The following is a 41,159-nucleotide window of genomic DNA, read 5'->3' as shown; positions in this document are numbered from 1 at the left end:
AGCATCATTCATCACCTCAAGATTTTTATTACTTCTATTTTAATACAAAAAAGACTGTAGGCAAACTCGATAAAATCGAGTTTGTCTACAGTCTGAAAGGTGCCCCTATATTAATAGGGACACCTTATTTTTTTTGAATATATTTTTCTACAAATCTACAACATTCAAACACTCGTTACATGAGTTTCCATAACATTCATGTTGCTCTTCGATTTCTTTTCCGCATTCATGACACTGTTTAGTCGGTAAATTTCTGAAAAATTCAGTTATTTTCGTGATCAATGAAATCCCCTCCAAGTCATTTTGTTAATTTCATTGTATTATAACAGAATGACTTTGTAAACAACTGTTTTGTAACAAAAGACATTTCGCTTAAAATTGGGTATATTGATTGATAGGTGAGAAGAGGGAAAGGTGGAGATCTATAGTGAAGATAACAATTGTCGGGTATTGGGGTGGATTTCCTGGTGTAAATGAAGCAACATCAGGTTATTTGCTACAGTCAGGGTCATTTAACTTACTACTGGATTGTGGAAGTGCTGTACTATCACAGCTCCAAAATTATTTACCTGCTGATCAACTAAATGCGGTTATTCTTTCGCATTATCACCACGATCACGTTGCCGATGTAGGTCCACTGCAATTTGCAAGACTGATTTCATCGTACTTGCACGCTGATCACACAGTTTTACCGATCTATGGGCATCAATTTGATATTGAAGCTTTTAATAAGTTAACTTATAAGGAAGTGACAGAAGGGTGCTCATATTCACCTGAAAAAACATTAAACATCGGACCTTTCACAATTAGTTTCTTAAAAACACTACACCCAGTCGACTGCTTTGCAATGCGCATAACGGATAAAAAATCGACCGTTGTTTTTACTGCAGATTCTGCCTTTCAGCAGTCATTTATTCCTTTTACGTTAGGCGCAGATCTACTCCTTTCAGAGTGTAACTTGTATGGGAATCAAGATGGCGAAAAGTCAGGGCATATGACTAGTTACCAAGCTGCAAAGATTGCGGAGGAGACGGGAGTAAAGGAACTAATTTTGACTCATTTACCCCACTTTGGAGATCATCAGGATCTGGTAAAGGAAGCACAAACGATATACAAAGGAAAGATCACCTTAGCACATACTGGTTATGTATGGAAAAAAAGTTGAAATTCATTATTTAGAGATCACAAATGAATGTGGTCTTTTCTTTTTTTCTTAGAATTAATAGCTAAACATTGTATTATTTATTTTCTTTCAATATAATATATTTAGAATTTTTAATTTTTATAAAAATGAATGGTTGTTCATTCATTTTTATAAAAAACATTCTTATTAAGAAAACTAGCAAAGTGAAATTCAAAAGGGGTGGGAGAATGAATTTATCGTCAAAGTTTTCGTTAACGGCAAAAACGTTTCAGAACAAACCTGCGTTTATTTTTGAAGGACAAGAAACATCCTATGCACAGCTAGAAGGGGCTATCAATCAATTCGCAAGTGGCTTAAAGGAATTAGGGGTTAAAAAAGGAGATCATGTCGGTGTTCTTTTAGGAAACACACCATATTTTGTGATCTCATTGTACGGGGTTTTACGAGCAGGAGCAACAGTTATCCCGATCAATCCAATCTATACACCAGATGAAATTGGCTACATACTGAATAATGGTGATGTTAAAACAGTCATCACATTAGATTTACTTGTTCCATTATTTGAAAAAATGAATGCTCACTTGCCAAAAGTTGAGAGTGTCATTGTTTGTGATACACCTCCAACTGAGGCAAAGCAAAATGTTGATGTTACAACTCTATCGGTCTACTCAAAATTGAAACCGTTTACAACTGTACTTTCCCTTGGTTCAGCCATTTTTGAAGGACCAGAATTAGCTGATGACGATACGGCTGTTATTTTGTATACTTCAGGTACAACTGGAAAACCAAAGGGTGCTATGCTTACTCATAAAAACCTCTACAGCAATGCAATTGACACAGGAGAGTATTTAAAAATGAACGACACCGATAAAGTTGTTGCAACTTTACCGATGTTTCATGTATTCTGCTTAACGGTTTCATTAAATGCACCGCTAATGAGTGGCGCTACTTTGTTAATTGTACCTAGATTTACTCCGGGTGAAATTTTCAAATTAGTCAAAGACAATGAAGCAACAGTGTTTGCTGGTGTGCCAACAATGTATAACTTCCTCCTTCAATTTGAGGGTGCAAATCCAGATGAGTTAAAATCGCTTAGATTGTGCATTTCAGGTGGCGCATCAATGCCTGTTGCCTTACTTAAAGGGTTTGAACAAAAATTCAAAGTTGTTATTTCGGAAGGCTACGGTTTATCTGAAGCATCGCCAGTTACATGCTTTAACCCTCTTGATCGTCCTCGAAAAGCGGGATCAATTGGTACAAACATAGTAAATGTTGAAAACAAAGTGGTTAACGAGCTAGGCGAAGAGGTACCACCTAATCAAGTTGGCGAGTTAATTGTCAAAGGACCAAACGTAATGAAAGGGTATTACAAAATGCCGGAAGAAACGGCTCACACGATTCGAGATGGCTGGTTGTATACTGGAGATTTAGCAAGGGTCGACGAAGAGGGGTATATTTTCATTGTTGATCGTAAAAAAGATCTTATAATTGTAGGCGGTTACAATGTCTATCCTCGCGAAGTGGAAGAAGTGCTTTATAACCATGAAGATGTTGTTGAAGTTGCTGTAGTTGGCGTGCCAGATCTAAATTTTGGAGAAGGTGTAAAATGCTTTGTTGTCTCGAAAAAAGCCGATTTAACTGAGGAAACTTTGTTAGAATATTGCAAAGAACACCTAGCAAAATATAAAGTACCAAGCTCTATCGAATTTTTAAATGAATTACCGAAAAATACAACAGGTAAAATTTTAAGAAGAGCCTTAAAAGGTCAAGTCCTACAAAAATAACGAGGGGACGTGAACATATCTTGAACACTCTTTTGTATGAAGTGGAGAATTACATTGCTACGATCACACTTAATCGTGCAGACGTATTGAATTGTTTCAACTTTGAAATGCTGATCGAACTAGAGACAGTACTTGATGAAATTCGAACAAATAAAGAAGTGCGCGTGGTGATTATTACGGGTGCAGGTGAAAAATCATTTAGTGCCGGGGCCGACCTAAGAGAACGCAAAAGTTTATCTGAACAAGAAGTTCGCCGTTTCATTTTCAAAATCGGTGAGGTCTTTTCAAAGGTTGATCAACTTCCACAACCGGTCATTGCAGCTGTAAACGGCTTTGCATTTGGTGGAGGAATGGAATTTGCCCTAGCTTGTGATGTTCGTATATTGGTAGAGGGGACTAGGATTGGATTAACAGAAACTAGTTTGGCGATTATCCCCGGAGCTGGAGGGACACAAAGGCTTCCTCGTTTAATTGGTGAGGCTAAGGCGTTGGAGCTGATTTTAACAGCTAGGAAATTAACTTCTAGTGAGGCGTTGGCGTATGGGATTGTTTCTAGAGTTGTCCCGACGGATGAGCTGATGGATGTTGCTCTGAAGCTTGCTCAGGAAATGCTCGGAAATGGTCCACTCGCCTTGCAACAAGCAAAGTTCGCGATAAAGCAAGGTATGAATGTAGATCTTGCAACAGGTTTAAAACTTGAGCAAAAGGCATATGAAGTACTAATTCCGACTGTAGACCGGGTCGAGGCCTTGAATGCGTTTGGTGAGAAAAGGCGGGCTAATTTTAGAGGGGAATAGTTTTATTGGGTATCCTGGAAGGTCTGGGGTGCTCTTTTTTGTGTAGTGGGTGGTATGGAGAACAGATCACTGGTCGAGTTAATGGTGAATCTTGTCAGGTATTGACGAATGGCTTATAGAAAGGTGAAATTGGCTTATAGAACTACCATTTTAGCTTATAGAAGTGCTTATTCAGCTTATAGATTCGTTGAATTGGCTTATAGCCATGTTTCAGCATGAACCATTTTTCAATACTTCATAAAAAAAGTGAATTTCATTAAAGAGTTCCCTATTTGTTAAACCTACTATTGTAAATATTCAGAAAAATACATTGAACTTATTTATTTTTCCTGTATAATTTAGTGAATAAAAGCATAAAAGCGTAAAAGTAAAAATTAAAGGGGATATCAAAATGAAAAAAACGTTTCGTAATTTAGTTGGTGTTTCAATAATTGGTTTAGTTGCACTAACGGGATGTGGTAATGAGGGCTCAGCACCGAAAGAAGAAGAAGCGACCGAAACTGCAGGAGGATCACAAGAAGTAATCACAATTGGAGCCACTCAAATTGTTGAGCATCCTTCACTAGATCAGGCATATGAGGGATTTAAAGCAGCGATCACTGAAAATGGCTTCGAAAATGCTGAATTTGATTTGCAAATTGCCCAGGGAGATATGAATAATAGCCAAACAATTGCTCAAAACTTTGCAGGAGATAAAGTCGATCTAATTTTTGCAAACTCGACACCAAGTGCACAATCAGCATTAAATGCAACAAAAGAAATTCCGATTCTATTTACTTCAGTAACAGACCCTGTTGGTGCTCAGTTAGTTGAAGCAATGGAAAAGCCTGGAGATAATATTACAGGAACATCAGATACATTCCCAGATGCGACAACAAACACTGTCAAATTCATTGATGAACAAACCGAGGCAAAAACGGTGGGGTTAATTTATAACTCAGGTGAACAAAACGCCGAAGTTCAAGTTGAAAACGTTGAAAAGGCAATGGAAGGTACAGATTTAAAACCAGTAAAAGTTAGTGTTTCAACTTCTGCTGAAGTAAAACAAGCAGCGGAGTCACTGATTGGTCGTGTGGATGTACTTTTCGTTGTCAAGGATAATACGGTTGTATCAGCACTTGAATCCGTTGTAGCAGTTGCAAATGATCATGATATTCCGTTGTTTGTAGGAGAAACCGACTCTGTTGAACGTGGTGGCTTTGCAGCTTACGGAGTTGATTACTATAAATTGGGTTACCAAACAGGTGAAATGGCCGTACAAATTCTAAAAGGTGAAAAAACAGCTGCAGATATTCCTGTCGTTTATCCAGATCAAGAGTTAAAACTTGTGATTAATAAGAAAGCAGCAGAAGAACAGGGAGTAGAATTAATGCCTGAATGGGATGAAATAGCTGATTATATTGAATAAGTTTTACCCTATCAAACAGCACGTTCTGTGATTTTTATGTTACAGGACGTGATTAAATTGAATAAAACAATTGAAAGAATGCTTGGAACGTTTTTGTAAAAGGAGGGACATCTAGAATGATTATTGCGCTATTTGGTTCTGTGGAATCAGGTATTATTTATGCAATTATGGCATTAGGGGTATATTTATCGTTTCGTATTTTAGATTTTCCTGATTTAACTGTAGATGGAAGCTTTGTAACAGGAGCATCTGTTGCTGCAATTATGATTGTTAATGGATCTAACCCATTTCTTGCAACAGGTGTAGCGTTAGTAGTAGGATTTATTGCTGGATGTATGACAGGAATTTTGCACACAAAAGGTAAGATTAATCCACTATTATCCGGAATTCTAATGATGATTGCCTTATATTCAATTAATTTACGTATTATGGGACGTTCAAACATACCGCTATTAAATGATGTAACGTTGTTTACTCATCTTTCAACATTTTGGCAAAGCATAGGATTAGAAAATGTATTAAATGGGATCGCATCTTCGATTGGACTTGGTAATGACTTGCCGAAAACATGGTCTATTTTATTTTTCATGTTTATTGTTACATTTATCATTAAAGTTTTAACAGATCTCTTTCTGCGTACAGAAATTGGGCTTGCATTACGTGCGACAGGCGATAATAAGCGAATGATTCGGAGCTTTTCGGCTAACACTGATTCGCTAACCATTTTAGGGCTCGGGTTGTCAAATGCGTTAGTAGCTTTGGCAGGTGCACTTATTGCCCAATACGGTGGTTTCGCTGATGTTGGAATGGGTATTGGGATGATTATTATCGGGCTTGCCTCTGTTATCATAGGTGAGGCGTTATTTGGAACGAAAAGCATCGCAAGAACAACTCTAGCTGTGATTGGCGGCGCGATCATCTATCGAATTGTTATTACACTTGCGTTGCGAGTTGAAGGACTAGACGCTGGAGATATGAAGCTAATTACAGCAATCATTGTTATTTTTGCATTAGTTGCACCGAAAGTTGTACATGAGCAGAAGGAAAAAAGACGACGGATTCGAAAACGTGCCGAACGTTTCGATATAAAAGCAAGTTCAAAGGAGGGCACTCAGAATGTTACATCTTAGCGGTATCAGTGTTACCTTTAATGAAGGAACACTTGATGAGAAGAAGGCCCTTCAAAACATTGATCTTGCGTTAAATCCTGGTGATTTCGTGACTGTAATTGGCAGTAATGGAGCCGGGAAATCGACACTAATGAATGTAATATCTGGTTCGCAAATTCCAGATATCGGTGATGTAGTCATCGATGATACGACAGTGACACATTTACCAGAGCATAAGCGTTCAGCATTAATCGGGCGTGTCTTTCAAGATCCAATGGCTGGTTCTGCACCAACAATGACAATCGAAGAAAACTTGGCGATGGCATATTCCCGCACCCAAAAAAGGACGTTTCGTAAAGGAGTAACGAAAAAACGACGTGACCTTTTTCGAGAATATTTAGAAACGCTGCATCTTAGCCTAGAAGACCGTCTAACTGCAAAAGTAGGCTTACTATCAGGGGGAGAACGGCAAGCGCTATCACTGTTAATGGCAACATTTACGGAGCCAAGAATTCTATTATTAGATGAGCATACAGCGGCACTAGATCCAGCGCGTGCTGAACTCATCACGAAGTTAACTGGAGAAGTCGTTCAGAAGTTTAACTTAACCACTCTGATGGTCACGCATAACATGAAGCAAGCACTTGACCTTGGCAACCGACTCATTATGATGGATAAAGGTCAGATAATATTTGATGTAGCTGGAGCAGAAAAACAGAAGCTCACTATTGAAAAATTATTGAAAGAATTTCAGCGAATCCGAGGTGCTGAGATGATGAGCGACCGGGCGCTGTTGGGTTGATGATATCAAACAATTTCATAAATGTTGAGAGTAGGCGGATAAGTATCATTTATCTGCCTATTTTTTATGGAAGTAAAAGATTAATGCAAAAAAAGGTAGAAAATTCTTAATTGGTGGTTGTGCAAGATAACATACAAATGTATACTATATTAAACAAAGCCAATATAAGGGAGTTAGACATGAAATCATTGCAGGTCCAAATCGGACAGAACCTAAAGAATGTGAGAAAGGTGAGAGGATATAGCTTAGATCAACTATCCTCTGTAACCGGTGTGAGCAAAGGTATGCTTGCTCAAATTGAAAGAGGGGATTCCAGTCCGACTGTTAACACTTTATGGAAAATAGCGAATGGCTTGCAGGTCTCATTTTCTTCATTAGTTGAAGAATCACATAGCAGTGTATCAGTGGTTCGTTTACATGACAAAAAGCCGGTGACAGAAGAGGAAGAGCTTTTTCAAGTGTTTCCATATTTTCCTTATGATCCATCTCGAAAATTTGAAATCTACTATATTGAATTGTTGCCAGGTTGTTTCCATGTTTCAGAACGACATCATAGTGGTGTTGAGGAATATGTGTTAGCAACAGAGGGTGAAACTACCCTAAAGGTTGGCAATGAGACGTATTCCTTGGTAAAGGGAGATTCAATTCGATTTCAAGCGAATCAAACACATACATATGAAAATCGCTCCAGTGAAATTTCTGGTTGCTATAATTTAATTTACTATCCTTAAAGAGGGGGCGAACCAATGTGACAACAACAACTATTGTAAAAAGGGAATCACAATTTTTTCATGGCATGCAAGCCGGTTTAAGCATTGCGATTGGGTACATGCCTGTTGCGCTTACTTTTGGCTTGCTTTCTAAATCTACGGGTCTCGGACTCTCTGAAACTGTTATGATGAGTCTGATGGTATTTGCAGGAGCGGCTCAGTATATTTCGTTAAGTCTGCTTGCGGCAGGAACCGGTGTGATCGAAATTATATTTACGACGTTTATCGTGAATATCCGTCATTTCCTTATGTCTGCTGCATTAAATGAAAAAGCGGAAGAGGATTCATTATGGAAAAAGGCGATTTATTCTTTCGGATTAACTGATGAAACCTTTTCTGTTGCTTCGCTAAAAGAAGGAAGAGTTACTGCTGGCTATATGTTTGGACTTATCTTTATTTCCTATTCTAGTTGGGTGATTAATTCAGGGGTTGGTCATTTAATTGGCGCGAGCTTACCTACAACTGTTCAAGAAAGTATGTCAATTGCACTTTACGCCATGTTTATTGGCCTTCTTGCTCCATCATTGAAACAACATCGCAAGGTTGTTTATTTAGCTGTGCTGGCTGCTATCTTTAACTCTCTTTGTGTTGCATCAAATGTAATTTCAACTGGGTGGGGAATTGTGTTGGCTACGATTGCATCGGCCGTACTTGTTGAAATTATTTACCTTAAAAACGAAGATAAAGAGGTGAAGACTGATGGATAAAACAATTTTATTGATGATTGTCGGAATGGCTGTGGTTACCTATATACCGAGAATGATCCCTTTAGTTGCGTTAAGTCAGTTAAATTTGCCTGTTTTTGTACAAAATGTATTAAGAAACGTTCCATATGCTACACTTGGTGCACTCATTTTTCCAGGAATCCTTTTAATCAGTGAAGATATTTGGTTCGGCGTTATTGGAGCCCTGGTTGCGGCGGTTGTCGCCTATTTTGGTGCAAATGTCATCGTCGTTGTGATGAGTTCAATTTTGGCACTCGTGGTTTATGGGGTACTGTTCTAATTGACTTCCCTCTTTTTCATGTTCTAACAATCTACAAACTTAACTACACTAATAGTAATAGGAGCTTGTTCAAGGGGGCATTTTCATGCGTAAGTGGTTAACAGCATCGGTTTTGGTTTATTTTCTGTACGGTCTTTTTATGTATTGGTACTTATTTGTGATGTCAGGATCTGGTGTACCTGAATCTTACGCAGGATCATCAGCTGATCCGCAAACATTTATGACTGGGCGGGAGCTAATACTGTCTGAGGATTACTCAAAAATTAAAAACTTCCTCTATTTTGTAACCGTCCCATTTGAGTGGTTTATTTTTTTCATTATTTTACTCACAGGGTTGTCGTATAAGATGCAATCATGGTCAAACGCAACGTCAAAATTTTCTGCAGTGAAAACGTCCGTTTATTTATTTTGGCTATCACTCCTAGTTACAGTAGTAGCTCTACCCGTTGAGTGGCTAGGATATAAAATATCCGTTTCCTATCACATAACAACTCAGGCTTTTCCCTCTTGGATGAAGGATCAAGTCATTGATTTCTGGGTGAATTACCTGATGATGATCTTGATTGTAGTGGTATTGTTGTGGCTGATTCGTAAATATGAAAAAAAATGGTGGCTTTACGCTTGGTTCTTATCAATTCCATTTTCATTTTTTCTAATGTTTGTTCAGCCTGTGCTTATCGATCCTCTTTACAATGACTTTTATCCATTGAAAAATCAACAACTTGAGGAAAAGATTCTAGCACTTGCTGATGAAGCTAATATCCCTGCTAAACATGTGTATGAAGTCAATATGTCTGAAAAAACAAATGCGCTTAACGCTTACGTGACAGGTGTCGGCTCGAACTCAAGAATTGTATTGTGGGATACAACGCTGAATCGATTGTCTGATAATGAAATTCTCTTTATTATGGCCCATGAGATGGGGCATTACGTGATGAAACATATCTATGTTGGGGTTGCTGGATATTTACTCTTGAGTTTAGGTGGATTATATTTAACCCATCGTCTGATGAAACTTATTATAGGTAGATGGGGGACGCTGTTAAAAATCAAGTCGATAAAAGATTTAACTGCGTTGCCACTTTTTTTAATGTTGATTGGAATATTAACATTCGCATCTAGCCCTTTAACAAATACCGTATCTAGGTATCAAGAAAAAAGTGCTGATATGTATGCCATTGAAATGACTGGTGACCATGAGGCAGCAGTTACAACGTTTCAAGAATTAGCAAAAGCGGGTTTAAGTCAAGTGAATCCGCCAACTTTGGTGAAAATATTCCGCTACGGTCACCCGACTCTTTTTGAAAGAATTAATTATCTAGAAGACGGCCATGAAAGCAAAGAATAGGGAAGAATAATGATAGGTTTAAATAGGCAAAAGGATCGATTCATATCACATGAATTGATCCTTTTTTTATATGCGAAAAAAATAATTAGAAAATTTTAAAGAAAAAGATTCCATTTCTGATTAATCTGTTATATATTAATATTAGAAAATTACAACTGTATTATAACAACAAAACACACAAACTTTGGAGGGATTTATGATGACTGATAACCGTATAACGCAATTACAAGAAAGCTGGGATCTTGATTCACGTTGGAATGGTGTGGAGCGTCCTTATACTGCTGAGGATGTTATTCGTTTAAGAGGCTCAATTGATATTGAACAAACGCTTGCGAGACGCGGAGCTGAAAAGCTTTGGAATAACTTACACACCGAAGACTACATTCATGCGTTAGGTGCATTAACTGGTAATCAAGCTGTTCAACAAGTCAAAGCTGGATTAAAGGCAATCTACTTAAGTGGTTGGCAAGTTGCTGCAGATGCAAACTTGGCTGGACAAATGTATCCAGATCAAAGCTTATATCCAGCAAACAGCGTCCCTTCTGTTGTGAAACGAATTAATCAAGCGTTACAAAGAGCCGATCAAATTCACCATCTTGAAGGAGAAAATAACATTGATTGGTTCGCTCCAATTGTTGCAGATGCTGAAGCTGGATTTGGCGGACAATTAAATGTCTTTGAATTAATGAAGTCAATGATTGAGTCAGGTGCAGCAGGCGTTCACTTTGAAGATCAGCTATCATCTGAAAAGAAATGCGGTCATCTTGGTGGAAAAGTTCTTTTACCAACTCAAACTGCAGTGAAAAATTTGATTTCAGCACGTCTGGCTGCTGATGTTATGGGAGTTCCAACGCTGATTATTGCCCGTACAGATGCTGATGCAGCAGACTTGATCACAAGTGATGTTGATCCTGCTGATCACAAATTTATTACTGGAGAGCGTACAGTTGAAGGCTTCTTCCGCACCAATGCTGGAATTGACCAAGCAATCGCGCGTGGATTATCATATGCTCCATATGCTGACTTAATTTGGTGTGAAACATCTGAACCAAACCTTGAACAAGCACAAAAATTTGCTGATGCAATTCATGAGAAATTTCCTGGCAAGCTATTAGCCTATAATTGCTCACCATCTTTTAACTGGAAAAAGAAATTAGATGACGAAACGATTGCAAGCTTCCAGAAAGAAATCGCAAAAATGGGCTATAAATTTCAATTCGTTACATTAGCAGGATTCCATGCACTGAACCACAGCATGTTTGAGCTTGCTAGAAAATATAAAGACCACGGCATGGCGGCTTATTCAGAGCTTCAGCAAGATGAATTTGGTAGTGAGCAATATGGCTATACAGCAACAAGACATCAACGCGAAGTTGGTACTGGTTACTTTGATGAAGTTTCACAGGTTATTAGTAGTAGAACCTCTTCAACTACTGCTTTAAAAGGTTCAACCGAAGCAGAGCAGTTTACGAAGGCTTAAGTTTTATAGCTTGAGAGGGTAATCTATATTAAAATAAGAATACAAAAAGGAAAGCAACGTTCAACAATCTGAGCGCAGCTTTCCTTTTTAGGTGTATTTACATTAGCCAATTTCCCGTAATTTTGCATACTGCTTCGCTAACTTTTGAAACAACGATCTATCACTTCGGTCAAGTGCGTCATTGATTTTTTCCTCTAACAGGGCTTTTTGACGATTAAACAGTGCCTCATCTAGTATCATTTGAATATACATATCAAGTACAGGATTCTCGCTTTGTTCCTTGTTCATTGTGTTGCGGGACTTCATGATCTCAGTATACGACTTTTTATTTTTCATGAAAGATCACCCCTGAGCCTTTTTTATATTATATGGAGGAGGGATAGAAAAATCAACTTAATATTTATAATTTTTAGAAAATTAACCTTTGACTCATATTTTTGAATGAATCGCATACTTAGGGAAATAGTAATATAAAGGAGTGGGAAAATTGAACAATGATTTTGAGAGAGAGCTGCCATCTACAGCGCTAAATCCACAAATGAGTGTTTCTACAAATCACGTCAGAAGAGTGGTTGGAAACACTGTAAGTGAACTTGAGACAGTTGAAACGACTACTATGATTCTTCAAGATGATGAGGAGTAACTTCTTTGCAGAGATGTAAAGGAGTCTTTTTTTGTCCTTTTTTACAATCGGTTAAAACCACTTAAAACAAACGAAACACACACAAAACAATATCTTTACATTTAATTAATATCACCTTAACATTGTGGTTTTATATTGTATTTAGAAAGTAAAAAGATAAAAAGGGAGATAAAGCAATGAAAAACCACATTATTAAACTAGTTATTTTGCTAATGTCATTCTCACTCTTGGTAGCTTGTGGGTCCAATTCAAGCAACGGTGAATCATCTACAAATTCTCAAACTGAGGGACTAAAGGGTGAGTTAACCGTATATACAGCAATTGAGGAAGAATTAATCCCTAAGTACTTAAAGTCTTTCGAAGAGCAGTACCCAGAAATTGAGTTAAATATAGTGAGAGATTCAACGGGAATTATTACAGCGAAAATGCTTGCAGAAGGTGAAAACACAAAAGCAGATGTTGTTTGGGGATTAGCGGCATCAAGTCTTTTAGCTTTAGATGAGAAAGACATGTTAAAGGGATACACACCAAAAGGATCAGAGAAGATTCTACCTCAGTATAAAGATACAAATCAGCCTGAAAAGTGGGTTGGCAATACAGCATTTATGACTGGTGTTGTCGTGAATACGATTGAATTAGAAAAACGGAACTTACCAATCCCTAAAACATACGAAGATCTTACTAAACCAGAATATAAAGATTTAATTGTCATGCCTCACCCAGCTTCATCTGGTACTGGATATTTAACTGTTAGTGCATGGACGCAACTAATGGGTGAAGAGAAATCATGGGATTACATGTCCAAGCTGCATAGCAATGTGGCGACCTACACACATTCTGGATCAAAGCCTGCAAAGCTTGCTGCTTCTGGAGAGTACCCAATTGGAATTTCACTTGTATACAGTGGAGTAACACAACAACAATCTGGTGCCCCTGTTGAAGTGATTTTGCCTGAAGAGGGTCTTGGTTGGGAAGTTGAAGCAAACGGTCTAATCAATAAGGGTAATACAGAAAATGAAATATTAGCTCATGCGTTTCTAGACTGGGCACTAACAGAGGATGTCATGAAAAAATATTATGACGCAAATGGGTTTTCAACAATGGACAATGATTTTGAAAAGCCTGAAGGTTTCCCTGAAAATGTACAAGAAAAAATGTATCAAGAAAATGATCTTCAGTGGGCCGCTAAAAACCGCAACAACATTTTAGAAAAATGGAATTCAGAGTTTGGTAGCAAGGCTGAGCCGAATCAATAAATACGTATTGCTGATAGGACAAGCTTACTATCAGTAACAGCAGAGAAAGGAAGTTCAAACTGTGACTGAATCTTTTTTAAGAGTAGAAGGTGTTAGCAAACACTTTGACCAGTTTACAGCATTAAATCATGTCTCATTTGATATGAAGAAAAACGAGTTTGTCTGCCTTCTTGGTCCGAGTGGTTGTGGGAAAACCACTTTATTACGGATTATTGCTGGTTTGGATCAGCCCTCAAACGGCCAGATCTATGTAAATGGCAAAGACATTACAAGCCTACCTCCGGCTAAACGAAACTTTGGAATTGTCTTTCAATCGTATGCATTATTTCCTAACTTAACAGCATTAAAAAATATTGAATTTGGTCTTAAAACAAAAAAGTATCCTAAAAAGCAAGTACGTGAAAAGGCGTTAGAGGCTCTTGAATTAGTCGATCTCTTGCATGTGAAAGATCAGCTGCCTGCTCAATTATCAGGTGGCCAACAGCAACGTGTTTCATTAGCAAGAGCGCTTGCATTATCGCCTGACTTTTTGTTGCTAGACGAACCTTTGTCAGCACTTGATGCAAAAGTGAGGGAAAAATTGCGGTATGAAATTCGAAGCATCCATGAACGAATTGGCATTCCAACGATAATGGTTACACATGATCAGGAAGAGGCCTTAACAATGGCTGATAAAATCATTGTCATGAATCATGCACAAATTGTTCAAAGCGGCACACCAAGTGAGGTTTACAATCATCCGAATCATCCTTTTGTAGCAGACTTTATTGGGTCTATTAATTTTATCAACCAACAGCCTAATGAACGAGACGTTGTCGCCATAAGACCTGAACATATTCGCGTTACAGATGACACGGGTGTGCTATCTACAGTAGAGAATGTGGAGTTTAAGGGTCCTATCTATCGGTTGATGGTCAAAATTATTGAGCCTAGCTCCTTCTTATTTCAACAACAAGTGAAGGTGGATATATCTGCACACCTTGCACATTCACTAAATATAAAAAAAGGCAGCCAGCTACCGATTACACTTCCAGAGAACCAGTTACTAGCTTATAAGGAACAGGTGGTTATTTAAATGCAAATAGCTGGAAAACAGCCGGTCCTAACTAAGAAGAAAGCAGTTCGACAACAGGCTGGGACAACTGAATGGATGCAGCAGATTCTCATTTTTATAGTGATCATCTCCATGTTATTAGTCCTTGTGTTTCCGCTGTTGACACTTTTTGTACAAGCTTTTTTAAATGAAGAAGAAGCATTTATTGGGATTGAAAATTTCATTAAATATTTCCAAACACAGGCACTTGTACAGTCATTACAAAACACAGTCTTTGTTTCAACGATTACAACTGTTCTATCTGTTAGTTTAGCTTTTGCTTACGCATTTGCAATTGTTCGTACAAATATGAAAGCAAAATCGTTTTTCCGATATGCTGCGTTATTGCCTTTGTTTGCCCCGACAATGATGCATGGAATCGCGCTAATGTACTTATTCGGGAATCAAGGTCTTGTAACTACTGGTTTTTTCGGTACCTTTCCAGGCATTAAGATCGATTTATACGGTCCAATTGGCATCATTCTTGCTGAGATTGTTTACACGTTTCCACAGGCTTTTCTTATTATGCTAGTTGCTCTGCAAGGATCGGATAACCGATTATACGAAGCAGCTGACACAATGGGTGCGGACAACAGGAAGAAATTTTTTGCGATCACGTTGCCTTCTGTGAAATACGGGTTAATTAGTTCAATCTTCGTCGTTTTTACATTAAGCTTTACGGATTATGGTGCTCCTAAGATTGTTGGTGGACAATACAATGTTCTTGCAACGGATGTGTACAAGCAAGTAATTGGCCAACAAAATATGGCGATGGGTGCCACGATCGGAATGATCCTAATGATTCCAGCACTTTTTGCTTTTGGAGTGGATCAGATCACCCAGCGAAAACAGGCAACCTATTTCACATCGAAATCTGTGCCCTATCAATTAAAAGAGAATAAAAGACGGGATGTACTTGCATCCATCTATTGTTCGGTTGTTTCTATTATCTTGATTAGTTTAATTTTAGCTGTTGTTTTAGCGGCAAGTGTAAAGGTCTGGCCCTATGATATGAGTTTTACTTTTGAACATTTTCAGTTTAATAGTTTTTCAGGTGATGGGCTAACAGCTTTTCAAAACAGTGTTATTGTTGCAGTGTTAACTGCGATTTTCGGTACAGCCATAACGTTCGTGTACGCCTATGTAATTGAAAAGTTTCGTAGATTAACAGGATTAAGAAAAATGAGTTACTTTTTATCAATATTACCACTGGCAATTCCAGGTTTAGTAATAGGACTCAGTTATATCTTTTTCTTTAGTAAGCAGTCCTTTTCACTGTTTGGTTTAGATATTAGCAATCCATTTTCATTTCTATACGGCACGATTGCGATTATCGTAATCGCCAATATTGTTCATTTTTATTCAGTTACCTTCATTACAGCGACAACAGCCCTGAAGAAATTGGACAAAGAGTATGAACTTGTTTCTGAATCAATGGGGGTACCTTTTTATAAAACGTTTTTTACTATTACTGTTCCAATATGTTTTCCTACCATATTAGAAATGCTTATGTATTATTTTGTCAATGCGATGGTTACAGTATCAGCCGTTATTTTTCTTTATTCAGCTGATTTCAAGCTTGCAGCGATCTCAATCGTTAACATGGATGAGGCTGGAAATGTTGCAACTGCTGCAGCAATGAGTGTCTTGATTGTTGTTACAAACATTGCTGTTAGAGTTCTTTACGAAGTGGCGTCAAAGCAGATCCGTAAAAAAGCGAACAAAAATCTTAAGGGGGTTTTATAGATGAACAAATATGAAGGTATTATTTTAGATTGGGCTGGAACGGCGATTGATTATGGATGCTTTGCACCATTAAAGGTGTTTATTGAAATCTTTACTAATAAGGGTGTCAACATTACAACAGAAGAAGCACGGGTGCCAATGGGCTTACCGAAAATTGACCATGTAAGAGCTATTTGTGAAATGCCACGGGTTAAAGAAAGCTGGCTTCAAATTCATGGCGAAACACCTTCAGAAAAAAATATTCAAGAGATGTATGAACAATTTGAGGAAATTCTTTTTGAAGTTTTACCTGAGTACACAACACCTATACCAGGTGTTCTGGAGACTGTTCAAATCCTTCGAGATAAAGGATATAAAATTGGTTCTACGACTGGCTATACAAGGGAAATGATGAATATTGTTGTTCCTGCTGCGAAAGAAAAAGGATATTCTCCAGACTTTATCGTCACACCAGATGAAGTGAAAGAAGGTCGTCCATATCCTTGGATGTGCTACTTAAATGCAATGGAATTGGGCATTTATCCAATGAACAAGCTTCTAAAGGTTGGTGACACAACCTCAGATATGAAAGAAGGTAGAAATGCAGGCATGTATACAGTTGGCGTCATCTTAGGTAGTAGTGAGTTAGGTCTTGCGGAGCATGAAATGAATGAACTGCCTAAAGATCTTTTATTAGAAAAAAAGTCGGCTGTTAAAGAGAGATTCTTAGCCGCAGGTGCAAATGAAGTGATTGATTCATTCAGCGATCTTCCAAATCTTTTAGAGAAGTTTGAGAAACAACCGATGGTGATCAGCAAATAGGGGGAATGAAAGTGGAAAATCCATATTTACTATTAACTCCAGGTCCTTTGTCTACATCAAAGACTGTTAGAAATGCGATGTTAAAAGATTGGTGTACGTGGGATCAAAGTTATAACAGCTTAGTTCAGGAAATTAGAAAGAGACTCGTCGCATTGGCAACTGAAGAAACGGATGCTTACGCTGCTGTGCTTATGCAAGGCAGTGGGACATTTACTGTCGAATCTGTGATCGGCTCAGTTTTACCTAAAAAAAATGGAAAGCTTCTTGTCGCAACAAATGGTGCGTATGGAGATCGAATTGTACAAATTGCTCGCACGCTAAACATTGATGTTACTGCTTGTAAGACAGATGAAACAGTTCCTACAGATTTAGACCATTTAAGAGAACTGTTGCAAGCTGACCCATCGATTACACATGTTGCAGTTGTTCATTGTGAAACAACAACAGGGATGCTAAATCCGATAGAAGAAGTTTGTCGATTAGCAAAGGAGTTTAATAAAACGACAATTGTGGATGCGATGAGTAGCTTTGGTGGGATACCCATTAACATTTCAGAGTTAACAATAGATTACTTAATTAGTAGTGCAAATAAGTGTATTCAAGGTGTACCTGGGTTTGGATTTGTTCTTGCTAACAAAGAAAATTTGCAAGCATCTAAAGGGAATGCCAGATCTCTTTCACTGGATTTATATGATCAATATGAAACGATGGAAAATCAGCAAGGAAAATGGCGCTTTACATCACCGACCCATACAGTCCACGCCTTCTATCAGGCTTTACTGGAGTTGGAGGAAGAAGGTGGGATTCGTAAGCGATATAAACGTTATCAAAGCAACCACCAGATTTTAGTAGATGGAATGTCGGAGGTCGGTTTCAAACCTTTATTAACCAACCAGCATCAGTCACCAATTATTACAGCATTCCTCTTTCCAGAAGATCAGAATCTTACGTTTGATATAATCTACAAACGTTTGAAGGAAAATGGCTTTGTTATTTATCCTGGGAAAATTTCTAAAGTAGACACGTTTCGGATTGGCAACATTGGTGAAGTGTTTCCAGAAGACATTACAAGACTGCTAGAAGCGCTAAAGAACATTACTTATAAACAAGGGGTTGTAAACGGATGAAAGTTTTTTGTTTAGGTGGAGCCGGAAAGATTTGTAGAGAAGCAATCTTAGATCTAGTTCAATTCTCTACATTTGAAAAAATAACCGTTGCAGATTTTAACGAACAAGAAGGTCAGAAGGTTGTCGAGTGGTTAAACGATCCGCGTGTTGATTTTGTAAAAGTAAATGTTTTTGATCACGATGACACGGTTAGTAAAATGAAGGGCTACGACATTGTGATGGACGGAACGACAATAACTTTAAATGGAAGGTCAACAGCTTGTATCGCGGAGGCAGGTTGTCATGGAATTAATTTAAATGGGTTTGGCGAAGAAGATAAATATCATGATGTGTTTGTGGAAAATGGAAAAACATGTTTGCCTGGTTTCGGTATGACGCCTGGATTAACTCAAATGATGGCTATGCATGCTGCAAATCAACTTGATACAGTAAAATCGGTACGTGTTAGCCATGGTTCTTATCGTCCTATTGCCTTTTCGAAATCAATCACTGAAACAACAACATACGAATATGATCCTGATTTACCTTCACGCGTTGTATTTGAAAATGGCGAGTTTATTCAAGTGCCTCCTTTTGCAAGACCGAGAGAAATTGAATTGCCTGAGCCATATGGGAAAGGAATACAGTATATCATTCCACATTCTGAAACAAAAACATTGGCCAAAGCATTAAAGAATAAAGAAGTTGAACTAATTGAAGTAAGAGGCACATGGCCTGAGCAAAACATGAAGCTTGTCCGTGCTCTATATGATTATGGTTTTCTTCGTAATGATGCGATTACGGTTAATGGAAGTGCAGTTGGAATCTTAGATTGTATTGCAGAATATTTGTACCAATCAAAAGAAGGAACTGAAACCGAATTGTACGGGTATGCTCTTCATATTGAGGTGATTGGGACGAGGGGACATGAAACCTATCAACATGTTTTAACCCATACTCACCCTAAGTCTGATGGAAGTGATAAGGGGTGGGAAGAACTACGGGCATACACACGTAACGTTGCGATTCCATTTGCCATTGCGACAGAGCTGGTCGCAAGTGGAAAGTGCTCAGGGAAAGGCATCGTGATTCCTGAAGAGGCGTTTACCGATCCAACCTTATTGTTTAAGCAATTAGAAAAACGTGGTATATTTGTCAAAGAACAAGTGACTAGGTTGGAAACAAAAGTAGAGCAAGGAGTATAATTCATGTCTTTATTAGCTGAGGAAAGAAAGAGAGTAATTATTGAACTAATCGATCAAAATGGAAAAGTACGAGTGAACGATCTAGCAAAGGATTTTGACGTTTCAACGGAAACAATCCGCCGTTACTTGGAAGAGCTCGAAAGTGAACGAAAGCTTAAGAAAGTATATGGTGGAGCAGTTAGGTTAGAGGATGAAACAGAAGAACCTGCGATGTTCGAACGCGAAATCGTCCGTATAGATGAAAAAAGACGAATTGCTAACAAAGCGTGCACGTTTATAAAAGATCAAGATGTAATTTTCATTGATGAAGGTAGTACAACACTACAAATGGTTCAATTATTGTGTAACTATAACCGATTAACGGTAATTACGAACTCATTTCCTGTAGCTTCAAAGTTGCTAGCGTATGCGAATAAGGAAACGTTTAATGGAGACGTCATTTTTATTGGCGGCAATGTTGGACATCGTCATTATCGCACTTCTGGATCACTAGCTGAACGGATGGCAGAAGAGTTTTTTGTTGATAAAGCGTTTATTTCCGTTGATGGAATTCTTCCTGAAGAGGGAATAACTTGTTTTGACTTAGAAAAATCTCAGCTCTCAAAAATTTTAATAAAAAATGCAACTGAAGTTTTTGTTTTAGCCGACCATTTTAAATTAGGTGTAAAAGCGAACTTCAAAATGGCTAGTTTGAGCAATATTAATAAAGTACTAACAGATGTCAATTTTCCTGAAGAATGGGATTTGACTACAACGTCATGTGAGTGGGTTATCTGTTAGAAGATAGCTGAAAGTACAATAATATCCTGAGCTCAGATAAAAATTGATGACAGATTTCTTTACAGAAATGTAAAGGAGTCTTTTTTTTGTTACTTTTTTGTAAATTTATAGAATATCTAATCGAAACATGCTAAATTGTTGGTGGTACAATTTACCTAATTTTGCATATGAGAGGTGAGAGAGTGGACAAGATTAAAGTTGATGTTATTGAAAAGTATGAAGCAAATCGCATGACAATGGCTGTCTTACCATATAAGTATGGTAAGAATGTAATGGCTCAAGTATTGGAGTGTGAGAATGAATTTATTGTAAAACGACGCCCAATGGAAGTTATTGATCGAAGTTGTAGATACTATGGATCTAGCTATGAAGGCAGGAAAGATGGAACGAGGGAATTAATGGGCATAACCCATAAGCCGCCCATCGTTGTAGATCCAGTTAGCACAATATTTCTCTTTCCTACCACATCCTCATCTAGACCACAATGTGCATGGTTATCGCATATTTACATACAACATTACACTTCCACAGATTTGGATGACACAAAAGTAATCTTCACGACAGGTAAGGAAATTACGCTTCCGGTGTCGGTTAGTTCTTTTGAAAATCAGTTATTTCGAACAGCTCAGCTACGTACAATTATTTCCTCTAGAGTTGAAGAAGAACATCGAAAAATGAATATGCTACTTCTTCCAAGAGAAAAAGAAACAAATTCTTTATATGAGCATATTATTAGGGAGTTAAGCAAGAAATAGGGTGGGCTAGGGTGGCTGAATTTGTTCTAGTCTATGGTTCGGGATCACTCTACTGGTTCAAGACTTAAGCTTTTTGTCTCGATTCTGAAATAAGTAAGTTTCAATTAATTCTGAGACTTTGTTGCGAATGCGTGGGTTAAAGTAATTATGTTGTTCCTCATAGCCGTGGTATATGAAGGAATAGAGGGTAAAGGCATCATCCCGCTTTACTTGATTTACTTTAATTTTACGTTGGTTTAGTTCTTTTTTTACTTGTGTGAGATCTTTTTGAGCTAGCTTTAGAGATTCCTCAACAAGACGTAGATAGGGTTGTTTTAGCTTAAAAGGACTTTGTTCAATAACGGATAGGTCGCGGTTGAAAACAGCAATGGTCATCGGTAAATAAATGGATTGCTCGATCATATCGCGAATATCTTCAGGAATTCTCGTCATTTGGTCTGCCCTCTTTCGGTGATTGTAAGGAACGTTTGTTCGTACTTATCATACAAGATTTTTTTGAAGTTTTCAAGTGTTGTAGCCAACTTTTTTATAGGCGCTTGCGCTTTTTTAACAATTACCGAAAAAGTTTCCCCTCCTTGAGAGTGTATGAACGTAGACTAAAGGTAGGGGGACGAATTTCAGTTCAAGTCAATAGCTAAAAGTTTTTCTGGGTGTTAAGTCTGGTTTATTCACAGTTTGGACAGAAACGTGTAAAATAAAAGCAAGGACATGTAATTAAGGAGCTAATTATGAACTTTGAGTCGTTGCTGGATTCATTTACAATTGAAAAATTAATGGAGTTTTTTGAACAATATCAATCATTCGGTCCTCTACTTGGAATCGGTTTACCCATGCTAGAAGCATTTTTTCCTTTTTTACCTCTTGTTGTATTTGTTGTCGCAAATGTAAATTCGTTTGGGCTTTGGGTCGGGTTTATCTTTTCCTGGATTGGAGCTAGCTTAGGAGCAATCATTGTTTTTTTAATTATAAGAAGACTTGGACAGGAACGCTTTTTTAAGTTTTTGAGAAAGCATGAGACAATCCGCAAGCTTGTGACTTGGGTAGAAAGACGAGGATTTAGTCCGCTTTTTCTGTTACTTTGTTTTCCATTCACACCTTCTGCAGCTGTAAATGTTGTAGCGGGACTTTCCAAGGTTAGTTTTAGGCAATTTACCCTTGCTGTTTTATCTGGAAAGCTTGTCATGATTTTTGTTGTCAGTTTTATTGGTCAAGATCTTGGCGCACTTATCACGAAGCCAGAAAGATCAATCATTGCTGGACTTATTATTTTACTGTTATGGTTTGTAGGAAAAAGAATTGAAAAGCGCCTAAACTTGTCAATGACAATGAAAAAAAGAGAGCAGTAATCATGGATCGCTCCCGAGGGGGATATGATGAAAAAACGAATTGTCGCTTTTACAACAATTGGTGTTTTAGTCAGTATCATTATCTTGAAAAATTTACTATTTGTTGAATATAAGGTAGAGGGAGTTTCCATGCGCCCTACATATGAAGAAGGAAGCCTCCTTTCTATTAATAAATACAGTCACTATTTCTTACCAGTGAAACGTTTTGATGTTGTTGTTTTTCGAGGGCCTGGAAAAAAAGAGGACTATGTAAAACGAGTAATCGGACTTCCAGGTGATAAAATTGAATACAAAGATGACCAGTTATTGGTAAATGAAGAACCTGTACCAGAGCCCTATTTGTCTACTAATAAGCTGGGTACTCAAACAGGGGATTTTACCTTGAAAGAAAAAACTGGGAAAAGAAAGATTCCTGAGGGTTATTTATTTGTAATTGGAGACAACCGCATCCAAAGCTATGATAGTCGCCACTTTGGCTTTGTGAAAGCGGACCAAGTCGTAGGGAGAGTATCAGAATGACTTGTGGTGTCCGGGTTTACGTCTCGAAACAAGATTTATTTAGGGTTTTGCACCAGGGGGAAAGTTAGTACTATGACTTCTATTTAGATAAGGATATGTATGAAGCGTAGGGGCCCCCGAACCCCTGACCTCTATGCTACCAGTAACAAATATGAATAGGGATTATGACAGAAAAGTGATGACTGAGTCCATTTCATTAACATGTTTACGTAATGGGGCTCAGTCACAGGTAATGTTTTCTCTCTATGAAGCTGGAATGTTTAATGTTTGACCTACATAGATCGCATCAGATGTTAAATTATTCGCTTCTTTAATGGAAGTAACGGTTGTGTTATATTTTTTAGCAATGACTGATAAAGAATCACCAGATACTACTGTATAAGTTGTTACATTTTCCTTTAGTTGGTTGTTTGTAGTTGTTATGTTTAATGTTTGTCCAACATAAATATTCTCTGTTGTTAATCGGTTTTCTTCTTTGATTGCTATGACAGTTGTGTTATAGCGCTTAGCGATGACTGATAAAGAGTCACCAGACACTACTGTATAAGTAATCGTCGACTTTACTGGTGTAGGTACTGTTTCATTATCCTCTGTTGTAGGTATTTTTAATGTTTGTCCTATATAGACCGTGTCGGTACTTAAATTGTTTATCTCTTTTATTTTGCTAATAGTTGTATTGTTTCGATTCGCAATCGACCACAAGTTGTCACCTGAAACTACAGTATAGGTCGTGTAGGTTTGACCAACTGGTGGCTCTGTCACATCGGTATAGATTGGTGAAGTGACAGGTACTGTCGTTGGAAGAGAGGTAGAATAACTATTCCAAACGTCTGTATTTTCTTGGCCAATGCTCCAGTTACCGACTCCGCGAAGGTTATATTGACTTACTAATGAGAGTTTATGGCGAATCGATTCTTCGTTATCGTACCAGATTGTATAGGTTCCGGGTCTTAGGGAGGAACCACCCACAACTGTTAGCGGGTCACCTTCTTTAATAGTGATCAAAGCTTTTGGTGTTTTGCTTATTTCATCAAAGACGACTGTTCCGTTATACTTTTCAATTAATTCTTCAATTTTCGAGTTTGATATCCCATGGCCTCCGTAAGAAGCTCCCTCAATCCAATAACGGCCAAAGTGGGCGACTCCTACAACAATTTTATCGGCAGCGACTTGTTGATTAAGAGCATATTGAATGGACTTTTCAACCCAAGAATAACTTGCCACAGGTCCTGCTTTTCCCCCAGGATAGCTTTCGTCATAACTCATAATCATTAGATAGTCTGCATATTTAGCTAAATTTGTATAATCATACGATCCATGCCAACCGGTTTTCCATCCATTAGGGTTTGCAGCAACCGCAACGGAAACTTCCTTTGTTGACGGAATCTTTTGACGCAATAACCGAACAAACTCTGTATAATTATCTCGATCAGCATCTGTAACATTCTCTATGTCTACATTTACACCATCTAGATTGTAGCGTTCAATTGCATCAGCGATTTGTTGAACAGCAAGCTCTTTATTTTGTAGCATGGCTCGACCAACCTCGCGATTCCAATGGTTACTTAAAAATGGAACAACTCGAACTCCTCGTTGATGCATCGTTTCGACAAAATTAGGATCTACCTGATAAGTAAGCTTTAACGTACCATCTGAATTAATATCAAAGTAACTAGGTGAGACGGTATTTACTGAACTAGCTGTTTGATTCACCATATTAATATATTCTTTTGTGTTACCAAAATACATATAACCAAGGTTAATCACTTCACTCGCGGTGACAGGTAATCGTAAGGCTTGATTTGGTTGAATGACCTGACTTGTTAAATGGTTCAGTGCCATTAAAGCATCAACTGTCGTGTTATATCGTTTTGCAATCGTATATAGGGTTTCACCAGTAGAAACAGTATGGCTGTAAAGACTTATTGCTGTCCTTTCACTGATATTCCCTGCTAGGTCGGTTTGGGTAACCGAGGCTGTGATTTCCCCAGTCGGATCCACTTCATCTAGGTAGATATTTATGGAATAAAAACCTTTGGAGTCAGCTGTTGATGATTTAGTAAGGAGCTCATCCCCATTAGTATTAAGGATTGATACTCCAATCGTTGCATTTGGTTCAGAGGTTCCGATAATCGTATAGATTGACTGTTGATTCTCAAAACCGAACCCATTTTTCGATACAATCGGGTTTTCTACTACCGTATCTTTTTCGATGGTTGAAGCTTGAACAATACTTGTGTTTCCAGCTTTGTCAGTTTGAGTGAGTTCAAATGTTAAACGTCCATCTTTCAAACTCGATAAATCAAGGTCTGCTTCAAAACTACCGTTGATGACCATAGCTGTTTTTGTTATTTCCGTTGTCCCATCGCTTACCACCGCTTTAACTTGGGCACCTTCTTCAACACTAGATCCCGTAATGGAATAATCAGTCATATTTAGACGATTAACAAAAGGTTCAACAGTTGCAACTGCCTCCGCTGGTGCTTTTGTATCCTTTGTTATGGTTACAGGTTGAGGTTCACCGATATTACCAGCTGCATCTGTTGCAATAAATGAAACCGTAATGTTTCCATCATTCAATGGTGTCACACTGATTGGTAGCTCAAATCTTCCATTAAAATCCGTCGTTACAGTTTTTGTCATGTTCGTCACGCCATCTGTTAATAAAATGTCAAGCGTGATGTGGGGTTCCGCTGTTCCGCTTATTTTGTAATTGTTCATGTTTCCACTAAAAATACTCGGTAGTAGATCTATGTTTATATTCATAGGTCCAATTGTATCTTTAAGTAAAGTTTTTGTTGTAAATGGACTAACATTTTTAGCTTGATCCATCTGCGCGATTTTAAATGTAACATCTCCGTCATTTAAAGCAGAAAGATCCACTGGAATTCTGTACTCTCCATTTGCATTTGCCCGCCAATTAATTTCAATCGCCTTGCCGTTTACATTAGAAACGTTTATGTTTACTTGTGCATTGGCCTCAGCTGTTCCTGTTAGGAAATAGGAACTCTGATTGGCCTTATTGATAAAGTTGTTAGTATTAAAAATGGGAGCAGTTGGAGCGGCAGTATCTTTTACAATCGTCGCTTTCCCGGCTTGACTCATAATTCCTGATAGACTAGTTTGTGTTGCCAAAATTGTTAAGGTTGTATCACGAAGTGCGCTTAAATCAACAATTACATGGAATTCCCCATTTTCATTTGCGACAGATGTTGCAATGACATCAGGATTTGTTCCATCTGATACGGTGATGTCAACCGTTGTTCCCGGTCGTGCGATACCGAATATTGTGTAATTCTTTTCAGTTTGGCTATTTATGATATCAGCGCTTTCAATCACTGGTGGCGCTATGCTAGTTTTTTTTGTGACTGTAGTTTGATGAACGACACTACTGTTTCCTGACATATCAATGGCACGGGCAGCAATCGCTAATTGTCCATCATCGAGAGAACGTAAATCTACATTTGATCGGAATTCCCCAAGCTCATTCGCAGTAGCTTCAGTTATCACTTCAGGATTCACACCATCTGAAACTGTAATTTCAACCTTCGCACCAGGCTCTGTAACCCCGGAAATCGTGTATTTGTTTGCATTTTCGATTGTTACTTGTTTGCCAGTATCAATGACAGGTTCAGTAGCAACAGTATCCTTTATCACGGATAGTGTTGTTACTTTACTTTCGTTACCAGATGAATCAACAGCTTTCGCTGAAATAACAATAGTGCCATTTCTTAACTTCGAAACATCAACCTTATTTTCAAACCTTCCATTTGCATCCGATTTAATCTGAATCTTTATCGGTGAATTGTTGCCATCAGTTAGAGTAATATTTACGATCGCGTTTGCTTCAGTTGAACCCGATACTGACAAACTTGATTGATTTCTTGTGGTGATCGGTCCGATTGGATTTAGTACTGGAACAGTTGGTGCTACTGTATCTGCTGGCAGTTGTGTAACTGTTTCTTTAGTAGGGATTTTAAGGATTTGACCAACATAAATCATATCTGTTGATAAATTATTTGCTGACTTAATTGCATCTACTGTTGTATTTAATCGCTTCGCAATGTGGAACAACGAATCTCCAGCCACAACTGTATACGATGTTGTGATTTCTTTTGGAGGTTCAGGTGGCTGGACTTGTTCACCTTTGTTTGGTGGGATGGTTAAGGTTTGTCCAACAAAAATCATATCCGATGTTAAGTTGTTTTGTATTTTAATTGTATCAACGGTCGTGGCGAACTTTTTGGCGATTAATGATAACGAATCTCCAGAAACTACAGTATAGGTAGCTGGAGCTGGTTTGGTAACAGTTGTATCTTCGGGTAATGGAGCCGGTTCGGTTACAGGTGGTGCTGGAGTATTCGTATCAGTTGATTGATTTTTCGGTACTTTTAACAGTTGCCCAACAAAAATCATATCTGTTGTTAAATGGTTTAAAGACCGAATCGTATCCACTGTTGTACCAAGCTTTTTCGCAATCAAAGACAACGAATCTCCAGCCACAACCGTGTGAGTACTAGTAGTATCTTTATTTTCAACAGTCGGGGGAGGAATAGGAGTAGGAGTGACTGTTGTTTCTTGAGCAGCTGTTCTAGGGATTTTTATTATTTGTCCAACAAAAATCTTCTCGCTCGTAAGTTGATTAAAAGATCGAATGCTTTCAGCCGATGTGTTAAACCTTTTCGCAATGATGAAAAGGGTATCACCTGATGCTACTGAATATGAAAGAAAAGGGAGGTTTAACTTCTGACCAATATAGATCGTATCCGAAGTTAATCCATTTACCGTTTTGATAGAGGCTACAGATACATTAAAACGTTTCGCGATAATTGATAAACTATCTCCAGATTTCACCGTATACACATCGTATTGATTTGTTTGTGGAATATGGGTATTACTTGTCGCGGCACCTGCAGTTGTTGCTGTCGCCCCTAAATAGATAGTCGTGACAAGCAGGGATCCAGCCATTACTTTTGCTGCTGTAATGGGTACATTGGGAAACTTCTCTTTAATTAAATTTCGGATTTGTACTTGAAGATGTTTCTTCTTATTTGGTGAGCGCCCTAGCTCATTTGAAAACTCCGACAATTGAGGATCGAGATAGATGACTATTGTATAATTGTTCTGGTCTAGAATTAATTCGTACCTATTAATGTCCATTATAAAACACCTCAATATTTAAACTCTCTTGTTGTTACCAAGATTATTCATAACACCATCACAAAACCTCTACCTTGATATACAGAAATCATCTAATTCTAAACAATTATCCTATAGATAAAGACTACGGACTCTTTTCTATTTTTTTCAGTATTTAACATAAATGTTGGTAGTCGTGATGAATGGCATTTAGTGAGAATTTAAAGTAAAATAAAGAAGAAAAAAGATAAGTAATCCCACATATAAGTGAAAAAAGTTGGGTGACTCAAAATAAATTTTGGGTGACCCTCTCTTATTCCATAGCAGAAAGTTTAGGGCCTAATATCTGAGTAAAAGTGGTGAATAAATATGAGTAGCATGCAATTTGTAATCGGCCGGTCGGGTAGTGGAAAAACAAATTATCTACTAAATGGAATTCGCGAGGAGCTTTTTAAGGAGCCAACAGGTTCTCCGCTTATTTATCTTGTTCCAGATCAGATGACATTTGGTGCAGAATATGAATTGATTAAGACGCCAGGTTTGAGAGGGATGATTCGTGCTCAAACCTTTAGTTTTAGCCGTTTAGCTTGGCGTGTTTTACAGGAAACTGGTGGAATGGCGAGACATCATCTTTCAAGCACGGCCATTCAAATGATGTTAAGAAAGCTTGTGGAAGAATACAAGCAGGATTTAAAAGTGTTTACAAAAGCAAGTGATAAAAGTGGATTTATTCAGCAGCTTGAAGCGATGCTTACGGAGTTTAAGCGATACTGTTTGTCTCCTCAGGAACTGGATGAGTTTATAACTGGAGAAAATGACACGGACAAGCAAGCTTTGTCAGAAAAACTCCATGACTTGGCGCTTCTATATGCACAGCTTGAAAAATCAATGAGTGAAAAGTACATAGATTCAGAGGATTATCTGCAGTTACTAGCTGAACAAATTCCTCAATCAGAGTATCTACAATCAGCTGAAATCTATATTGATGGTTTTCATAGTTTTACCCCTCAGGAATATGAAGTAATTGGGGTATTAATAAAACATGTTAAAAAAACGACGATTGCACTAACCGTGGACAAGCCATATACCGAACATTTGCCTCACGAGCTTCACTTATTCCGAATGACAGGTATGACATACAATCGTATACGGGAACTGGCACTTGAAGCAGGTGTAGAAATAGAAGAAAGCATTGTTCTGGACAATCATCCAAGATTTTCTCATAGCCCATCACTCGCGCATCTTGAAACAAATTATGATGCACGTCCAACAAAAGCAAGTGACACCCGGCCAGATATTACTCTATTACAGAGCTCTAACGCTCGAGCAGAAGTTGAAGGAATTGCACGAGAAATTCATACATTAGTCAAGAGTAAGGGCTACCGGTACCGAGACTTTGCCATTTTGAACCGAAATGGTGCAAATTATCATGATTTAATACAACAGGTTTTCAAAGATTACGATCTTCCTTTTTTCATTGACCAAAAACGTTCAATGCTCAATCATCCTCTAATTGAATTGATTCGTTCAAGTCTTGAAGTTGTAAATGCGAATTGGCGCTATGAAGCGGTGTTTCGTTGTATTAAAACGGAGCTTCTTTTTCCACTTGAAGAAAACCCGGAAAAACTCCGTGAAGAAATGGATCAACTCGAAAACTATGTACTATCATATGGAATTCAAGGTACAAAGTGGACAAATGGTGAGCGCTGGCGTTACCGAAGATTTTACTCCTTAGAAGATGAGTTTGTGATAACCGATGAAGAACAAGAGATAGAAGAAAGATTAAATTCATTGCGAGATTTAATTGTACCAGCTTTAAGGACATTACAGACTTCATTAAAAAAAGCAAAATCAGGCCGAGAGCTAGCACAAGCTCTTTACCTCTATCTAGAAGAGCTAAGCATTCCTGAGAAAATGAACCTTATAAGCCTTGAGGCAGAGGGAAAAGGACGTTTGTTGGAAGCAAGAGAACATGACCAAGTATGGGAATCAGTTATTGGATTGCTAGATGAATTTGTTGAAATGCTTACAGACCAACAAATTACAGCTAAGCTTTTTGCAGACATGCTTGAAACCGGGTTCGAGGGTATGAAGTTTTCACTTGTTCCACCAGCCATTGATCAAGTATTAGTTGCTGATTTTGAACGTTCTAGATTTTTTAACTTAAAAGTAGCCTTTGTGATTGGAGCCAATGATGGTGTGTTACCAGCAAGACCAAAGGAAGAAGGCATTCTTTCAGAGGATGAGCGTGAGGCTCTGCATCATAAAGGGATCGAACTTGCAGCTACAGCAAGACAGCAGCTTCTTGATGAAAATTTCATAATCTATTTGGCGTTGACCAGTGCATCTCATAAACTATATCTTTCCTATCCAATGGCAGATGAAGAAGGAAAAGCGTTGCTACCGTCAATCATTACTAAACGAATAAAAGACATGTTTCCAAGGATAAAGACAGTTCATTTACTGAATGAGCCAGGTGAATTAAGTGAAAGTGAGCAGCTTTCGTTTATCGTAAATGAAAATGTTACACTCTCCTACTTAACAGCACAGCTTCAAGCTTGGAAACGCGGCTATCCAGTTCTCCCGCTGTGGTGGGATGCTTATAACTATTTCATTACATCTAGTCAAAAACAAAGAGCAACCGGCGTCTTAAGTAGCCTTTTTTATCAAAATAAAGCACCGAAACTCCAATCAGATATTAGCCGCGAGTTATATGGAGAACATATCCAAGGAAGCGTGTCGAGAATGGAGCTATATAATAGCTGTGCGTTCTCACATTTTGCTTCACATGGCTTAGGCTTAAAAGACCGTCAATTTTTCCGTTTAGATGCACCTGATATTGGTCAAATGTTTCATGCCGCACTTAAACTGATTTCTGATCGGTTGCATCAGCTTAATCTCGACTGGAAAGAGCTAACAGCTGAACAATGTGAGCGATTATCAATGGACGCCGTTGAAAAATTAGCACCTCGTCTTCAAAAGGAGATTCTACTAAGTTCCAATCGCTATCATTATTTGAAACGTAAGCTGCAAAAAATCCTTGCGCGCGCTTCAGCGATTTTAAGCGAGCATGCAAAAGCAAGTGGATTCACACCGGTCGGTTTAGAGCTAGGATTTGGGAAAGGTGGCACACTACCTCCTATTCAATTCACTTTAAATAATGGCTGTACGATGGAAGTTGCCGGACGAATAGATCGAGTTGATAAAGCCGATCACTCAAATGGTGTTCTCCTCCGAATTGTTGATTATAAATCAAGCCAAAAAGACGTTCATTTGTCAGAGGTTTATTACGGATTAGCAATGCAAATGCTCACTTATTTAGATGTGATTATTACCAATTCAAACGACTGGATTGGGGTTAAAGCCTCACCGGCGGGAGTTCTCTATTTCCATGTTCATGATCCGATGATTCAAGCAAAATCATGGATGGATGAAGAAAAAGTAGACGAAGAAATTCTTAAGAAATTTAAAATGAAAGGCTTACTGCTAGGGGATGAAGAAGCAGTTCGTCTTATGGATCACACACTAGATGCTGGCGTTTCCTCTAATGTAGTATCAGCGAGCATGTTAAAAAAAGGCGGCTTTAGCAAGACGTCGCAGATCGCAAGTGAGCAGGAATTTGACCTCCTCAGAGATCATGTTAGAGATACTTTTGTTAAAGTCGGAACCGACATAATTGATGGTGTGATTGACATTGCCCCTTATAAGCTAAGGGATAAAACACCATGTGCATTTTGTGCATATAAATCCGTCTGTCAATTTGATGAAGCATTGGATGAAAACAATTACCGTTTATTAAAGCATGAAAAAAATAGTGAAGTGTTAAAAAGAATGAGAGAGGAGGCTGGGCAAAGTGAGTAAAACAATAGCAAAGCCCGCAAACAGCCAGTGGACCGATGACCAATGGAAAGCCATCGTTTCAAGTGGACAAGACATCCTTGTTGCTGCAGCAGCGGGTTCTGGGAAAACAGCAGTTTTAGTTGAACGTATCATTCGAAAGATTCTTTCGAAGGAAAATTCGGTCGATGTCGATCGCTTACTAGTTGTCACGTTTACAAATGCATCCGCAGCTGAAATGAGACACCGAATTGGTGAAGCCTTAGAAAAAAGCTTAAAAGAAAATCCAGCCTCACTTCATTTAAGAAGGCAGCTAACCTTATTAAATCGGGCATCGATTTCAACTCTACATTCCTTTTGCCTAAATGTCGTCCGCAAATATTATTATCTTATTAACATTGATCCAAGCTTCCGAATTGCCGACGATACGGAAGGTCAGCTATTGATTGATGAAGTTCTGGATGACATGTTTGAAGAACAGTACAGTATCGAAAACAATGAAGCATTTTTCGATCTTGTCGATCGTTATACGTCTGATCGAAATGACCTTGAATTACAGGTGCTCATTCGCCAGCTCTATTACTTTTCAAGGTCGCATCCTAAACCAACAGCATGGCTTGATGAGCTGTTAACCATGTACGATATAAAAGAAGGAGAAACTCTTGAAAACCTTCCTTTCTTAAGCTATTTACTTCAAGACATTGATATGCAACTAGACGGATGCAGGGAAAAGCTTGAGCAAGCGTTGGAATTAACAAAACGTCCAGCAGGTCCGGCGCCTAGAGCAGAAAATCTAGTGAATGACCTCGAACAATTGCGCGGACTTTTGGCAGTAAAGCATTCATGGCCTGACCTTGGCGAGAGAATGCATGCTTTCAATTTCACAAAAGCAAAGCCTTGTAAAAAAGGAGAATTTGATGATGCGCTTGTTGCACAGGTCACAGCTCTACGTAATTCAGCAAAAAAGCAGATCGAAGACTTACGTGATGATCTTTTTTCACGTTCATATGAAAGCTACCTTGGAGATCTTCAGCATTTAAAGCCCGTCATGGAAAAACTTGTTGCTTTGGTAAAAGAGTTTGCTGAACGATTTGCAACAGTAAAAAAAGAAAAAAGCATTGTCGACTTCGCAGATTTAGAACATTACTGCCTTGAAATTTTAACTAGTGAAAACGAACAACCAAGTGATGCATCCACCTTTTATAAAAATCAATTTGTCGAAGTGTTAGTTGATGAATATCAAGATACGAATTTAGTCCAGGAATCGATTTTAAAGCTTGTCACGAAAGAAGGAGAAAGCACGGGAAACCTTTTCATGGTGGGCGATGTAAAACAATCGATTTACCGTTTCCGTTTAGCAGAGCCGTTTCTATTTTTAAGTAAATACAAACGGTTTACTACAGAAGGAAACGAGAGTGGACTCCGTATTGATTTATCGAAAAACTTCCGAAGTCGAAGTGAAGTTCTCGACGGAACCAACTATATTTTTAAGCAAATTATGGGTGAATCAGTAGGCGAAATTGAATATAACCATGACGCTGAATTAAAGCTTGGTGCCAAGTATTCTGGGCATGAAGCCAACAAAATGAATGCAGAGCTACTTTTGGTTGAAAAAGGTATTGAATCAGCCGAGACTGATGGAGAATCAACAGATCAATTTGATCAGGAAGATCTCGAAACCGTTCAGTTAGAAGCGCGATTAATGGCAAAAAAAATTCGCGCAATGATAACGGAGCAATTCCCTGTTTACGATCGAGGTCTTGGACGCGAACGAGCAATAACATACCGTGACATTGTTGTTCTTTTACGCTCGATGCCATGGGCTCCACAAATTATCGAGGAGTTTAAAAAACAAGGAATTCCCGTTTATGCAAATCTATCAAACGGTTATTTTGCAGCCACGGAAGTCTCAATTATGTTAGCGCTGCTCAAAATCATTGATAATCCATTCCAGGACATTCCGCTTGCGTCTGTTTTACGTTCTCCAGTTGTCGGTCTGAGTTCGAATGAGTTAGCAATTATAAAAACATATGACAAAAAAAGAACCTATTATGATGCTGTAAAGGCTTGTGTAAAAGAAGCAGCACCTGCTCATCAACACTTAGCGAACAAGCTTCAATCTTTTTTATTGTTGTTTCAGCAGTGGAGAAATCTCGCACGAATGGGGTCTGTATCAGATTTAATTTGGCAGCTTTATCGTGATACAAAATTCTTTGACTTTGTTGGTGGAATGCCTGGTGGCAAACAGCGACAAGCCAATTTACGTGCTTTATATGATCGGGCCCGCCAGTATGAATCGACATCGTTTAGAGGATTATTCCGCTTTCTTCGATTTATCGAAAGAATGCAAGAACGCGGCAATGACTTAGGAGCAGCAAGGGCACTTGGTGAGCAAGAGGACGTTGTGCGGTTGATCACGATTCACAAAAGCAAAGGGCTAGAATTTCCTGTTGTGTTCGTAGCTGGACTAGCCAAACAATTTAATATGATGGACTTGAATAAAAAGTATCTACTAGATAAAGAGTTAGGATTTGGAACGAAGCTCGTTAACCCAAAGCTTCGGTTAAGCTACCCAACCTTACCTTATTTTTCGTTAAGAAAAAAAATGCGGATGGAACTTCTTGCTGAAGAAATGCGAGTCTTATATGTTGCATTAACTCGTGCAAAAGAAAAGCTCTTTTTAGTTGGAACTCTCAAGGATTCCCAAAAGTCATTTGATGTGTGGCGTATGAATAGTACCCACAAGGATTGGTTGTTGCCTGACTTTGAACGTGCAAAGGCAAAATCCTATCTTGATTGGATTGGCCCAGCATTAGTTCGCCATCGTGATAGTGAAGTACTTCATGGTGAAGAATTGAACGCCTTAGTCCCTAAAGAAATAGCAGAGCATCCTTCAAAATGGACAGTTAGAACGATTGGAGCAGCAGAGCTTCAGGAGATTGTTTTAACGGAAGAGAAAACAGATAAAGACTTGCTTCAAGCTTTGAAACACGGTGAACTAGCACCAGTCGAAGGCCATTACAAAGATGAAGTAATCGACCAGTTATCCTGGGTATACCCTTATGAAGAAGCAACACAGCATAGAAGCAAGCAATCGGTCTCAGAAATGAAGCGTAGAAATGAAGTGAAAGACGAATATAGTGCACATGAACTTGTCTCAGGCAAAAAACGTTCATTTGTCCATAATCGACCCACCTTTATGCAAAAAAAATCATTGTCACCTGCAGAAAAAGGGACTGCGATGCACGCTGTGATGCAGCATATCGACTTAACAGAACCTGTATCCGAACAAACTGTCATGAAGAAGGTTTCGGAGCTCGTGAAAAAAGAAATTTTAACAACTGAACAAGCAGATTCAATTAAAATTGATCGGGTATTGAACTTTTTCCAAAGCAGTATCGGGAAGCGTTTAATTAGCGCTGAAAAAGTACAAAGAGAGGTTCCATTTAGCTACGCTCTTTCTGCACAAGAAATCTATAAAGGTGTCACTGATGAAGTTGTCCTCATTCAAGGTGTTATTGATTGCTTGTTTGAAGATGAAGACGGTCTCGTATTATTGGATTATAAAACTGATGTCATCGAAAGCTTGTTATCTCAAGGTCCAGAAGTAGTAGCGCTAACGTTAAGTCAAAGATACAAAATTCAAATAGAGCTTTATACAAAGGCAGTTGAAGAAATTGCTCGTCAACCAATTAGCCGAAAGTACTTATATTTCTTTGATGGCAGCTATTTACTGGAACTCTAAATATGAAAATTTTGGCGGGGCAATCGGTGTCACACGATTGCTTTAAGCATGTTAGCGCCTGAAAAATTAAGTGCGTAAACGAATCATGAAGGGAAGTTAACAAAGATGCGGATATTGCATACTGCTGATTGGCACCTTGGTAGAACGTTAGAGGGGCGCAGTCGATTAGCTGAACAAGCACAATTTATCGATGAGTTAGTGAGAATCGCCAGCGAAGAGAAGGTTGATGCGATTTTAATGGCAGGTGATGCATTCGATACGGTAAATCCTCCAGCGGCTGCGGAACAGCTTTTTTATGAAGGGCTTTCAAGGCTATCAAATCACGGCAAGCGCCCGATCATCGTGATTGCAGGAAACCATGATAATCCAGACCGTTTGTCGGCAGCTTCCCCTTTAGCTGGAAACCATAGCATCCATTTAATTGGTTATCCAATGAAGGAAGCAATCAAGGTTAACATCCCGTCAGCACAAGAAACGATGATGGTGGCTGCGCTAGCCTATCCTTCTGAAGCAAGATTAGCAGAGTTATTATCAAATGAGCATGATGAAATTCTCCTGCGTAATAAATATGATGAGAAAATACGTGACTTATTTTCCCTTATGTGCGGGCAGTTTGGACCGGATACAGTCAATATGGCAATGAGCCATATTTATGTTGCAGGCGGTAGTTCGAGTGACTCTGAACGACCAATCGAAATTGGGGGGCCTATACCGTTGCCGCTACAAGTTTGCCAGAAGCAGCACAATATGTAGCTCTCGGTCATTTACACAGACCACAGGACATTAAGCGTGCCAAAACGAAGGCCCGTTACTCAGGATCTCCCCTTTCCTATAGCTTTTCTGAAATAGGCTACGCAAAAACTGTGACCATACTTGATGCAAAGCCTAATCAAGAAGTTGTCATAAAAGAGATCCCTTTATCATGTGGCAAGCCCCTCGTCAAATGGAAGGCAATTGAAGGAGTTAGTCAGGTTCATCGCTGGTTAGATGAAGAAAAAGATAAAAACGCATGGATTGATTTAGAAATCCACTTAACAACTAACCTTTCAATAGAAGAAATTCACCGATTAAGAAAATGGCATACAGGTTTTATTCACATCCGTCCAGTTTTTCAACTTGAGCAAGAAATCGTTTCAACAAGACCATCCAATATGCCGATCGATGAATTGTTTAGTCGTTTTTATGAAAAGCAAACAGGCGGAGCTAAACCAGAGCCTGAGCTGTTAAAGCTTTTCTTAGACTTACTAAACGACGAAGAGGAAGAGGAAGGTGCCTACACATGAAGCCAATTACTCTAGCTATTTCAGGATTGCATAGCTTTCGGGAAAAACAGGTAATTGACTTTAACACTCTGTGTGAAGGTGGGATTTTTGGGATTTTTGGCCCAACAGGTAGTGGGAAATCCTCAATTCTAGACGCCATGACTTTAGCGTTGTATGGAAAAGTTGAACGTGCTTCAAACAATACTCACGGCATTCTCAACCATGCCGAAGAACAGCTTACCGTGTCCTTTACGTTCGAGCTTGTGAATGGTTCTGTTCAAAAACGTTACACCGTTGAACGAGTATTCAAGCGTGCCGATGAAATGCGCGTAAAAGCAACTATTTCTCATTTAATTGAAGTTGGCGAAGAGACAATTGTTTTAGCGGATAAAGCAGGAGAAGTGACTGAACATGTATATAACTTGCTAGGCTTAACAATTGACGATTTCACCCGTGCCGTTGTTTTACCACAAGGGAAATTTGCTGAATTTCTATCCTTAAAAGGAACAGAAAGACGTCAAATGCTGCAACGACTTTTTCACTTAGAGCAGTACGGTGATCAGTTAATAAAAAAGCTCAAGAAAAAAACAACTGAAGCAAAATCAAAGCGAAATGAATGTGTTGCTGAACAAATTGGCCTAGGTGATGCATCAATAGAGGCCGTAGAAGAAGCGAATAAAGAACGTGCAAATACAGAGCTGCTATTGCAAAAAAGAAGCAAAGAATATGAAGCAGTTACAAAAGAATTTGAAAGCAAACAAGAGATCTGGCAGCTACAATCTGAGAAGCAAACGTATGAAATGCAAAAACAAGAACTTCAAACTGGGCAAGCTCAGATCACCTCTCTACAAGAGCAGTTTGCACAGGCGGAAGAAGCAGAATCACTGAGACCTTACGCTGAAGCAGTTCAGATAACCAGTATTGAAAAAGATGAAACAGAGAAAATGCGAATAGACTATCATAAGCAGTACATTGAGTTAAAAGATCATTACGAAAAGATTAACAAGTCTTACGAAATCATACGTGAAGAAAAATCATCACAAGAGCCTGTACTCGTTATTAAAAGGGAAAAGCTTCTTACCCTTAAGCAGGTAGAAGATGAACTAAACATGATGATCGAACAAGTAAAAAGTCTCCAATCAGCTCAGGTGACGTTAGCTGGAAAAAGAGGTCAGCTCACACATCAGCTTGATACAAATAAACAAGCATTGAATAAATATGTCACGAAACAAACAGCACTAAAGGATGAGTTAACCGAAAATATAATTAGTGTAAAAGAACGACAACAAGTTCGCGATGCACAAGATGCTAAACACAAGGTTATGCAAGTGTTGAATGATTTTAATGAAGTTAGTGATTTTACATCTAAAAAGGGTACTTTGCTATCAGAATATAAGGTCCAAATGAACCAACTAACAAAGAAATCGATAACTTTTAGGAAGCAACTTCTAGAATACTTCCAATTAATACAGAGACATTATGGAATTGTCAGTGAAAGAGATCTTGAACACGAGCATTTTTTAATAAAAGCGAAGCAGCAATTAGAAATAACAGTGAGTCTTGAAGATAAAGACAAGGAACAGCAGCTTGCGAAAGAGTTAGTAAAGCAGCTAACAGCAGGTGAACGCTGTCCAGTTTGTGGCTCAACTGACCATCCACACCCGGCAGAGGATAGGAATGAGAACCATTCAAATCGAACGAAATCTGCTTATTTTAAAGATTTCATTGAACAGCAACAGGTTATAAAACAAGATGCATATTCTCTAAAGCACAAGCTACAAAGTCTAGCGCAGCAGTTATCAGATGAGTTTCCATTCTTAAACGAAGCAAAATCGCCAATAGAGGCGCTAGTAAAGCCGCTATTAAGTGGTCTAAATGAGCAAGAGACACAGCTTTATTTTGAAGAAGGTCACAAAAGGTTTTCGGTTGAATACAAATCAATTGCCCAGGACTTACTGGGGTTGAAAGAACAAATCGATAAAACGTCGATTCTATTAAGAAACACTGCCAATGAAGATGTAAAGCTACAGCACTCTATTTCATTAGCTGAACAAGAACTAAGCGACCTCGTTGAAAAACAAGGTAAGCTAGACCAAGAATATAAAGTGAGCGAATCTAATTACCATAAGGAATTTCCTGCTATTCCTCTTGAAAAGATAGAAGAACTTTTGAAAAGCATTTTTGAAAGAGATCAGGCAGCAGAACAAATCTCGGCAAGAGTTCAAAAGAGTGTCTCCATTATTGAGAATCAAACTGAAATGGTTAGAGAGCTTGAAGAACAAAAAACGATACTGGCTCAAGAGGAAGTTAAGCTGAACTCAGAGCTTGAAAACCGCGAGCAGCAAGTGGGAGAGAAGAGAGAAAAACTAAAAGAAGTAGAAGGTACCCTTAGTATTGGCGAGCAAATTAAGGAGATTGAAGAGCGCCTGAGTGCTCTAATTGCTCAAGAAAAAACTCTTTATGCTTCTTGGCAAAAGTCATCCAAAGAGTTGCACCAAGTAGCAAATGACTTAGCTGCAAGTGAAAAGTCCTATGAGAATGCCGTAGTTAGACATCAAAAAGCTCTTGAAAAGTGGGGGAATATTAGCAAAAACTCAACCTTCCAAACCATCGAAAACCTGTTAGCTTCTTTACAAACATCCCAAGAAAGGCAAGCTATGAAGATGAAGATTGATACTTACTTGGATAAAAGAAAGCAAATCGACGCAGACTTAAAACGAATTGAAAGCAAGCTAAACAATCAATCACTTGCAAATGAACAGTGGCAGCATATCGGCCAAATAAAGCAAGAGCTAAAAGGATTTGTCGACGCGGCGGTGGAAGCAAGAGGCGCAGCAGGCAAGGCTTTATCTACATTGCTCGAAAAGCACGAACGTTTTATGATAATTGAAAAACAACGTGAAACGCTTGATGAATCCATTCAACACTTAGACAAGCTTCAAGCCGTATTTAAAGGAAATGGGTTTGTAGAATTTATTGCAGAAGAGCAATTACAACAAGTTAGCCGAGATGCAACGGAGCGACTCGGATTGTTAACAAGACAGCGTTACGCAATTGAAGTTGATTCACAAGGTGGCTTTATTATGAGGGATGATGCAAATGGTGGAGTTAGACGACCTGTTTCCACACTATCAGGTGGCGAAACATTTTTAACATCGCTTGCATTAGCACTATCTCTGTCAACACAAATTCAGCTGCGTGGGGAGTTCCCACTCCAATTTTTCTTCCTTGATGAAGGCTTTGGTACATTGGATGCAGACCTCCTCGATACAGTTGTTTCCGCATTAGAAAAGCTGCATTCAACAGACCTATCCGTTGGGGTAATTAGTCACGTTCAAGAGTTGCGGGCACGATTGCCGCGTAGGTTAATTGTTCAGTCAGCAGAGCCGTCTGGAAAAGGATCTTCAGTTTACCTTGAAACATTGTAACAATGCTTTGACAAAATGATGCGCAAACAAAGAAATCTAACGAGCGAAAGCGCAAAAGTGGAAATCGTTGAGTAAGCAGGATTTAAGAAAACAGCAGAATTCATTGTGAATTCTGCTGTTTTTTTGTAGTATCACCAGAAAGTATAAAACTTGATACTAAGTCTGCGTTTCGCAAGTCCAGCTCCGACGCACAGGACGTGCTAGTGCATAGGATTGCTGTTTTAACAGATGATAGAACTAAGCATATATGAATATGAGGAGGGACATCGTGAGAATTTTTACAGCTCTAGGTGCGAAATTTCTACTTACGTTTGCGATACTTTCTTTTGTATTAGGATTGATTTTTCAAGTTAATTTTGGGTACGTGTTTGTCGTTTCAGTTGCTTTAACATTTATTTCTTATCTGATAGGTGACTTATTTATTTTACCGAAAACAAATAATACGATTGCCTCGATTGCAGATTTCGGGTTAGCGTTTGCTGGAATTAGCTTTTTACTAGCTCTTGTCAATGAAAACCCAAACTTCCCGATCGTAACAGCTGCATTTTTTGCATCTGTTGGTCTCGCTGTTGCTGAGTTTCTTTTTCATCGCTTGATTACGTTGAACAACAAGGTTGAAGGTAAATCGGATGACCGACGGAATACTGCACTATTGAAAGAAAACTATGCCATGGAGGCAGCGGAGGAATTTGATTACAAGTCAAAAGAAAAACGGTAAAATTCTATTGTGAATTTACCGTTTTTCTTTGTTGTATAGCGTACTATGTCAAATACTATTTCTTGGATTTTGTGCATGCCGAACACACCAACCAATTTTAATAACCAATTTTAGGTTCATAAGGAAGCAACTG

Annotated in this window: 30 protein-coding genes and 1 pseudogene; 27 read left to right on the top strand and 4 right to left on the bottom strand. The window is 38.5% G+C overall.

Features of this window, described 5'->3' with window-relative positions:
* Nucleotides 1–147: 147 nt before the first annotated feature.
* Nucleotides 148–282 carry a protein YhfH gene (gene yhfH / locus ACFFIX_RS25095; protein WP_378938989.1) on the bottom strand — a complete coding sequence of 45 codons (135 nt, stop codon included), beginning with the start codon at nucleotides 280–282 and terminating at the stop codon, nucleotides 148–150.
* A gap of 145 nt (nucleotides 283–427) precedes the next feature.
* Here yhfH and ACFFIX_RS25090 point away from each other — a divergent pair, with 145 nt between their 5' ends.
* The 11 genes from ACFFIX_RS25090 to aceA all read left to right on the top strand — a co-directional run bounded on the left by ACFFIX_RS25090 (nucleotide 428) and on the right by aceA (nucleotide 11,647).
* Nucleotides 428–1,165, top strand: a complete 738-nt coding sequence (locus tag ACFFIX_RS25090; RefSeq protein ID WP_378938987.1) for an MBL fold metallo-hydrolase — start codon at nucleotides 428–430, stop codon at nucleotides 1,163–1,165.
* Between the two features lie 206 nt (nucleotides 1,166–1,371).
* The gene (locus ACFFIX_RS25085; RefSeq protein WP_378938986.1) at nucleotides 1,372–2,928 is read left to right on the top strand and encodes a fatty acid--CoA ligase family protein; all 1,557 of its coding nucleotides are present in this window, start codon (nucleotides 1,372–1,374) and stop codon (nucleotides 2,926–2,928) included.
* 20 nt (nucleotides 2,929–2,948) lie between these two features.
* Entirely contained in the window at nucleotides 2,949–3,725 is a 777-nt protein-coding gene (locus tag ACFFIX_RS25080) for an enoyl-CoA hydratase-related protein (RefSeq protein WP_378938983.1), read from the top strand.
* A 391-nt stretch (nucleotides 3,726–4,116) separates the two neighbouring features.
* A complete protein-coding gene (locus ACFFIX_RS25075) occupies nucleotides 4,117–5,133 on the top strand; it encodes an ABC transporter substrate-binding protein (protein ID WP_378938981.1) in 1,017 nt (338 codons plus the stop codon).
* A gap of 116 nt (nucleotides 5,134–5,249) precedes the next feature.
* Nucleotides 5,250–6,263, top strand: a complete 1,014-nt coding sequence (locus tag ACFFIX_RS25070) for an ABC transporter permease (protein ID WP_378938979.1) — start codon at nucleotides 5,250–5,252, stop codon at nucleotides 6,261–6,263.
* Nucleotides 6,250–7,044 (top strand): ABC transporter ATP-binding protein, encoded by a 795-nt coding sequence (locus ACFFIX_RS25065; RefSeq protein WP_378938978.1) that lies wholly within the window; start codon nucleotides 6,250–6,252, stop codon nucleotides 7,042–7,044. The genes ACFFIX_RS25070 and ACFFIX_RS25065 overlap by 14 nt, the downstream gene beginning before the upstream one ends.
* A gap of 119 nt (nucleotides 7,045–7,163) precedes the next feature.
* On the top strand, nucleotides 7,164–7,775 hold the full coding sequence (locus ACFFIX_RS25060) for a helix-turn-helix domain-containing protein (protein ID WP_378938976.1): 612 nt from the start codon (nucleotides 7,164–7,166) through the stop codon (nucleotides 7,773–7,775).
* A 17-nt stretch (nucleotides 7,776–7,792) separates the two neighbouring features.
* On the top strand, nucleotides 7,793–8,521 hold the full coding sequence (locus tag ACFFIX_RS25055; RefSeq protein ID WP_378938974.1) for an AzlC family ABC transporter permease: 729 nt from the start codon (nucleotides 7,793–7,795) through the stop codon (nucleotides 8,519–8,521).
* Nucleotides 8,514–8,819 (top strand): branched-chain amino acid transport AzlD family protein, encoded by a 306-nt coding sequence (locus ACFFIX_RS25050; protein ID WP_378938972.1) that lies wholly within the window; start codon nucleotides 8,514–8,516, stop codon nucleotides 8,817–8,819. The genes ACFFIX_RS25055 and ACFFIX_RS25050 overlap by 8 nt, the downstream gene beginning before the upstream one ends.
* 85 nt (nucleotides 8,820–8,904) lie before the next feature.
* Complete coding sequence (locus ACFFIX_RS25045; RefSeq protein ID WP_378938970.1) at nucleotides 8,905–10,167, top strand: M48 family metallopeptidase; 1,263 nt, start codon at nucleotides 8,905–8,907, stop codon at nucleotides 10,165–10,167.
* Nucleotides 10,168–10,366: 199 nt separating this feature from the next.
* Entirely contained in the window at nucleotides 10,367–11,647 is a 1,281-nt protein-coding gene (gene aceA / locus ACFFIX_RS25040) for an isocitrate lyase (RefSeq protein ID WP_378938968.1), read from the top strand.
* A gap of 102 nt (nucleotides 11,648–11,749) precedes the next feature.
* Here aceA and ACFFIX_RS25035 read toward each other — a convergent pair whose 3' ends face one another.
* Nucleotides 11,750–11,983: an IDEAL domain-containing protein gene (locus ACFFIX_RS25035; protein WP_378938966.1), complete on the bottom strand. Its 234-nt coding sequence runs from the start codon at nucleotides 11,981–11,983 to the stop codon at nucleotides 11,750–11,752.
* Between the two features lie 151 nt (nucleotides 11,984–12,134).
* On the opposite strand from ACFFIX_RS25035, the gene ACFFIX_RS25030 reads away from it, so the two are divergent.
* From ACFFIX_RS25030 to ACFFIX_RS24990, 9 genes are all read left to right on the top strand, one after another.
* The gene (locus tag ACFFIX_RS25030) at nucleotides 12,135–12,290 is read left to right on the top strand and encodes a hypothetical protein (RefSeq protein WP_378938964.1); all 156 of its coding nucleotides are present in this window, start codon (nucleotides 12,135–12,137) and stop codon (nucleotides 12,288–12,290) included.
* A 176-nt stretch (nucleotides 12,291–12,466) separates the two neighbouring features.
* On the top strand, nucleotides 12,467–13,546 hold the full coding sequence (locus ACFFIX_RS25025; RefSeq protein WP_378938962.1) for a putative 2-aminoethylphosphonate ABC transporter substrate-binding protein: 1,080 nt from the start codon (nucleotides 12,467–12,469) through the stop codon (nucleotides 13,544–13,546).
* A 61-nt stretch (nucleotides 13,547–13,607) separates the two neighbouring features.
* On the top strand, nucleotides 13,608–14,621 hold the full coding sequence (locus ACFFIX_RS25020; protein ID WP_378938960.1) for an ATP-binding cassette domain-containing protein: 1,014 nt from the start codon (nucleotides 13,608–13,610) through the stop codon (nucleotides 14,619–14,621).
* Nucleotides 14,622–16,385, top strand: coding sequence for a putative 2-aminoethylphosphonate ABC transporter permease subunit (locus ACFFIX_RS25015; protein ID WP_378938958.1), 1,764 nt, complete (start codon nucleotides 14,622–14,624; stop codon nucleotides 16,383–16,385).
* Nucleotides 16,386–17,186, top strand: a complete 801-nt coding sequence (phnX, locus tag ACFFIX_RS25010; protein ID WP_378938956.1) for a phosphonoacetaldehyde hydrolase — start codon at nucleotides 16,386–16,388, stop codon at nucleotides 17,184–17,186.
* A gap of 11 nt (nucleotides 17,187–17,197) precedes the next feature.
* Complete coding sequence (gene phnW / locus ACFFIX_RS25005) at nucleotides 17,198–18,313, top strand: 2-aminoethylphosphonate--pyruvate transaminase (protein WP_378938954.1); 1,116 nt, start codon at nucleotides 17,198–17,200, stop codon at nucleotides 18,311–18,313.
* Nucleotides 18,310–19,497, top strand: a complete 1,188-nt coding sequence (locus ACFFIX_RS25000) for a saccharopine dehydrogenase family protein (protein ID WP_378938952.1) — start codon at nucleotides 18,310–18,312, stop codon at nucleotides 19,495–19,497. The genes phnW and ACFFIX_RS25000 overlap by 4 nt, the downstream gene beginning before the upstream one ends.
* Nucleotides 19,498–19,500: 3 nt before the next feature.
* Complete coding sequence (locus ACFFIX_RS24995) at nucleotides 19,501–20,277, top strand: DeoR/GlpR family DNA-binding transcription regulator (protein WP_378938950.1); 777 nt, start codon at nucleotides 19,501–19,503, stop codon at nucleotides 20,275–20,277.
* A gap of 182 nt (nucleotides 20,278–20,459) precedes the next feature.
* Nucleotides 20,460–21,032, top strand: coding sequence for a competence protein ComK (locus ACFFIX_RS24990; RefSeq protein WP_378938948.1), 573 nt, complete (start codon nucleotides 20,460–20,462; stop codon nucleotides 21,030–21,032).
* Nucleotides 21,033–21,089: 57 nt separating this feature from the next.
* On the opposite strand, the gene ACFFIX_RS24985 is transcribed toward ACFFIX_RS24990, so the two are convergent.
* Complete coding sequence (locus ACFFIX_RS24985) at nucleotides 21,090–21,464, bottom strand: YhjD family protein (protein WP_378938946.1); 375 nt, start codon at nucleotides 21,462–21,464, stop codon at nucleotides 21,090–21,092.
* 296 nt (nucleotides 21,465–21,760) lie between these two features.
* Here ACFFIX_RS24985 and ACFFIX_RS24980 point away from each other — a divergent pair, with 296 nt between their 5' ends.
* Nucleotides 21,761–22,378 carry a TVP38/TMEM64 family protein gene (locus tag ACFFIX_RS24980; RefSeq protein WP_378938944.1) on the top strand — a complete coding sequence of 206 codons (618 nt, stop codon included), beginning with the start codon at nucleotides 21,761–21,763 and terminating at the stop codon, nucleotides 22,376–22,378.
* Nucleotides 22,379–22,405: 27 nt separating this feature from the next.
* Complete coding sequence (gene lepB / locus ACFFIX_RS24975; protein ID WP_378938942.1) at nucleotides 22,406–22,897, top strand: signal peptidase I; 492 nt, start codon at nucleotides 22,406–22,408, stop codon at nucleotides 22,895–22,897.
* A 243-nt stretch (nucleotides 22,898–23,140) separates the two neighbouring features.
* Here lepB and ACFFIX_RS24970 read toward each other — a convergent pair whose 3' ends face one another.
* On the bottom strand, nucleotides 23,141–28,057 hold the full coding sequence (locus ACFFIX_RS24970) for a LysM peptidoglycan-binding domain-containing protein (protein WP_378938940.1): 4,917 nt from the start codon (nucleotides 28,055–28,057) through the stop codon (nucleotides 23,141–23,143).
* 348 nt (nucleotides 28,058–28,405) lie between these two features.
* Here ACFFIX_RS24970 and addB point away from each other — a divergent pair, with 348 nt between their 5' ends.
* The 5 genes and pseudogenes from addB to ACFFIX_RS24945 all read left to right on the top strand — a co-directional run bounded on the left by addB (nucleotide 28,406) and on the right by ACFFIX_RS24945 (nucleotide 41,026).
* The gene (gene addB / locus ACFFIX_RS24965) at nucleotides 28,406–31,897 is read left to right on the top strand and encodes a helicase-exonuclease AddAB subunit AddB (RefSeq protein ID WP_446686117.1); all 3,492 of its coding nucleotides are present in this window, start codon (nucleotides 28,406–28,408) and stop codon (nucleotides 31,895–31,897) included.
* Complete coding sequence (gene addA / locus ACFFIX_RS24960; RefSeq protein WP_378938938.1) at nucleotides 31,890–35,618, top strand: helicase-exonuclease AddAB subunit AddA; 3,729 nt, start codon at nucleotides 31,890–31,892, stop codon at nucleotides 35,616–35,618. Before addB ends, addA begins: the two co-directional genes overlap by 8 nt.
* Before the next feature lie 105 nt (nucleotides 35,619–35,723).
* Nucleotides 35,724–36,901, top strand: a pseudogene (locus ACFFIX_RS24955) (exonuclease SbcCD subunit D).
* A complete protein-coding gene (locus tag ACFFIX_RS24950) occupies nucleotides 36,898–40,308 on the top strand; it encodes an AAA family ATPase (protein WP_378938936.1) in 3,411 nt (1,136 codons plus the stop codon). Before ACFFIX_RS24955 ends, ACFFIX_RS24950 begins: the two are co-directional and overlap by 4 nt.
* Before the next feature lie 268 nt (nucleotides 40,309–40,576).
* Complete coding sequence (locus ACFFIX_RS24945) at nucleotides 40,577–41,026, top strand: DUF2512 family protein (RefSeq protein WP_378938934.1); 450 nt, start codon at nucleotides 40,577–40,579, stop codon at nucleotides 41,024–41,026.
* The last annotated feature ends 133 nt before the right edge of the window (nucleotides 41,027–41,159 follow it).

The sequence above is a fragment of the Metabacillus herbersteinensis genome (assembly GCF_042433335.1).
GTDB lineage: Bacteria > Bacillota > Bacilli > Bacillales > Bacillaceae > Metabacillus > Metabacillus herbersteinensis.
This window is presented reverse-complemented; position numbering and strand designations above follow the sequence as displayed.

Excerpts from the sequence above, each read along its gene's own strand:
- aceA (WP_378938968.1), top strand. The coding sequence starts at position 10,367 with ATGACTGATAACCGTATAACGCAATTACAAGAAAGCTGGGATCTTGAT.
- ACFFIX_RS25075 (WP_378938981.1), top strand. The coding sequence starts at position 4,117 with ATGAAAAAAACGTTTCGTAATTTAGTTGGTGTTTCAATAATTGGTTTA.
- ACFFIX_RS25015 (WP_378938958.1), top strand. The coding sequence starts at position 14,622 with ATGCAAATAGCTGGAAAACAGCCGGTCCTAACTAAGAAGAAAGCAGTT.
- ACFFIX_RS25035 (WP_378938966.1), bottom strand. The coding sequence starts at position 11,983 with ATGAAAAATAAAAAGTCGTATACTGAGATCATGAAGTCCCGCAACACA.
- ACFFIX_RS24950 (WP_378938936.1), top strand. The coding sequence starts at position 36,898 with ATGAAGCCAATTACTCTAGCTATTTCAGGATTGCATAGCTTTCGGGAA.
- ACFFIX_RS24970 (WP_378938940.1), bottom strand. The coding sequence starts at position 28,057 with ATGGACATTAATAGGTACGAATTAATTCTAGACCAGAACAATTATACA.
- phnX (WP_378938956.1), top strand. The coding sequence starts at position 16,386 with ATGAACAAATATGAAGGTATTATTTTAGATTGGGCTGGAACGGCGATT.
- ACFFIX_RS24985 (WP_378938946.1), bottom strand. The coding sequence starts at position 21,464 with ATGACGAGAATTCCTGAAGATATTCGCGATATGATCGAGCAATCCATT.
- lepB (WP_378938942.1), top strand. The coding sequence starts at position 22,406 with ATGAAAAAACGAATTGTCGCTTTTACAACAATTGGTGTTTTAGTCAGT.
- ACFFIX_RS25065 (WP_378938978.1), top strand. The coding sequence starts at position 6,250 with ATGTTACATCTTAGCGGTATCAGTGTTACCTTTAATGAAGGAACACTT.
- ACFFIX_RS24980 (WP_378938944.1), top strand. The coding sequence starts at position 21,761 with ATGAACTTTGAGTCGTTGCTGGATTCATTTACAATTGAAAAATTAATG.
- ACFFIX_RS25000 (WP_378938952.1), top strand. The coding sequence starts at position 18,310 with ATGAAAGTTTTTTGTTTAGGTGGAGCCGGAAAGATTTGTAGAGAAGCA.
- ACFFIX_RS25050 (WP_378938972.1), top strand. The coding sequence starts at position 8,514 with ATGGATAAAACAATTTTATTGATGATTGTCGGAATGGCTGTGGTTACC.
- ACFFIX_RS24995 (WP_378938950.1), top strand. The coding sequence starts at position 19,501 with ATGTCTTTATTAGCTGAGGAAAGAAAGAGAGTAATTATTGAACTAATC.
- ACFFIX_RS25045 (WP_378938970.1), top strand. The coding sequence starts at position 8,905 with ATGCGTAAGTGGTTAACAGCATCGGTTTTGGTTTATTTTCTGTACGGT.
- ACFFIX_RS25025 (WP_378938962.1), top strand. The coding sequence starts at position 12,467 with ATGAAAAACCACATTATTAAACTAGTTATTTTGCTAATGTCATTCTCA.
- ACFFIX_RS25085 (WP_378938986.1), top strand. The coding sequence starts at position 1,372 with ATGAATTTATCGTCAAAGTTTTCGTTAACGGCAAAAACGTTTCAGAAC.
- addB (WP_446686117.1), top strand. The coding sequence starts at position 28,406 with ATGAGTAGCATGCAATTTGTAATCGGCCGGTCGGGTAGTGGAAAAACA.
- ACFFIX_RS25070 (WP_378938979.1), top strand. The coding sequence starts at position 5,250 with ATGATTATTGCGCTATTTGGTTCTGTGGAATCAGGTATTATTTATGCA.